This is a genomic window from Nocardioides sp. NPDC101246 (assembly GCF_044767415.1).
Lineage (GTDB): Bacteria > Actinomycetota > Actinomycetes > Propionibacteriales > Nocardioidaceae > Nocardioides.
In genome coordinates this window covers 56464-111588 of record NZ_JBIWNX010000013.1, presented here as the reverse complement: position 1 = coordinate 111588, position 55125 = coordinate 56464, and the positions used below count along the sequence as shown (strand labels likewise).

57 protein-coding genes (2 of these 57 cut by a window edge) are annotated in these 55125 nt (G+C 68.9%); 25 read left to right on the top strand and 32 right to left on the bottom strand.

The annotated features are described in order from the left end of the window. The 4 genes from ACIRON_RS22810 to ACIRON_RS22795 all read left to right on the top strand — a co-directional run. On the top strand, positions 1-275 hold the 3' portion of the coding sequence (locus ACIRON_RS22810) for a DUF4395 domain-containing protein (protein WP_402995755.1). 172 nt of this gene lie to the left of the window's left edge; the window shows 275 of its 447 coding nt (coding positions 173-447); its start codon lies beyond the left edge, outside the window; its stop codon occupies positions 273-275. Between the two features lie 37 nt (positions 276-312). Continuing rightward, entirely contained in the window at positions 313-1161 is an 849-nt protein-coding gene (locus ACIRON_RS22805) for a sulfurtransferase (RefSeq protein WP_402995753.1), read from the top strand. Between the two features lie 2 nt (positions 1162-1163). After that, a complete protein-coding gene (locus ACIRON_RS22800) occupies positions 1164-1463 on the top strand; it encodes a DUF1416 domain-containing protein (protein WP_045549621.1) in 300 nt (99 codons plus the stop codon). 116 nt (positions 1464-1579) lie between these two features. Next, the gene (locus ACIRON_RS22795) at positions 1580-2404 is read left to right on the top strand and encodes a 3-keto-5-aminohexanoate cleavage protein (protein ID WP_402995751.1); all 825 of its coding nucleotides are present in this window, start codon (positions 1580-1582) and stop codon (positions 2402-2404) included. A 95-nt stretch (positions 2405-2499) separates the two neighbouring features. Here the strand turns inward: ACIRON_RS22795 and ACIRON_RS22790 are convergent, their stop codons facing one another. Next, positions 2500-3099, bottom strand: a complete 600-nt coding sequence (locus ACIRON_RS22790) for a TetR family transcriptional regulator (RefSeq protein WP_402995749.1) — start codon at positions 3097-3099, stop codon at positions 2500-2502. Between the two features lie 112 nt (positions 3100-3211). Between ACIRON_RS22790 and ACIRON_RS22785 the strand changes: the two genes are divergently transcribed. Then, the gene (locus tag ACIRON_RS22785; protein WP_402995747.1) at positions 3212-4363 is read left to right on the top strand and encodes an FAD-dependent monooxygenase; all 1152 of its coding nucleotides are present in this window, start codon (positions 3212-3214) and stop codon (positions 4361-4363) included. Positions 4364-4491: 128 nt separating this feature from the next. Here the strand turns inward: ACIRON_RS22785 and cysC are convergent, their stop codons facing one another. The 5 genes from cysC to ACIRON_RS22760 all read right to left on the bottom strand — a co-directional run bounded on the left by cysC (position 4492) and on the right by ACIRON_RS22760 (position 9367). Further along, positions 4492-5682, bottom strand: coding sequence for an adenylyl-sulfate kinase (cysC, locus tag ACIRON_RS22780; RefSeq protein WP_402995745.1), 1191 nt, complete (start codon positions 5680-5682; stop codon positions 4492-4494). Positions 5683-5898: 216 nt separating this feature from the next. Further along, positions 5899-7149, bottom strand: a complete 1251-nt coding sequence (locus ACIRON_RS22775; protein ID WP_402995744.1) for a sulfate adenylyltransferase subunit 1 — start codon at positions 7147-7149, stop codon at positions 5899-5901. Then, a complete protein-coding gene (gene cysD, locus ACIRON_RS22770) occupies positions 7149-8063 on the bottom strand; it encodes a sulfate adenylyltransferase subunit CysD (protein ID WP_402995742.1) in 915 nt (304 codons plus the stop codon). Before cysD ends, ACIRON_RS22775 begins: the two co-directional genes overlap by 1 nt. 168 nt (positions 8064-8231) lie before the next feature. Continuing rightward, on the bottom strand, positions 8232-9080 hold the full coding sequence (locus ACIRON_RS22765; RefSeq protein WP_402995740.1) for a HipA N-terminal domain-containing protein: 849 nt from the start codon (positions 9078-9080) through the stop codon (positions 8232-8234). Continuing rightward, on the bottom strand, positions 9080-9367 hold the full coding sequence (locus ACIRON_RS22760; RefSeq protein WP_402995738.1) for a helix-turn-helix transcriptional regulator: 288 nt from the start codon (positions 9365-9367) through the stop codon (positions 9080-9082). Before ACIRON_RS22760 ends, ACIRON_RS22765 begins: the two co-directional genes overlap by 1 nt. A gap of 89 nt (positions 9368-9456) precedes the next feature. On the opposite strand from ACIRON_RS22760, the gene ACIRON_RS22755 reads away from it, so the two are divergent. Both ACIRON_RS22755 and ACIRON_RS22750 read left to right on the top strand, forming a co-directional pair. Continuing rightward, positions 9457-10623 carry a nucleotide sugar dehydrogenase gene (locus tag ACIRON_RS22755; protein ID WP_402995736.1) on the top strand — a complete coding sequence of 389 codons (1167 nt, stop codon included), beginning with the start codon at positions 9457-9459 and terminating at the stop codon, positions 10621-10623. A 140-nt stretch (positions 10624-10763) separates the two neighbouring features. Further along, positions 10764-11135, top strand: coding sequence for a phosphomannose isomerase type II C-terminal cupin domain (locus ACIRON_RS22750; RefSeq protein ID WP_091045897.1), 372 nt, complete (start codon positions 10764-10766; stop codon positions 11133-11135). A gap of 10 nt (positions 11136-11145) precedes the next feature. Here ACIRON_RS22750 and rfbA read toward each other — a convergent pair whose 3' ends face one another. Next, positions 11146-12018, bottom strand: a complete 873-nt coding sequence (gene rfbA, locus ACIRON_RS22745) for a glucose-1-phosphate thymidylyltransferase RfbA (protein ID WP_091045899.1) — start codon at positions 12016-12018, stop codon at positions 11146-11148. A 94-nt stretch (positions 12019-12112) separates the two neighbouring features. On the opposite strand from rfbA, the gene rfbB reads away from it, so the two are divergent. Then, entirely contained in the window at positions 12113-13111 is a 999-nt protein-coding gene (gene rfbB, locus ACIRON_RS22740) for a dTDP-glucose 4,6-dehydratase (protein ID WP_402995733.1), read from the top strand. Positions 13112-13116: 5 nt separating this feature from the next. After that, positions 13117-14499, top strand: a complete 1383-nt coding sequence (locus ACIRON_RS22735; RefSeq protein WP_402995731.1) for a sugar nucleotide-binding protein — start codon at positions 13117-13119, stop codon at positions 14497-14499. Positions 14500-14604: 105 nt separating this feature from the next. Here ACIRON_RS22735 and ACIRON_RS22730 read toward each other — a convergent pair whose 3' ends face one another. Then, positions 14605-15540, bottom strand: a complete 936-nt coding sequence (locus ACIRON_RS22730) for a sulfite exporter TauE/SafE family protein (protein ID WP_091045903.1) — start codon at positions 15538-15540, stop codon at positions 14605-14607. Positions 15541-15568: 28 nt separating this feature from the next. Between ACIRON_RS22730 and ACIRON_RS22725 the strand changes: the two genes are divergently transcribed. The 3 genes from ACIRON_RS22725 (at position 15569) to ACIRON_RS22715 (ending at position 17597) form a co-directional block, all read left to right on the top strand. Next, the gene (locus tag ACIRON_RS22725; protein WP_402995729.1) at positions 15569-16525 is read left to right on the top strand and encodes an asparaginase; all 957 of its coding nucleotides are present in this window, start codon (positions 15569-15571) and stop codon (positions 16523-16525) included. Between the two features lie 141 nt (positions 16526-16666). Next, positions 16667-17107, top strand: coding sequence for a helix-turn-helix domain-containing protein (locus ACIRON_RS22720; RefSeq protein ID WP_091045907.1), 441 nt, complete (start codon positions 16667-16669; stop codon positions 17105-17107). Beyond that, positions 17085-17597, top strand: a complete 513-nt coding sequence (locus ACIRON_RS22715) for a hypothetical protein (protein WP_402995727.1) — start codon at positions 17085-17087, stop codon at positions 17595-17597. The genes ACIRON_RS22720 and ACIRON_RS22715 overlap by 23 nt, the downstream gene beginning before the upstream one ends. A 145-nt stretch (positions 17598-17742) precedes the next feature. On the opposite strand, the gene galE is transcribed toward ACIRON_RS22715, so the two are convergent. Then, on the bottom strand, positions 17743-18720 hold the full coding sequence (gene galE / locus ACIRON_RS22710) for a UDP-glucose 4-epimerase GalE (RefSeq protein ID WP_402995725.1): 978 nt from the start codon (positions 18718-18720) through the stop codon (positions 17743-17745). Between the two features lie 43 nt (positions 18721-18763). On the opposite strand from galE, the gene ACIRON_RS22705 reads away from it, so the two are divergent. The 7 genes from ACIRON_RS22705 to ACIRON_RS22675 all read left to right on the top strand — a co-directional run bounded on the left by ACIRON_RS22705 (position 18764) and on the right by ACIRON_RS22675 (position 24740). After that, positions 18764-19438, top strand: coding sequence for a dihydrofolate reductase family protein (locus ACIRON_RS22705; protein ID WP_402995723.1), 675 nt, complete (start codon positions 18764-18766; stop codon positions 19436-19438). A 97-nt stretch (positions 19439-19535) separates the two neighbouring features. Beyond that, complete coding sequence (locus ACIRON_RS22700) at positions 19536-20450, top strand: carbohydrate ABC transporter permease (RefSeq protein WP_402995721.1); 915 nt, start codon at positions 19536-19538, stop codon at positions 20448-20450. After that, positions 20447-21301 (top strand): carbohydrate ABC transporter permease, encoded by an 855-nt coding sequence (locus ACIRON_RS22695; protein ID WP_402995719.1) that lies wholly within the window; start codon positions 20447-20449, stop codon positions 21299-21301. Before ACIRON_RS22700 ends, ACIRON_RS22695 begins: the two co-directional genes overlap by 4 nt. 42 nt (positions 21302-21343) lie before the next feature. Then, a complete protein-coding gene (locus ACIRON_RS22690) occupies positions 21344-22717 on the top strand; it encodes an ABC transporter substrate-binding protein (RefSeq protein ID WP_402995717.1) in 1374 nt (457 codons plus the stop codon). Positions 22718-22765: 48 nt separating this feature from the next. Continuing rightward, a complete protein-coding gene (locus tag ACIRON_RS22685; protein ID WP_402995716.1) occupies positions 22766-23524 on the top strand; it encodes an enoyl-CoA hydratase-related protein in 759 nt (252 codons plus the stop codon). Positions 23525-23571: 47 nt separating this feature from the next. Continuing rightward, complete coding sequence (locus ACIRON_RS22680; RefSeq protein WP_402995714.1) at positions 23572-24345, top strand: DinB family protein; 774 nt, start codon at positions 23572-23574, stop codon at positions 24343-24345. A 14-nt stretch (positions 24346-24359) separates the two neighbouring features. Then, entirely contained in the window at positions 24360-24740 is a 381-nt protein-coding gene (locus ACIRON_RS22675; RefSeq protein WP_402995712.1) for a YrdB family protein, read from the top strand. On the opposite strand, the gene ACIRON_RS22670 is transcribed toward ACIRON_RS22675, so the two are convergent. From ACIRON_RS22670 to ectB, 8 genes are all read right to left on the bottom strand, one after another. Beyond that, the gene (locus tag ACIRON_RS22670; RefSeq protein WP_402995710.1) at positions 24688-25452 is read right to left on the bottom strand and encodes a helical backbone metal receptor; all 765 of its coding nucleotides are present in this window, start codon (positions 25450-25452) and stop codon (positions 24688-24690) included. The genes ACIRON_RS22675 and ACIRON_RS22670 overlap by 53 nt on opposite strands. 76 nt (positions 25453-25528) lie before the next feature. Beyond that, complete coding sequence (gene icmF / locus ACIRON_RS22665; protein WP_402995708.1) at positions 25529-28645, bottom strand: fused isobutyryl-CoA mutase/GTPase IcmF; 3117 nt, start codon at positions 28643-28645, stop codon at positions 25529-25531. A gap of 89 nt (positions 28646-28734) precedes the next feature. After that, the gene (locus tag ACIRON_RS22660; protein ID WP_402995706.1) at positions 28735-29217 is read right to left on the bottom strand and encodes a MarR family winged helix-turn-helix transcriptional regulator; all 483 of its coding nucleotides are present in this window, start codon (positions 29215-29217) and stop codon (positions 28735-28737) included. A gap of 36 nt (positions 29218-29253) precedes the next feature. Further along, entirely contained in the window at positions 29254-29805 is a 552-nt protein-coding gene (locus tag ACIRON_RS22655; RefSeq protein WP_402995704.1) for a hypothetical protein, read from the bottom strand. A gap of 37 nt (positions 29806-29842) precedes the next feature. Then, positions 29843-30172 carry a DUF4333 domain-containing protein gene (locus ACIRON_RS22650; RefSeq protein WP_402995702.1) on the bottom strand — a complete coding sequence of 110 codons (330 nt, stop codon included), beginning with the start codon at positions 30170-30172 and terminating at the stop codon, positions 29843-29845. Positions 30173-30261: 89 nt separating this feature from the next. Then, on the bottom strand, positions 30262-31161 hold the full coding sequence (gene thpD / locus ACIRON_RS22645) for an ectoine hydroxylase (RefSeq protein WP_402995700.1): 900 nt from the start codon (positions 31159-31161) through the stop codon (positions 30262-30264). Then, positions 31158-31574 carry an ectoine synthase gene (locus ACIRON_RS22640; protein ID WP_402995698.1) on the bottom strand — a complete coding sequence of 139 codons (417 nt, stop codon included), beginning with the start codon at positions 31572-31574 and terminating at the stop codon, positions 31158-31160. The genes thpD and ACIRON_RS22640 overlap by 4 nt, the downstream gene beginning before the upstream one ends. A 28-nt stretch (positions 31575-31602) precedes the next feature. Continuing rightward, a complete protein-coding gene (gene ectB, locus ACIRON_RS22635; protein ID WP_402995696.1) occupies positions 31603-33417 on the bottom strand; it encodes a diaminobutyrate--2-oxoglutarate transaminase in 1815 nt (604 codons plus the stop codon). Between the two features lie 182 nt (positions 33418-33599). Here ectB and ACIRON_RS22630 point away from each other — a divergent pair, with 182 nt between their 5' ends. Beyond that, on the top strand, positions 33600-34304 hold the full coding sequence (locus ACIRON_RS22630) for an IclR family transcriptional regulator (RefSeq protein ID WP_402995694.1): 705 nt from the start codon (positions 33600-33602) through the stop codon (positions 34302-34304). 70 nt (positions 34305-34374) lie between these two features. On the opposite strand, the gene ACIRON_RS22625 is transcribed toward ACIRON_RS22630, so the two are convergent. The 6 genes from ACIRON_RS22625 to ACIRON_RS22600 are packed head-to-tail and all read right to left on the bottom strand — an operon-like array spanning position 34375 to position 39681. Beyond that, the gene (locus ACIRON_RS22625) at positions 34375-34860 is read right to left on the bottom strand and encodes a nuclear transport factor 2 family protein (protein ID WP_402995692.1); all 486 of its coding nucleotides are present in this window, start codon (positions 34858-34860) and stop codon (positions 34375-34377) included. Next, positions 34857-36314: an FAD-dependent oxidoreductase gene (locus ACIRON_RS22620; protein WP_402995690.1), complete on the bottom strand. Its 1458-nt coding sequence runs from the start codon at positions 36312-36314 to the stop codon at positions 34857-34859. Before ACIRON_RS22620 ends, ACIRON_RS22625 begins: the two co-directional genes overlap by 4 nt. Next, complete coding sequence (locus ACIRON_RS22615; protein ID WP_091045952.1) at positions 36307-37140, bottom strand: SDR family NAD(P)-dependent oxidoreductase; 834 nt, start codon at positions 37138-37140, stop codon at positions 36307-36309. Before ACIRON_RS22615 ends, ACIRON_RS22620 begins: the two co-directional genes overlap by 8 nt. After that, a complete protein-coding gene (locus ACIRON_RS22610) occupies positions 37137-37574 on the bottom strand; it encodes a nuclear transport factor 2 family protein (RefSeq protein WP_402995688.1) in 438 nt (145 codons plus the stop codon). The genes ACIRON_RS22615 and ACIRON_RS22610 overlap by 4 nt, the downstream gene beginning before the upstream one ends. Next, positions 37574-38365, bottom strand: a complete 792-nt coding sequence (locus ACIRON_RS22605; protein ID WP_402995686.1) for an SDR family NAD(P)-dependent oxidoreductase — start codon at positions 38363-38365, stop codon at positions 37574-37576. The genes ACIRON_RS22610 and ACIRON_RS22605 overlap by 1 nt, the downstream gene beginning before the upstream one ends. Continuing rightward, on the bottom strand, positions 38362-39681 hold the full coding sequence (locus ACIRON_RS22600; protein WP_402995684.1) for an MFS transporter: 1320 nt from the start codon (positions 39679-39681) through the stop codon (positions 38362-38364). Before ACIRON_RS22600 ends, ACIRON_RS22605 begins: the two co-directional genes overlap by 4 nt. A gap of 210 nt (positions 39682-39891) precedes the next feature. Between ACIRON_RS22600 and ACIRON_RS22595 the strand changes: the two genes are divergently transcribed. From ACIRON_RS22595 to fahA, 4 genes are all read left to right on the top strand, one after another. Next, entirely contained in the window at positions 39892-40566 is a 675-nt protein-coding gene (locus tag ACIRON_RS22595; RefSeq protein WP_402995682.1) for an IclR family transcriptional regulator, read from the top strand. 90 nt (positions 40567-40656) lie between these two features. Further along, positions 40657-41838 carry a homogentisate 1,2-dioxygenase gene (locus tag ACIRON_RS22590; RefSeq protein ID WP_402995679.1) on the top strand — a complete coding sequence of 394 codons (1182 nt, stop codon included), beginning with the start codon at positions 40657-40659 and terminating at the stop codon, positions 41836-41838. Further along, the gene (locus ACIRON_RS22585; protein ID WP_402995677.1) at positions 41835-42671 is read left to right on the top strand and encodes a hypothetical protein; all 837 of its coding nucleotides are present in this window, start codon (positions 41835-41837) and stop codon (positions 42669-42671) included. Before ACIRON_RS22590 ends, ACIRON_RS22585 begins: the two co-directional genes overlap by 4 nt. Next, positions 42668-43843: a fumarylacetoacetase gene (gene fahA / locus ACIRON_RS22580; protein ID WP_402995675.1), complete on the top strand. Its 1176-nt coding sequence runs from the start codon at positions 42668-42670 to the stop codon at positions 43841-43843. Before ACIRON_RS22585 ends, fahA begins: the two co-directional genes overlap by 4 nt. 10 nt (positions 43844-43853) lie before the next feature. On the opposite strand, the gene ACIRON_RS22575 is transcribed toward fahA, so the two are convergent. From ACIRON_RS22575 to typA, 7 genes are all read right to left on the bottom strand, one after another. Further along, positions 43854-44852: a LacI family DNA-binding transcriptional regulator gene (locus ACIRON_RS22575; RefSeq protein ID WP_402995673.1), complete on the bottom strand. Its 999-nt coding sequence runs from the start codon at positions 44850-44852 to the stop codon at positions 43854-43856. A gap of 14 nt (positions 44853-44866) precedes the next feature. Then, positions 44867-46336 (bottom strand): glycoside hydrolase family 1 protein, encoded by a 1470-nt coding sequence (locus tag ACIRON_RS22570; protein WP_091045972.1) that lies wholly within the window; start codon positions 46334-46336, stop codon positions 44867-44869. Further along, positions 46333-47181: a carbohydrate ABC transporter permease gene (locus tag ACIRON_RS22565; protein ID WP_402995671.1), complete on the bottom strand. Its 849-nt coding sequence runs from the start codon at positions 47179-47181 to the stop codon at positions 46333-46335. The genes ACIRON_RS22570 and ACIRON_RS22565 overlap by 4 nt, the downstream gene beginning before the upstream one ends. A gap of 79 nt (positions 47182-47260) precedes the next feature. Further along, positions 47261-48226 carry a carbohydrate ABC transporter permease gene (locus tag ACIRON_RS22560; RefSeq protein WP_402995669.1) on the bottom strand — a complete coding sequence of 322 codons (966 nt, stop codon included), beginning with the start codon at positions 48224-48226 and terminating at the stop codon, positions 47261-47263. Between the two features lie 7 nt (positions 48227-48233). Next, positions 48234-49529, bottom strand: a complete 1296-nt coding sequence (locus ACIRON_RS22555) for an ABC transporter substrate-binding protein (protein WP_402995667.1) — start codon at positions 49527-49529, stop codon at positions 48234-48236. A gap of 160 nt (positions 49530-49689) precedes the next feature. Next, positions 49690-50523: a ketose-bisphosphate aldolase gene (locus ACIRON_RS22550; RefSeq protein ID WP_402995665.1), complete on the bottom strand. Its 834-nt coding sequence runs from the start codon at positions 50521-50523 to the stop codon at positions 49690-49692. A 75-nt stretch (positions 50524-50598) separates the two neighbouring features. Further along, positions 50599-52491 (bottom strand): translational GTPase TypA, encoded by a 1893-nt coding sequence (typA, locus tag ACIRON_RS22545; RefSeq protein WP_091045984.1) that lies wholly within the window; start codon positions 52489-52491, stop codon positions 50599-50601. Between the two features lie 99 nt (positions 52492-52590). Between typA and ACIRON_RS22540 the strand changes: the two genes are divergently transcribed. After that, positions 52591-53886 (top strand): M4 family metallopeptidase, encoded by a 1296-nt coding sequence (locus ACIRON_RS22540; RefSeq protein ID WP_402995663.1) that lies wholly within the window; start codon positions 52591-52593, stop codon positions 53884-53886. A 3-nt stretch (positions 53887-53889) separates the two neighbouring features. Here ACIRON_RS22540 and ACIRON_RS22535 read toward each other — a convergent pair whose 3' ends face one another. Both ACIRON_RS22535 and ACIRON_RS22530 read right to left on the bottom strand, forming a co-directional pair. Further along, positions 53890-54579 (bottom strand): aspartate/glutamate racemase family protein, encoded by a 690-nt coding sequence (locus ACIRON_RS22535; RefSeq protein WP_402995661.1) that lies wholly within the window; start codon positions 54577-54579, stop codon positions 53890-53892. Positions 54580-54649: 70 nt separating this feature from the next. Further along, a protein-coding gene (locus tag ACIRON_RS22530; RefSeq protein WP_402995659.1) for an SDR family NAD(P)-dependent oxidoreductase crosses the window boundary here: on the bottom strand, positions 54650-55125 show its 3' portion. 268 nt of this gene lie beyond the right edge of the window; only the last 476 of its 744 coding nucleotides appear in the window; the start codon falls outside the window, past its right edge; it ends in the stop codon at positions 54650-54652.

The window sequence follows — 55125 nt, the reverse complement described above, 5'->3', positions numbered from 1 at the left end:
TCGGCGTTCAGCGGACCCCGCACGCCTGGCTCTTCAAGAAGTTCGTACGCCCCCGGCTCGGGGCCCCGGACGAGCTCGAGGACCCGGCCCCGCCCCGATTCGCCCAGGGGGTCGGCCTCGCCTTCCTCGTGGTCGCGCTCGTGGGCTACCTCGTCGGCGCCACCCTCGTGGCGCAGATCGCCCTCGGCCTCGCGCTGGTCGCGGCCGTGCTCAATGCCGTCTTCCGGTTCTGCCTCGGCTGCGAGATCTATCTGCTGATCAAGCGCCTCGCTTGATCCCCTGAACGCCAAGAAACAAACGAAAGGTACCTAGATGACCCGCGAGAACTCCCTCGTCTCCGCCCAGTGGGTGGAGGAGCACCTCGATGACCCGAAGGTGGTGCTGATCGAGGTCGACGAAGACACCACCGCCTACGACAAGGGCCACATCAAGGGTGCGATCAAGCTCGACTGGACCACCGACCTGCAGGACCAGGTGCGCCGCGACTTCGTCAGCAAGGACCAGTTCTCCGCGCTGCTCTCCGAGCGTGGCGTCTCCAACGACGACACTGTGGTGCTCTATGGCGGCAACAACAACTGGTTCGCCGCGTACGCCTTCTGGTACTTCAAGCTCTACGGCCACCAGGACGTCAAGCTCCTCGACGGCGGCCGCAAGAAGTGGGAGCTCGACTCCCGCGAGCTGACCGACGAGACCGTCACCCGTGAGGCGGCCAGCTACACCGCCCAGGACCAGGACCTCTCGATCCGCGCCTTCCGTGACGAGACCGTCGAGGCCATCGGCGTCAAGAACCTGGTCGACGTGCGGTCGCCCGACGAGTACGCCGGTCGTCTGCTGGCTCCGGCGCACCTCCCGCAGGAGCAGGCTCAGCGTGCGGGTCACGTGCCGACCTCGATCAACGTGCCGTGGAGCAAGGCGGCCAACGACGACGGCACCTTCCGGTCCGACGACGAGCTGCGTGAGATCTACGGCGAGGCCGGCCTCGACGACAGCAAGGACACCATCGCCCTGTGCCGGATCGGTGAGCGCTCCTCGCACACCTGGTTCGTGCTCAAGGAGCTGCTCGGCCACCAGAACGTGAAGAACTACGACGGCTCGTGGACCGAGTACGGCTCGCTCGTCGGCGTGCCCGTAGCGCTCGGCGACGAGCCCGGGGAGGCCTGAGCATGTGCGGAGCAACTGAGGGCGGGCTCTCGCTCGCCGGCGTCGATGTCGCCAAGGAAGCAGTCATCCAGGGTCAGGTGACCCGTGGCGGTGAGCCCGTCCACGGTGCCTACGTCCGACTGCTCGACCGCACTGGCGAGTTCACCGCCGAGGTGCCCACCTCGGCCACCGGCCACTTCCGGTTCTTCGCCGGCGACGGCGAGTGGACCCTGCGTACGCTCGCGCCGAAGGCGGAGCCCGTGGACAAGAAGGTCCACGCAGCGGTCGGCAACGTCGCCGAGGTGACGATCCCGATCGGCTGACGATCACTGACGTGGGAGCCCCGGTGTCATTGGTTGACACCGGGGCTCCCGTGTCGTTTGTCCTCTTTGAGTGGAGATATTGCGGTCAGTTGCTTGAATGGCGCTAGATTGTCCGGGTGACTGGACTGCTTGTGACCGTGGCGCCTACCGGGGCGGAGACCGCGAAGGAAGATTGCCCGCAGCTGCCGACGACGCTGGAGGAGCTGGTGGCGACGGCCGTCGAGTGCGAGGAGGCGGGGGCGCGGATGATCCACGTCCACATCCGCGACGACGACCATGCGCCGACGCTCGACCTGGGACGGCTCACCGATACGGTCGACGCGCTCCACGAGAAGACCGAGCTGATCGTCCAGCTCTCCACCGGCGGCTCGGTCCACGACCCGCTGGACAAGCGGCTGAAGGTGCTCGACGCCGGGCCGGACTCGTGCTCGCTGACGATGGGCACGACCAACTTCGGCGACGACGTCTTCTCCAACCCGTGGCCGTTCATCTCCGAGCTCTACCAGCTCACCCAGGAGCGCGGCGTGGTGCCGGAGTTCGAGCTCTTCGACCTGGGGCACGTCGCCGCGCTGCAGCGGCTGCTGGGGAAGTACGGGCTGCCGGCCGGCGGCAAGGTCCACGTCGATTTCGTCATGGGTGTGCCCGGTGGCATGCCCGGCACCTCTGCCGCGCTGGTCGCCGGCGTCGCCGCGCTGCCGGCCGAGGTGACCTCGTGGTCGGCGACCGGCATCGGCCGCTCGACCCTCCCGGTCATGCTCACCTCGCTGGCCATGGGCGGGCATCTTCGGGTCGGGATGGAGGACGTACTCACCCTCGCCAAGGGTGTCCCGGTCGACGCCAACCGTCAGCTCGTGGAGCGGGCATTCGAGGCTGCCGCGGTCGCGCAACGTACGCCGATGAGCACCGATGAAGCCTGGGCCCTCCTCGGCCTCAAACGATAGGCAATGGCCCGCAGGTCGCGCCGAGTCGGCTCGTTGTGACGGAAGTCCGCGTCGAGTCGGCTCGTCATAACCAGCCGACTCGACAAGATTTTCTGTCAGGACGAGCCGACTCGGCCTGATTCTTGGTCAGTTTGCGCCGACTCGGCGGTGAGGTAGCGGTCGATCGTGGGTGCTACCCAGGTGACGATCTCGTCCGCGTCCATCTCGACGATGGGCGGGAGATGGAGTACGTAGCGGCCCAGTGCGATGCCGAGGAGCTGGGTGGCGACGAGGGCCGCCCGGCGGGCGGCCTGGGCCGGGTCGGGGCACAGGGGAGCGACGGCGGCGGCTACCTGGGTGGCGAAGATGCTCCGCATCTGCTCGGCGGCCTGGGGGTCCGAGGCGGCCCGGCGGAGCAGGGCCATCAGGGTGCCCTCGGAGTCCCAGGTGCGTACGAAATGGGCGGTCATCACGCGGCCGACGTCGCCCGCCGGGGTTGCGGTCAGGTCAGGGAGGGCCAGGTCGATCGAGGCGGCTGAGGTGAAGAGATCTTCCTTGCTGCCGAAATAGCGCATCACCATCGACGGGTCGATCTGCGCCTCCGTGGCGATCGCTCGGATGGTGGTGCGGTCGTATCCCTGGCGCGCGAAGTGCTCGCGCGCGACGGCGAGGATGCGCTCGCGGGTCTCGGCTCCGGATCGGCGGGTGTCGGTCATGCCAACAAGTGTAGGCCAACACCCGTTGACGTCAATGACGACAGCGCGCTAGCTTGGTCAACATCAGTTGGCCAACGCTCGTTGACCAACGACCCGAAGCAAGGAGAGCATCATGTCCACCATCACCACTGATGTCCTCGTCACCGGCGCCGGCCCCACAGGGCTGGCGGTGGCGGCCAAGCTGGCCGCGGCCGGCATCGACGTCACCGTCATCGACAACCAGGCCTCCGGGGACAACACCTCCCGGGCCGCTGTCGTCCACGCCCGGACCCTGGAGGTCCTCGCCGACCTCGGTGTCTCCGCCCGCCTGGTCGAGGAGGGTATCGAGGCGCCACGCTTCACCATCCGGGACCGCGACAAGGTCCTGGTGCCGATCCGTTTCGACGACCTGCCCAGCGAGTTCCCCTACGCCCTGGTGCTCCCCCAGGCGGTCACCGAGCGGGTTCTCCTCGAGCGCCTCACCGAGCTCGGCGGTCACGTACGCCGCCCGCTCACCCTCGTCGACCTCCGCCAGGACGACGACGGCGTCACCGCCACCACCGAGGACGGCACCGAGATCCGGGCGCGCTACCTCGTCGGCGCCGACGGCATGCACTCCATCGTGCGCGACAAGGCCGGGATCGGCTTCCCGGGAGGCAAGTACGCCGAGTCGTTCAGCCTCGCCGACGTACGCATCGAGGGCGACCTGCCGCACGACGAGGTCATCCTCTACTTCTCGCCCGAGGGCACCCTGGTCTCCGCGCCCCTGCCCGACGGCTCGTTCCGGTTCGTCGCGCCGGTCGTCGAGGCGCCGGCCGAGCCCGACGTCGACTACGTGCAGGGTCTCCTCGACCGGCGCGGTGGTATGAAGAGCCCGGTCAAGGTCACCGAGGTCGTGTGGGGATCCCGGTTCCGGGTCCACCACCGCGTCGCCGACGCCTACCGCGTCGGGCGGGTGCTGATCGCGGGCGACGCGGCCCACGTGCACAGCCCCGCCGGCGGCCAGGGCATGAACACCGGACTCCAGGACGCGGTCGTGCTCGGGGACGCGCTCGTCGCCACGATCGCGAACGGCGACGAGGCCGCGCTCGACGGCTACGCCGCCCGCCGCCGGCCGGTCGCCGAGGAGGTCATCGCGCTCTCCGACCGGCTGACCCGGTTCGGCATTGCGCAGGGGGCCCGACGCAACGTACGGAACCTGGTGCTGTCCACCCTCGCGAGGCTCCCGCGCTTCCGCCGGATGCTCGCCTGGCGTCTGTCCGGGCTGGTCTACCGCGACCGCTGAGGGGCCCGCCGAGTCGGCGCATCCTGACCAAGATTCACCGAGTCGGCTCGTTCTGACGAGCCGACTCGGCGCGGATTTCCGTCAGGATGAGCCGACTCGGCGGGGTCGGGGGTCGCTCGGAGACGGGCTCAGAGGGACAGGTAGCCGGCGGAGCGGAGGCCCTCGATGACCTCGTCCAGAGCTTCTTCGATGGAGCGGCCGGTGGTGTCGACGCGTACGTCGGCGTCGGCCGGCTCCTCGTAGGGCGAGGAGATGCCGGTGAACTCCGGGATCTCGCCGCGCCGGGCCTTGGCGTAGAGGCCCTTGCGGTCGCGCCGCTCGCACTCCTCCAGCGGCGTGGCCACGTGGACCAGGAAGAAGGCGCCACCGGCGTCGTCGACGAAGCCGCGTACGTCCTGGCGGGTCGAGTCGAAGGGGGCGATGGGGGAGCAGACGGCGAGGCCGCCATGGCGGGAGATCTCGGCGGCCACCCAGCCGATCCGGCGGATGTTGGTCTCCCGGTCCTCCTTGGAGAAGGTCAGACCGGCCGACAGGTTGCGGCGCACGACATCGCCGTCGAGCGAGGTGACGGTGCGCGCGCCCTGCTCGAGGATCCTGTCCATCAGGGCACGAGCGAGGGTGGACTTGCCCGAGCCGGACAGACCGGTGAAGAAGATGACCAGGCCCTGCTCCTCAGGGGCGGGCTGGTCGGCGTCGATGACCGCCGCGACGGCGTCGGGATAGTCCTCGGACGCAACAGGGGCCAGGGCGTGGACCGGATCCCCGCCCGCGTACGCAGCCACGACCGCCACGCCGAGCGCATGGTCGGCCTCGGGGTCGTCGTGAGCAGCCAGCGGCACCGCGACGACGGCCGCGTCGGGCAGGGCGTCGGCGGCCAGCAACGACGCGCGCAACAGCGCGACGGGGGAGAGCGCGGGGGTGCCGTGCCCGACCAGAGCGAGCAGCAGTACCGGCCCGAGGGCCGCGATCTCCGCGATCTCGGCGGTGGTGAGCGCGTCGGCGACCGGGACGACCGTCCGCCCGGCGTACGCCTCCCGCGCCTGCGACGGCGTGAGATAGAGCCGTCGGAAGGGGCCGTAGGCGGGGGAGGAGAGGCCGGTGACCTCGCCCGCGGGCCAGGTGACCCGGGCGATCGGCAGTCCCTCGGGGTCGACGATCTCGACGGCGCCGGCGTCCTTGGCGGCGAGCTCGACGTCCCCTGGAAGATCCAGCCGCAGTGCCGACTCCAGCGCGTTCAGTGGGCCGGGCAGGGCGCGGGCGACGATCAGCTCGATGTCATCGAGCTCACGGGGTGACGGAGAGTACTGCGGCACGGGCACGCCCGAACTCTAACGTCGGGGCCTGGGGTTCCTGGAACCGCGCTCACGCACTGTCGCGGCGGCAGAATCCCGCCATGGCGGGATTCTGCGGACCTGTCACCGCGGACCAGGCAGCATTTCCCCGCCATGGCGGGAAAATGCCCCCGCCCGACACGGCACAGATACAGGAAGCGGCGGCTCCCAGCAGGGGAGCCGCCGCTTCACGCAGACGAGCGATCAGTCGTTGATCATGCCCGCGCCGACGGTGACGCCGGTCGCCTCGTCGATGAGGATGAAGGAGCCGGTGGTGCGGTTCTTCGAGTAGGGGTCGCACAGCAGCGGCTTGGTGGTGCGCAGCTGCACGCGGCCGATCTCGTTGAGGCCGAGCTCCTTGGTCTCCAGGTCGCGGTGGAGGCTGTTGACGTCCAGGCGGTACTGGATGTCCTTGACCAGCGCTCGCGCCGAGTTGGAGGTGTGCTTGATGGCCAGCTTCTGCCGCGGACGCAGCGGAGCGTTGGTCATCCAGCAGATCATCGCGTCGATGTCCTGGCTCGGCTCAGGGGCGTTCTTGACCCGCGAGATCATGTCGCCGCGGCTCACGTCGACGTCGTCCTCGAGCCGGACGGTCACCGACATCGGCGGGAACGCCTCGGGGATCTCCTTGTCGAACAGGTCGATCCCGGCGATCCGGCTGGTCATCCCCGACGGGAGCACCATGACCTCGTCGCCCGGCTTGAGTACGCCACCGGCGACCTGACCCGCGTAGCCGCGGTAGTCGTGGTGGTCGTCGGACTTCGGCCGGATGACGTACTGCACCGGAAGGCGCACGTCGACCAGGTCGCGGTCGGAGGCGACGTGGACGTGCTCGAGGTGGTGGATCAGCGTCGGGCCGGAGTACCAGTCCATGCTGGTCGAGCGGGTCACCACGTTGTCGCCCTGGAGCGCCGAGATCGGGATGACCTCGAGGTCCGGGATGTTGAGCTTGGTCGCGAACGCGGTGAACTCGGCGGAGATCTTCTTGTAGACCTCCTCGGAGTAGTCCACCAGGTCCATCTTGTTGATGCACAGGACCAGGTGGGGCACGCGCAGCAGCGAGAGCAGCACCGCGTGGCGGCGCGACTGCTCGGTCAGGCCGTGACGAGCGTCGACGAGCACCAGGCCGAGGTCGGCGGTGGAGGCGCCGGTGACCATGTTGCGCGTGTACTGCACGTGGCCCGGGGTGTCGGCGATGATGAACTTGCGGTTGGGCGTCGCGAAGTAGCGGTAGGCCACATCGATGGTGATGCCCTGCTCACGCTCGGACCGCAGTCCGTCGGTCAGCAGCGACAGGTCGACGTAGCCGTGGCCCTTGTCCTGCGAGGTCTTCTCGACCGACTCGAGCTGGTCGGTGAAGATCGACTTCGAGTCGAACAGCAGCCGCCCGATGAGGGTGGACTTGCCGTCGTCGACCGAGCCGGCGGTGGCGAACCGCAGAAGGTCCATGGCCATCAGAAGTAACCTTCCTTCTTGCGGTCCTCCATGGCAGCCTCGGAGAACCGGTCGTCACCGCGGGTCGCGCCACGCTCGGTGACCCGGGCGGCGGCGACCTCCTCGATGATCTGCTCGATGGTCGACGCCGTGCTTTCAACGCAACCGGTAAGTGTCATGTCGCCGCAGGTGCGGTAGCGGACCGTACGCTCGGTGACGACCTCGCCCTCGCGCAGCGGGTTGAGCGGGGTCTCGGTCAGCAGCATGCCGTCGCGCTCGAAGACGCGGCGCTGGTGGGCGAAGTAGACCTCGGGGATCTCGATGCCCTCGCGGCCGATGTAGTCCCAGATGTCCAGCTCGGTCCAGTTGGAGATCGGGAAGATCCGCATGTGCTCGCCCTCGTGCAGGCGGCCGTTGTAGAGCGACCAGAGCTCGGGGCGCTGCATCTTGGGGTCCCACTGGCCGAACTCGTCGCGGTGGGAGTAGACGCGCTCCTTGGCGCGGGCCTTCTCCTCGTCGCGGCGACCGCCACCGAAGGCGGCGGTGAAGCCGTTCTCCTCGATCGCGTTCAACAGGGTGGGCGTCTGGAGCCGGTTGCGCGAGGTCTTGCCGTCGTCGACGACGATGCCGCGCGCGATGGCGTCATCGATGCTCGCGATCACCAGGCGTACGCCCAGGCGGCTGACCCAGCGGTCACGGGTCTCGGCGACCTCGGGGAAGTCGAGGCCGTTGTCGATCTGGAGGACCGGGAACGGGATCTTGGCCGGGAAGAAGGCCTTCTCCGCAAGTCGCAGCATCACGATGCTGTCCTTGCCGCCCGAGAACATCAGGACAGGCTTCTCGAACTCTGCCGCGGCCTCGCGGAAGATGTGGATCGACTCGGCTTCCAGCTGGTCGAGCTGGCTGAGCCGGTAGTCGGCGTGTGTTGCAGTCATTACGGAACCAGAGGACCTCTCCGTCAGGTTGAGGCGCCCATGCTAGTGGCGGCTTCCACGGCACGGCGAAATGTCCCATCCCCGCGTGGGCAGGAATCCGAGTGTACGCAGGCGCGGGCCCTGGTCCGGAAGCGCCACTCGCACCGTGAGATGCGGCGTCGGGACGGGTCAGCGCCGTGGCGCCGCGACGACCCTGTCCCCGGCGAGCAGGAAGGCGATCCTGCCGACGTCACCGACCGCGGACCCCGCCAGATCGAGCCGTCGGAGCAGGTCGCGTACGCCGCCGGGGTCGATGTCCTCGCCCGCCCGGACACCGAGCGCCTGCCGGATCGTCTCGGCGTGGATGCGCCGGCCGCCGAGCCGGTCCCAGCGCTCCGCGACGAGCGCAGCCTGCGCACCGAAGGTGACCAGCTCGGTGCGGGTGGCGGGGATCCCGCCGGAGCGTGCCCGCCCCAGGTCCGCGACCCTCGCCGAGGCCTCCTCGGGCGTGGTCGGCCGCAGGATGTGCGTCGACGGATGCTCGTACGTCGGCCAGAACCACTTCCCCGAGGCCCGCCGCAGCGCGAACTTCCCCTGGTGACCACCGAGCGAGAACCGGGGCCGGGCCCGCTGGTCGAGCCACGAGGTGGGCTGGTTGCGCAGCGCCGCGAGCCGGGTCGCGATCTCGGGCAGCGGCGCCTCGACGGCGTGCGGCGCCCGGCGCCAGGGCAGGTCGGGGTCGGCCGAGAGCGAGACCGCGCCGGGGAGATCGTCGCCGTAGGAGGCGAGCAGCGTCATCGGCTCGGTGTCCGGCAGGCCTCGCTCGCGCGCCCATCTGCGGCGTACGTCGTCGCGGGTGGGAAGCAGGTTGTCCAGCCAGGCGCGGGCGGCCCCCGGGGCGGCCGCGCCGGTGCGCGGGAGGGAGAGCGAGATCGGGGTCGGGCCGGCGGACTCGGCATAGCTGAAGTCGACCCGGTCGCCGACCTGGCGGAAGGTGCCCATCCGGCGGCGGCCGGCGAAGGCGTACAGCTCTCGCATCAGACCTGGGTCAGGCAGTGGGCCAGGACGGCGTCGAGATCGACGTCCTCCAGGGGTGGGGCGATCGGGGAGAGTTGCGTGGGCGCCAGGTAGACGTCGAGGACCTCCAGCAGCGCGAGCGCCTTGCCGAGCTCGGCGCGCGGGTGGCCGGACTCGACGTCGACGACGAACCGTCGGCCCACCCCGGCCCGGTGGGCCAGGTCGCTCTGGGTGAGTCCGGCGCGGCGCCGGGCCGATCGGACGGCCGACCCGAAGGCGTCCGGCGAGGTCAGGTACGGCGACGGCACGATGAACACTGTACGCGATGTTCCCGTACGGGAACATGGTCGCCGGAGTTCCTGTGACCTGCCTCAAACCGCTGCTTACAGTGCCGAACATGAAGATCACCGTTGTCGGCGTGGGCTACGTCGGGATGTCGCTCGCCGTCCTGCTCGCCCAGAAGCACGACGTCGTCGTCCTGGACATCTCCCAGGAGCGGGTCGACCTGGTCAACACGGCCAGGACCCCGATCGAGGACGCCGAGATCACCAGCTTCCTGGCCACCAAGGAGCTCGGCCTGCGCGCGACCCTCGACAAGGAGGACGCCTACGCGGACGCCGCGTACGTCATCGTCGCCACCCCGACGAACTACGACGAGGCCTCGAACTACTTCGACACCTCGACCGTCGACAGCGTGATCGCGGACGCGGTGAGCTACGCGCCGGAGGCCGCGATCGTGGTGAAGTCGACCATCCCGGTCGGCTACATCGCGGCCAAGCGTGACCAGCACCCCGAGGCGACGCTCTTCTTCAGCCCCGAGTTCCTCCGCGAGGGCAAGGCGCTCCACGACAACCTGCACCCCTCCCGCATCGTCGTCGGCGACGACTCCCCGGCCGCGAAGGGCTTCGCCGAGCTGCTGCTCGAGGGCTCGCTCGAGCCCGACGTACCCGTGCTGATGACCGGCGCCACCGAGGCCGAGGCGATCAAGCTGTTCGCCAACACCTACCTCGCGCTGCGGGTCGCCTACTTCAACGAGCTGGACACCTACGCCGCGACCCACGGCCTCAACACGCCTCAGATCATCGAGGGCGTCGGCCTGGACCCCCGGATCGGCTCGCACTACAACAACCCGAGCTTCGGCTACGGCGGCTACTGCCTGCCCAAGGACACCAGGCAGCTGCAGGCCAACTACCAAGACGTCCCGCAGAACCTCATCTCGGCGATCGTCGAGGCCAACACCACGCGCAAGGACTTCGTCGCCACCGACATCCTGCGGCGCGAGCCGAAGGTGGTCGGCGTCTACCGGCTGATCATGAAGTCCGGCTCGGACAACTTCCGGGAGTCCTCGATCCAGGGCGTGATGAAGCGGATCAAGGCCAAGGGCGTCGAGGTGGTCATCTTCGAGCCCGAGCTCGACGAGCCGACGTTCTTCCACTCCGAGATCATCAAGGACCTCGACGAGTTCAAGCAGCGAGCCGACGTGATCATCGCCAACCGGCGCACCGACGTGCTCGCCGACGTCGCCGACAAGGTCTACACGCGCGACATCTACGGCCGCGACTGAGGCCCTCCTGCGGAGAGATCTGCTCCCGTGGGCGACCTGCGGGTAACGGACCGGTGAACATCGGTTCGCAATGAACCGTGCGCGGATGCGTACAGTTATTGTCGCGTCTTCTGCTCAGTGTCTAGGAATGAGGCAACATCATGGCTGGTGACTCCGAGACCCGCCCCTGGGGTTCGTGGCACGTCATCGACATCGGTCCGGGCTACAAGGTCAAGCGGATCGAGGTGCTGCCCAACAGCCGCCTCTCCTACCAGACCCACACCCACCGCTCCGAGCACTGGGTGGTCATCTACGGCAAGGCCACCTGCATCATCGACGGCGTGACCACGATCGCCGGCCCCGGTGAGTCCGTCGACGTCGCCGTCGGCCAGGCCCACCGGATCTGCAACGAGACCGACGAGCCGCTCTCGATCATCGAGGTCCAGCGCGGTGGCTACACCGGCGAGGACGACATCGTCCGGCTCGAGGACGACTTCGGTCGGGCCGAGCAGAAGATCACGGCAGAGGCCTGAGCCGCGAGCCTCAGGCCAGCAGGCCGAGCAGGTACTTCCCGTAGCCGCTCTTCAGCAGCGGCTGGGCGAGCTCGGAGAGCTCCTCGTCGGAGAGCCAGCCCTGGCGCCAGGCGACCTCTTCTGGGGCGCCGATCTTGGTGCCCTGGCGGTGTTCGATGGCGCGGATGAAGTTGGCGGCCTCGTTGAGGTCCTCGAGGGTGCCGGTGTCGAGCCAGGCGGTGCCACGGGGCAGCACCTCGACAGAGAGAGTGCCGGCCTCGAGGTAGATCCGGTTGAGGTCGGTGATCTCGAGCTCGCCGCGCGCGGACGGCTGGAGGTTGCGGGCGTGCTCGATGACCGAGCTGTCGTAGAAGTAGAGGCCGGGGACGGCGTACGGGCTCTTCGGCTTCTCCGGCTTCTCCTCGAGAGAGATCGCCTTGAAGGACTCGTCGAACTCGACGACGCCGTAGGCGCGCGGGTCGGCGACGCGGTAGCCGAAGACGGCGCCGCCAGTGATCGTCTTGAAGCGGGCCAGCTGGGTGCCGAGGCCGGGGCCGTAGAAGATGTTGTCGCCCAGGACCAGGCCGACACCGTCCTCGGAGGAGTTGAGGAAGCCGACGTCGGCGCCGATCGTGAACGCCTGGGCGAGGCCGTCGGGGGAGGGCTGCTCGGCGTAGCTGATGTTGACGCCGAGATGGCTGCCGTCACCGAGGAGCCGGTGGAAGCCGGAGGCCTCGTGAGGGGTCGTGATCACCAGGATGTCGCGGATGCCGGCCAGCATCAGCGTGGTCAGCGGGTAGTAGATCATCGGCTTGTCGTAGATCGGCATCAGCTGCTTGCTGATCGCGAGCGTGATCGGGTGCAGACGTGAGCCGGTGCCTCCGGCGAGGATGATCCCCTTCATGGTCAGTTGATCCTACGGATGTTCACCCGACGTTCTAGGGAACCCACCGGGGCGAGGCGACCACCGGGGGATTAATTCTGCCTACGATGAACCGGTGAGACGGATTCTTGTGACAGGCGGGGCCGGGTTCATCGGCTCCAACTTCGTGCACCACCTCGTGGCCAACACCGATGCGTACGTGACGGTGCTCGACAAGCTGACCTATGCCTCCTCGGAGGCATCGCTGGCGGGGATCCCGGAGGAGCGGGTGAAGCTCGTGGTCGGCGACATCGCCGACGCCGCGGTCGTCGAGCCGCTGGTGGCGGAGTCGGACGCCGTGGTGCACTACGCGGCCGAGTCGCACAACGACAACTCCCTCTCGGACCCGGCTCCGTTCGTCCAGACCAACATCGTGGGCACGTATCAGCTGCTCGAGGCGGTCCGTCGTCACGACGTACGTTTCCACCACGTCTCCACCGACGAGGTCTACGGCGACCTGGACCTCCATGACCCGAAGCGGTTCACCGAGGACACCCCCTACCAGCCGTCCTCGCCCTACTCGGCGACCAAGGCCGGCTCGGACCACCTCGTCCGCGCCTGGGTGCGCTCCTTCGGCGTGCGCGCGACGATCTCCAACTGCTCCAACAACTACGGCCCCTGGCAGCACGTGGAGAAGTTCATCCCGCGCCAGGTCACCGAGGTGATCGAGGGGCGCCGGCCGCGCGTCTACGGCGACGGGCTCAACGTACGCGACTGGATCCACACCGACGACCACTCCTCGGCGGTCTGGACGATCCTGGAGAAGGGCCGGATCGGGGAGACCTACCTGATCGGTGCCGACGGCGAGAAGTCCAACGTCGAGGTCGTCCGCGCGATCCTGCGTCACTTCGGGCGCCCCGAGGACGACATCGAGTGGGTCACCGACCGCGCCGGCCACGACCGGCGCTACGCCATCGAGTCCGGCAAGCTGCGCAGCGAGCTCGGCTGGGAGCCGAAGTACCAGGACTTCGACAAGGGTCTGGCCGCCACCATCGCCTGGTATCAGGAGAACGAGGCCTGGTGGTCGCCGCTCAAGCACGAGACCGAAGCCAAGTACGCCGCGAAGGGGCAGTGATCTCGGTGGCTGAGCTTCGCGTCGAGGAGACCCCGATCCCCGGTCTCCTGGTGGCCCACCTGCCCGTGCACGGTGACGCTCGCGGCTGGTTCAAGGAGAACTGGCAGCGCGAGAAGATGGTCGCCCTGGGGCTGCCGGACTTCGGGCCGGTGCAGAACAACATGTCCTTCAACGCCTCCCGTGGCGCGACCCGGGGCATCCACACCGAGCCGTGGGACAAGTTCGTCTCGGTGGCGTGCGGGCGGGTCTTCGCGGCGTGGGTCGACATGCGCGAGGGCGAGTCCTTCGGGACGACCTTCTCCGTCGAGATCGGGCCCGAGACCGCCGTCTTCGTGCCGCGTGGGGTGGGCAACTCCTACCAGGCGCTGGAGGACCTCACCGTCTACTCCTACCTGGTCAACGACCACTGGCGCCCCGGGTTCGCCTACCCGGCGCTTCATCTGGGTGACGAGACGGCGGCGATCCCGTGGCCGATCCCGCTGGAGTCGGCCGAGATCTCCGAGAAGGACCTCGCCAACCCGCGGCTGGCCGAGATCACCCCGATGAAGCCGAAGAAGACCCTGATCATCGGCGCCAACGGCCAGCTCGGCCGCGCGCTCGTGTCGGTCTTCCCGGACGCCGACGCGGTCGACCTCGACGAGCTCGACATCTCCGACGAGAAGGCGGTCGCGGCCTGGCCGTGGCCCGACTACCAGCTCATCCTCAACGCCGCCGCCTACACCGCGGTCGACGTCGCCGAGACCGCCGACGGCCGGCGCACCGCCTGGGCCGCCAACGCGACCGCCCCGGCACTGCTCGCCCGGGTCGCGACCGAGCACCGGCTGACCCTGGTGCACTACTCCACCGAGTACGTCTTCGACGGCACCGCCACCGAGCACACCGAGGACGAGCCGGTCTCGCCCCTCGGCGTCTACGCCCAGTCCAAGGCCGCCGGCGACATCGCCGTCGCGGGCACCGCTCGGCACTACGTCCTGCGCACCTCCTGGGTCGTCGGTGACGGCAAGAACTTCGTACGCACCATGGCGGCTCTCGCCGAGAAGGGCGTCTCGCCCACCGTGGTCGACGACCAGATCGGCCGGCTCACCTTCACCGACACGCTCGCTGCCGCCACCGCTCACCTGCTGCGGTCCGGGGCTGCGTACGGGGTATACAACTGCACCAACGCCGGGGAGCCGTGCTCATGGCGGGACGTCGCCGCCGAGGTGTTCTCGCTGTCGGGCCGTGACCGGGCCGACGTGGGCGCCACCTCGACCGAGGCGTACTTCGCGGGCAAGGAGGGCGTCGCGCCGCGACCGCTCAACTCGGTGATGTCCCTCGACAAGCTCGCCGCCACCGGCTTCGAGCCCGAGGACCATCTCGAGGCTCTCCGCCGCTATCTGAAGGCCTGAGCGCCGAGTCGGCTCGTCCTGACGCAGAAACATGCCGAGTCGGCTCGTTGGAACGAGCCGACTCGGCATCAGATTTGGTCAGAACGAACCGACTCGACGTAGGGGCTACTTCTCCGAGCGCTCCGGGAGCCGCCAGGCGGCGGCGTTGTTGTCGAAGGCGTCCAGGCCGCGCGACTGGCGGATGAAGCCCCACAGGAGCGGGCCGAGGAGCAGCATCGCGCCACCGAGGAGCAGCAGGAAGGTGGCATCGGCGCCGAGCATCTTGGCGCCCGAGAGCGTCAGCATGATGACGATGCCGCGCCGGATGACCGACTGGGAGACCCAGCGGGCCATCCGGGAGCCGAGGAAGGTGCCGGGGGTGCCACCGAGGATGAGCGGGATCAGCACCGCCCATTCGACGCCGTGGTTGATCACCTGGCCGATCGCGGCGGCCAGGACGAGCGGCACCGCCTGGAGCAGGTCGGTGCCGACCAGCTTGACCGCGGACAGCGTCGGGTAGACCAGCAGCAGCGCGATCATGATGACCGAGCCGGAGCCGACCGAGGTGATGCCGACCAGGAGACCGCCGAGCGCGCCGATGACGATGGTGAGCAGCGGCTTCAGGCGGGGATCTTCGTCGGGAGCCTCGTTGCCGGCAGCGACCTGACGCAGCTGCAGGTACATCCGGAACATGTAGGACGCCGCCGCGAAGAGCAGCGCCCCGCCGAGGACGAGCTTGAGGAAGTGGTCGGTGTCGCCGGGCGCCAGCTTGTGGACGAAGGTGCCCAGGAACGCGCACGGCACCGAGCCGATGATGAGGTAGGTCGCCAGCCGTACGTTGGGCGAGCCGTGGCGCCAGTGCACCGCGGCGCCGACCGACTTGTTGACCGAGGCGGCGACGAGGTCGTTGGCGACCGCGGTCGTCGGGGGCACCCCGAGGAAGATCAGCGCAGGCGTCATCAGGGCGCCTCCGCCCATGCCGGTCAGCCCGACGACGATGCCGATGCCGAAGCTGACCACGAGCACGCTGAGCGCGTCTTGGGTGAGGAGGTCGGCGAACACGGGGCAACTCTCACATAGTCTCGCCCCCATGCCAGCACCCGTGCCGTTCGCCGAGATCGTCCGCTCCGACTTCGTCGAGGGACACCACTACGGATCAGTCGTCTCCCTGGCCGCCGACGGCACTGTGAGCTGGTCGCTCGGTGACGTCGACTCGCCGATGCTGCCGCGCTCCTCGAACAAGCCGGTCCAGGCGCTCGCGATGGTGATCCTCGGCCTCGACCTGGCGCCCGACCTGCTCGCCCTCGCCTGCGCCTCGCACTCGGGCGAGGAGTTCCACCAGGAAGGCGTACGCCGCATCCTCGCCACCGTCGGTCTCGACGAGTCCGCGCTCGGCAACATCGAGGACTACCCGTTCGGGATCGAGGCGCGGGAGGAGGCGCTCCGTCGCGGCGAGCCGAAGACCCGGCTGGCGATGAACTGCTCCGGCAAGCATGCCGCGATGCTCGCCACCTGCGTCGCGGCCGGCTGGCCGCTGGAGGGCTATCTGGACCCCAAGCACCCGCTCCAGGAGGGGATCTGCGAGGTGCTCGAGGCGTGCACCGGCGAGGTCGCGTACGCCACCGTGGACGGCTGCGGGGCACCTGCCCTGTCCACGTCGCTGACCGGGCTGGCGCGAGCGTTCTCGACGATCGGCTCGGCGGTCGATGGTCCGGCCGCGCGGGTCGCCGAGGCGATCCGGTCCCACCCCGAGTACGTATCGGGCACGACGCGCGACGAGCTCGCGCTGCACCGTGCCGTACCCGGGCTGATCGGCAAGCTGGGCGCCGAGGCGGTCTACGCCGTCGCGCTTCCGGACGGCCGCGCGTGGACGCTGAAGGCCGACGACGGCGGTGACCGGGCGCGGGCGGCGGTGATGGCCGCCGCGCTGCTGCGGGACGGGGTCGGTGATCTGGACGGGGTCGACGCCGACGCCTTGCGCGCGACCGGTGACGCGCCGATCCTCGGTGGTGGGCGCAGGGTGGGGGAGATCCGCGCACTGTTGTGACCTGCTAGCGGCGCGCTAGCGAGTCGAGGATGCCGTGACTGCGCGCGTTTGCCCCGGTTGACGAAGCAACTAGTGGGTGATGTGTGTCACTTCGGTTGCCCAGGACTTGTGATTGCTAGCAATTGTTAGCACACTGGAGTCATGGTCAAGAGCAAGGTCACGAGTGCGGTCGGCACGCTCGGCGAGTATCTGAAGGAACAGAGGATCTCGGCTGAGATGTCTCTGCGTCAGCTCGCCGACCAAGCAGGTGTGTCCAACCCCTACCTCAGTCAGATCGAGCGCGGTCTGCGCAAGCCATCGGCTGAGGTCCTCCAGCAGATCGCCAAGGCGCTGCGGATCTCGGCGGAGCAGGTCTACGTCCGTGCCGGGATCCTCAGCCCCGACTCCAACGTCGGGGGGTCCGTGGAGCTCGCGGTGCTCGCCGACCCGAACCTGACCGAGCGGCAGAAGCACTCGCTGCTCGACGTCTATCACTCGTTCCTTGCTCTCAACAGTCGTGTCACCGACGATGCGCCGGCCGCCGATGAAACCGCTGAACCCCATCACGAGGAGAACCCAGATGCCCACGCTGCCCAAGATTGAGACCACCAAGCCCCTCAACGCCGTCGCCGGCGTCGCGGACCTCGCCTACGAGACCGTGAAGAGCTACGCCACCGACCTGCAGAAGAAGGTCGACGACTACCGCTCCGAGGCGACCACCAAGCTGACCGACGCCCGCTCCAAGGCGACCGAGAAGGCGACCGCTGCCAAGACCACCGTGACCGGCTTCGACCCGAAGTCCCTCCCGGCCCTGGCCAAGGAGCAGTACGCCGTCCTGCCCGAGAAGCTGAAGACCACCGTCAAGGCCAAGCTCGACGAGACCACCGGCTCCGCCACCGGCACCTACGACAAGCTCGCCACCCGCGGTGAGACCGTCGTCGCGAGGTTCAAGAAGGCCGAGACCCCCGTTGCCGAGGCTCCGAAGGCTGAGGCCCCGAAGGCCGAGACCCCCAAGGCCGAGGCTGCTCCGGCCGAGAAGCCGGCCCCGGCCAAGAAGGCTCCGGCCAAGAAGACGGCTGCCAAGAAGGCCTGATCCTGGCCCTGTACGCCCGACGGCTCACCGAGGTAACTCGGTGAGCCGTTGCTGGTTTCGTGGAGTTCCACGAGGTGAGTGACCGTTGACCGAGTTACCTCGGTGAACATCCCGCCCGAGGCGATGTCCTGAGCTTGTCGAAGGGTCAGCTCGGGTAGTCGGCACCCGCGGCCTGGCGGGCCTCCCAGGCGGTGGCGACCATGGAGCGCAGGTCGTGGCGCATCTCCCAGTCGAGGTCGCGCCGGGCGAGCTCGCCGGTCGCGACGATGCGGGCGGGGTCACCGGGACGACGCGGCTTGATGACCGGCTCGAAGTCGATGCCGGTGACCTCGCGGATGGCGTCCATGATCTGGCGTACCGAGGAGCCGTCGCCCGAGCCGAGGTTGTAGACCGGCTCGAGGTCCTTGCCCTCGGCGAGCCGCTTGGCGGCGACGACGTGGGAGTGGGCGAGGTCGGCGACGTGCACGTAGTCGCGTACGCAGGTGCCGTCGGGGGTCGCGTAGTCGTCGCCGTTGATCTGCGGCGTCCTGCCCTTGGCCAGCGCGTCGAAGACGAGCGGGAAGAGGTTGTGGGGGCTGGTGTCGCACAGGTCCTTCGAACCCGAGCCGACGACGTTGAAGTAGCGCAGGCTGGTGTGGGCGAGCCCCTCGGAGCGCGCCACGTCGGCGATCAGCCACTCGCCGATCAGCTTCGACTCGCCGTAGGGGCTCTCCGGGTTGGTCGGCGTGGTCTCGGTGACCAGGTCGACGTCAGGGGTGCCGAAGGTGGCGGCGGAGGACGAGAAGACCAGCTTGTCGACACCGGTGGCCGTCATCGCCTCGAGGAGGTTGGCGGTGCCGGTGACGTTCTGGGCGTACGTGTGCAGCGGCCGCTGCACCGAGACGCCCGCGTACTTGAAGCCGGCGAGGTGGATGACTCCCTCGACGCCGTGGTCGGAGATCGCCTGCTCGATGGCGGTCTTGTCCAGCAGCGTCGCCTCGACGAAGGCGACGTTGTCGGGCACGAACTTCGAGAATCCCGAGGACAGGTCGTCGATGACGATCGGCTCGATGCCTGCGTCGAGCAGTGCCTGCACGACGTGCGATCCGATGTAGCCCGCGCCTCCGGTAACCAACCAACTCATGCGATGAAGATAGCGGGCTGACCTGAGCGGTTAGGTTTGCGGGGTGAGGCTCCTGCACGGTGACGGCGACCCGACGACCCCCGAAGGCCTGCGCGCCATCTACGCACCGCCGCGCCTGCCGTGGCTGCGGGTCAACATGGTCAGCTCCCTGGACGGTGCGGCCACCGGCTCCGACGGTCGTTCCGGCACGGTCAACAACGCCGTCGACGTCGACGTCTTCCACGTCCTGCGCGACCTCGCCGACGCCGTCCTGGTCGGTGCGGGGACCGCCATCGCCGAGACGTACGCCGCCTCGGGGACGCCCATCGTCATCGTCTCCCGCCGTGGCCGGGTCCCCGACGACCTGCGCGGCTGCGAGCCCGGCACGGTCCGGCTCGCGACGGTGGCCGAAGCGCCCGGCCTGGACGCCGCGCGCGACGAGATCGGCGAGGAGAACGTCTACGTCACCGGCACCTCCGAGGTCGACCTGCAGGCGCTCCGCGACCGGCTGCACGAGGAGGGCATGCGTCACGTGCTCTGCGAGGGCGGGCCGAGCCTTCTCGGCTCGCTGCTCGAGGCCGGTGTGGTCGACGAGCTCTGCCACACGATCACGCCCAAGCTCCTCGCCGGCGACGGCAGACGGATCGTGACCGGGCCGCCGACCGACGTACCGGTGTCGCTCGGCTCGCTCATCGAGCACGAGGGCACCTTGCTCGGACGTTGGCTGGTGAACCGATGACGTTCACGGTCAGTTTCCGGTAACGAAATCTTGAGACCGAGAGTTTTACTCTTGACGGGGTTCGAGCCAGCCGCTTGACTCACCGATCGTGCCAGGTATGACGGCCGTCACGACCAAGCGACCACGTCAGGCACTCTCGGGAAGACGCATACGGGAGTGGCTGATCTTTCTGGCGTTCGTCGCGCCCAACGTCGCGCTGATCGTGGTCTTCACCTATCGGCCGCTCCTGCAGAACATCTACTACTCGACGCTCAACTGGACGCTGGGATCGAAGTTCGCGACCCCGGTCGGGCTGGGCAACTACCGCGACTTCTTCACCTCCGGTGAGGCGCGGGAGGTGCTGACCACGACGGCGATCTTCACCGTCGCGACCGTCGGCCTCACCCTCGCCCTGGGCCTCGGCGTCGCGCTGGCGCTCAACCGCAAGCTTCCCGGTGCCGGGTTCGCGCAGGCGACGGTCTTCGCGCCCTACATCCTCTCCGGCTACGGCGTCGGGCTCGCCTGGCTCTACATCTTCGACCCCAACATCGGCGCGCTCTCGGCGATCCTGCGCGACGTCGGCCTGAACAGCCCGGAGTGGATCAACTCGCCTCCGTGGACGCTGACGATGGTGATCATCGTCTACGTCTGGAAGAACCTCGGCTACGCCGCGGTCATCTACCTGGCCGGCCTGCAGGCGGTGCCGGGCGACGTGCTGGAGGCGGCCGATCTCGACGGTGCCGGTTCGGTGCGGCGGTTCTTCACGGTGACCCTGCCGCTGCTGTCGCCGACCACGTTCTTCCTGCTGGTCACCACGATCCTCAACAGCCTGCAGGCCTTCGACCTGCTGATCGCGATGGACAAGCTCGGCCGGGGCGCCCGCACCCTGATCTTCGACGCCTACCTGACCGGCTTCAAGGAGCAGAGCCAGGCGGGCTACTCCGCGATGCTGTCCACCGTGCTCTTCGCGATCCTCGTGGTGATCACGCTCATCCAGCTGATCGTCGTGGAGAGGCGGGTCCACTACCGATGAGCACGACTGCTCCCTCGCGAAGAGTGCGGCTGACGCCGCTGACCGTACGCGACTACCTCGTGCTCCTGCTCGCGGTGCTCGTCGTCGTGCTGCCGCTCGGCTACATGATCCTGGCCTCCTTCAAGGGCGCCGGCGACCTGGCGACCACCGACCTGGTCGTCTTCCCCGAGGTCTGGAAGCCGGAGAACTACTCCGAGGCCGCGGTGAAGGTCCCCTTCGGACGCCTCTTCCTCAACTCCACCATCGTCACGGTCGTCGGCGCGGGGCTGAAGGTGCTGCTGGCGATCCTGACGGCGTACGGCCTGGTCTTCTGCGAGTTCCCCGGCAAGAAGTACGTCTTCTGGGGCGTGCTCGCCACGATGATGGTGCCGCCGCAGGTCACCGCGCTGCCCAACTACGTCTTCATCAGCAGCCTGGGTGGTGAGAACACCTACTGGGGACTCATCCTGCCGGGCCTCGCCACCGGCTTCGGTACGTTCCTGCTGCGCCAGGCCTTCATGCAGCTGCCCTACGAGGTGATCGAGGCGGCTCACCTCGACGGCGCCGGCCACTGGCGGAGGCTGTGGCACTGCGTGGTGCCGATGTCGCTGCCGTCGATCGCGACCGTGGCCCTGGTCAACGTCGTCTACGAGTGGAACGACTACCTGTGGCCGCTGATCATCATCACCGACCCCGCGATGATGACGCTGCCGCGGGGTCTGACGCTGCTGCAGAACAGCGAGTCCGCGGCCAGCTCGTTCGGCGTCCTGATGGCCGGCACCGTGATGGTGCTGCTGCCGATCCTCGTCGTCTTCGCGTTCCTGCAGCGTCACATCGTCAACGGCTTCACCCAAGGCGGCGTCAAAGGCTGACGTTCTCAGCCCACAGTTGGCACAACAGGGAAAGGATGCTTCATGAATACCTCGTCCAACCTGCATCGCTCGGGTCTGATCCTGGACCGACGACGGTTCCTCGGCCTCAGCGCCCTGGGCCTCTCGGCGGCGGCGCTGTCCGCCTGCGGCGGCGGGCCCTCGACCAGCGGCGGTGGCGGTGCCAGTGCTGTCGAGCAGATCGACTTCAGCGGCGTGAAGCCGGCCAAGGAGGTCACCTTCTGGACCTCCAACCCCGGTGACTCGATCAAGGTCAGCACCGACATCGTCAACGCCTTCAACGCCTCCCAGTCCGACATCACGGTCAAGCTGGTCACGGCCGGGGCCGACTACGAGGAGATCGCGCAGAAGTTCCAGACCGCGCAGACCGGCGGCGACCTGCCCGACATCATCAACCTGTCGGACGTGTGGTGGTTCCGCTACAAGATGAACGACCAGATCATCCCGCTCGACTCCCTCTTCGAGGCGCTCGAGTTCGACACCGACGACTACGTCGACTCGCTACTGGGCGACTACCTCTACGACGACGCCCACTGGGCGGTTCCGTGGGCACGTTCGACGCCGCTCTTCTACTACAACAAGGACCACTGGAAGAAGGCCGGACTCTCCGACCAGGGCCCGCAGTCCTGGGAGGAGTTCGACGAGTGGAAGACCAAGCTCGCCGCGACCAGCGGCGCGAAGTTCGCCTTCCAGTTCCCGGCCCTGGCCGGCTACGCAGGCTGGACCCTGCAGAACAACCTGTGGGGCTGGGGCGGCGGCTGGTCGAAGGAGGAGTCCTTCGACATCACGTGCAACTCGGCCGAGGCGGTCGAGGCGCTCTCCTTCCTCAAGGACTGGGTCTACAAGGACAAGGTCGCCGGGGTCGCCGGCGTCGACCAGATCCAGGACTTCGCGGCGGGTGTCGCCAGCGCCACCGTCGGTTCGACCGGTGACCTGATCAACGCGATCACCTCGGCGAAGTTCGACGTCGGCGTCGCGCCGCTGCCCGCCGGGCCGGCGGAGACCGAGCGGATCTGCCCGACCGGCGGCTCGGGCGTCGGCATCCCGAAGGACATCAGCCCCGAGCGCCAGCTCGCGGCGGGCACCTTCATCAAGTTCCTCACCGAGCCCGAGCAGGCGATCAAGTTCTCCGAGGCGACCGGCTACGTGCCGATCCGCAAGTCCGCCGACCCTGCGGCGATCCTGGAGAAGACCCCGCAGGCCCAGGTCGCGATCGACCAGCTCCCCAACACCCGCTCGCAGGACTACGCCCGAGTCTTCCTGCCCGGTGGTGACCTGGAGATGGCCAACCACATGGCCGCGATCCTCACCGAGAACAAGGACGTCCAGACCGAGATGGACAGTCTCAAGACGGCGCTGGAGAAGATCTACACCGACCAGGTCAAGCCGCACATCTGATGAACACCGCGTAGGGCACCCCCGCGGGGTGCCCTACGCTCGGTTCTCGTGAGCGAGGACTTGGTAGTGGAGCGGCGCCCGGGCGTCGTACAGGTGACCTTCAACCGGCCGCAGAAGCACAACGCCTTCACGCACGCGATGTACGGCGCGCTGCACGACCTGTGCGACGAGCTGGCCAGCGACGAATCGGTGAAGGTGCTGGTACTGACCGGCACCGGCGGTCGGGCGTTCGCCGCCGGCAACGAGATCTCCGACTTCCTCTCCCGCGACGCGGTGGACTACGAGGACTGGATCCGCTCGCTGCTCGAGAAGCTGTTCGCGCTCCCGCAGGTCACCATCGCCGCGGTCGACGGCGTCTGCGTCGGCGGCGGGCTCGCGGTCGCGACCCACTGCGACCTGCGGGTCGCGACGCCGCACTCCCGCTTCGGCTATCCGATCGCGAAGACCCTCGGCAACGCGCTCGCGGCCTCCATCGTCTACCGCGCCGCCGCCGTCTTCGGCGAGCCGGTCGTGCGCGAGATGCTGCTCGCGGCCCGGTTGATCAACGCCGATCGTGCCTATGCCACCGGCGCGCTGACCGCCGTCACCGACTCGCTGGCCGACGAGGTCGACGCGCTGGTCGAGGGCATCCTGCCGCTCTCCGGCGTCACCGTTCGGGCCACCAAGAGCCAGCTCGCCGCCTTCGCCGCCCGGGCCGAGACCTCGCCCGAGGGCGACGAGGACCTGCTGCGCGAGGTCTACACGGGTGCCGACTTCAAGGAGGGCGTACGCGCGTTCCTGGCCAAGGAGAAGCCCGCCTTCCGGTAGTCCGTTTAGTCCGTTGACGGGTGCGCCGGGTGGGCCGACGATGGCGTATGCCTTCCGAGCAGTCTGAACAGACGAAGACGTACGTCGACAGCGACCGGTTCCGCGACGCACTGATCCAGCAGAGCGATGTCGGTGGTCTGGAGATCCGGGACTGCTGGTTCGAGGAGCGGGTGAAGATCGTCGACTGCTGGGGCCCCGAGGTCTATCTCGCCGGGGACATCGGGCGGATCGTGGTCAACGACGTCGACGTGACGGCGTACGTCCAGGCCGAGCTCGACCGGGTCGAGCCCAACCGGGTGCTGGCCCGCGAGGCGCGGTCCGCCGACGAGATCCGTGCGGCGTGGGCGGCGATCGAGGAGACCTGGGCGGCGACGGTGTCCCAGGTGCGGGAGATGCCCGAGGAGCTGCACCGCCGGCGGGTCGACGACGAGTGGTCGTTCATCGAGACCCTGCGGCACCTGCTCTACGCCAGCGACAAGTGGCTCGGCAACCCCGTCCTCGAGGAGGATGCCCCCCACCACCCGCTCGGCTTCGGTCCCGGCGGCGACCCTGACGGAGTCCAGGGAATCACCGTCGACGCCGACCCGTCCCTCGACGAGATCCTCGAGCCCCGGCTCGCCCGGATGGGCACCATGCGGGCCTACGTCGCGACGGTCACCGATGCGGACCTCGACCGGCTCTGCACCCGCAAGCCGATCGGCAACGACCCCGAGGCCGACTACTCCGTACGCCGCTGCCTCAAGGTCGTGCTCGCCGAGGAGGCCGAGCATCACCGCTATGCCGTGCGTGACCTGGCTGCGTTAACCGCTGGTCGAGGCTGAGCGATGCCCCTACGATGACCGCCGTGGTGGTCTTCGGCTGGTTCGTGATGACTCTGGTGTTCGTCGACGAGCTGTTGGCGATGGCCGCCTTCGGGGTGTGGGGCTGGCAGCACGACCCGCGGTGGCTGCTGGTCTGGCTGCTGCCGCTGGCGGCGATGTTCGTCTGGTGGTCGTTCGCCTCGCCGAAGGCGCCTCGCGGGGGTCCCGTGGTCCGGCCGGTCGCCAAGGTGATCGTCTTCGGACTCGCCTCGCTCGCGCTCCTCAACGCCGGTCACCCGGAATGGGCGCTCGCGCTGCTGGTCTTCTCGGTCGTCATCAACGGTCTGGCTCAGGTGCCGGCGATCAGCCGACTGCCCACCGATGTGCCTCGAGGAGACTCGGCCCGTACCAGGTGATCAGCCGGCCGCTGACCAGCTCGGTCGGCGTCCGGGTGAAGGCCTCCGGGCCGTCCTCGGCGGTGAAGACGTACGGCTCGTCGGGCAGCAGCACGACGTCGGCCCCGGCGCCGTCGACCTCGGCCAGGTCGACGTGCGGATAGCGGTCCGTGTGTCGGTCGAAGACGTTCTCCCAGCCCAGCCGCCGCAGCAGATCACCGGTGAAGGTCCGTGAGCCGACCACCATCCAGGGGTCGCGCCAGATCGGCACGACGACCCGGCGGGTGACCCGGGGGAGCGGCCCGCACCACTGCTGGCGGGCCTCCGTGAGCCAGGCCGGGCGGTCCCAGCCGAGGCCGTCGAGGAGCCGCTCCATCGAGCTGATGGCATCGGGGACGGTCTCGATGTCGGTGACCCAGACCCGGACGCCGCGCTCCCGCAGCCGGCGTACGTCCAGCTCCCGGTTCTCCTCCTTGTTGGCCACCACCACGTCCGGCGCCAGCGCCGCGATCGCGGCCAGATCGGGGTTCTTGGTGCCCCGCACGCGCGGCACGTCCAGGTCCGCCGGATGCGTGCACCAGTCCGTCGCCCCGACCAGCCGGTCCGCCGCGACCGAGGCGAGCGCCTCGGTCAGCGACGGGACCAGCGAGACCACCCGGGTCGCGGGGGTTGGGCCTTCGTACGCGGTTCCTAAGTCGTCGCGCGTGGCCGGATGCTCACCGAGGTAACTCACTCAACGCTCGCTTCCTTCGTGGAACTCCACGCGGGAGGTGGCTGTTCACCGAGGTACCTCGGTGAACAGCCACGCCTCACACGTTGCGCCGATACTGCCCGCCCACCTCGAAGAACGCCTCGGTGACCTGCCCGAGCGAGCAGACCCGGGCCGCGTCCATGAGCGCGGCGAAGACGTTCTCGTCGGAGGTGGCGGCCTGCTTGAGACGTACGATCGCCTCTTCCGCCTCCCGGGAGTGGGTGGCCTGGAAGGCGTGGACGCGGTCGAGCTGGGACTTCTTCTCGGTCTCGGTCGCGCGGGCGAGCTCGACGGGACCGGCGGGCCCGCCGTTGGTGTCACGTACGAACGTGTTGACGCCGACGATCGGCAGGGTGCCGTCGTGCTTGCGGTGCTCGTAGAGCATCGACTCGTCCTGGATCTTGCCGCGCTGGTAGCCGGTCTCCATCGCGCCGAGCACGCCGCCGCGCTCGGAGATCCGGTCGAACTCCTTCAGCACGGCCTCCTCGACGAGGTCGGTGAGCTCGTCGATGATGAACGAACCCTGGAGCGGGTTCTCGTTGAACGCCAGGCCCCACTCGCGGTTGATGATCAGCTGGATCGCCAGCGCGCGCCGCACCGACTCCTCGGACGGGGTCGTCACGGCCTCGTCGAAGGCGTTGGTGTGCAGCGACTGGGCGTTGTCGTAGATCGCGATCAGCGCCTGCAGCGTGGTGCGGATGTCGTTGAAGTCCATCTCCTGCGCGTGCAGGGACCGGCCGCTCGTCTGGATGTGGTACTTCAGCTTCTGCGAGCGCTCCGAGGCGCCGTAGCGGTCCCGCATCGCGACCGCCCAGATGCGGCGCGCGACCCGGCCGATGACCGAGTATTCCGGGTCCATGCCGTTGGAGAAGAAGAACGACAGGTTGGGTGCGAAGTCGTCGATAGACATCCCGCGGGCGAGGTAGGACTCGACGTAGGTGAACCCGTTGGCCAGCGTGAAGGCGAGCTGGGAGATGGGGTTCGCCCCGGCCTCGGCGATGTGATAGCCCGAGATCGAGACCGAGTAGAAGTTGCGCACCCCCTGCTCGATGAACCACTCCTGGATGTCGGCCATGCAGCGCAGCGAGAACTCCGTGGAGAACAGGCAGGTGTTCTGGCCCTGGTCCTCCTTGAGGATGTCGGCCTGCACCGTGCCGCGGACCGTCTGCAGCGCCTTCGCCGGGTCGACCCCGCGCTCGCGCGCCTGGTCCATCACCGTGTTGAGGAAGAAGGCCAGGATCGTCGGCGCGGGACCGTTGATCGTCATCGACACCGAGGTCGTCGGGGCGAGCAGGTCGAAGCCGTCGTAGAGCGCCTTCATGTCGTCCAGCGTGGCCACCGAGACGCCGGAGGTGCCGACCTTGCCGTAGATGTCGGGGCGTACGTCGGGGTCGCGGCCGTAGAGCGTCACCGAGTCGAACGCGGTCGAGAGCCGGGTCGCGGGCTGGCCCTCGGAGAGCAGCTTGAAGCGGCGGTTGGTGCGGAACGGGTCGCCCTCGCCGGCGAACATCCGCGCCGGGTCCTCGTTGGCCCGCTTGTAGGGGAAGACGCCCGCGGTGAACGGGAAGAACCCGGGCAGGTTCTCGTTGCGCAGGAACCGGGTCAGCTCGCCGCGGTCGGTGTAACGAGGGGTCGCCACCCGCGGGATGTAGTTGCCCGCCAGTGAGGTCCGGCCGCTCTCGTCGGCGGCGTACGTCTCCGTGGTCTCCTGCCACGACGAGAGCTGTGTGCGCAGGTCGTCGGGGAGGTCGCCGGCGGGTGCCTCGAGCTCGGGGTGGTCCTCGGCCACGATCTCGTAGGCCTGCTCCTTGCGCGCCGCGGCGACGAGTTCGTCGGTGCGCGCGTGGTAGTCGCGTACGTCGCCCGCGATCTCGGCCAGGTAGCGCACCCGCTTCTCGGGGATGATCGGGTGCAGGCCCGTCGAGTGGCGGGTCGAGACGCGGGGGAGGACGCCCTCGCCCATCGTGAGCCCGGCCTCGGTGAGGAGCCCGCGCAGGTGCTGGTAGAGCGCGGTGACGCCGTCGTCGTCGAAGGCGGCGGCCGAGGTGCCGAAGACCGGCATGTCGTCGGGCGAGGAGGTGAAGGCCTCGCGGTTGCGGACGAGCTGGCGCGACACGTCACGCAGCGCGTCCTCGGCCCCGCGCCGCTCGAACTTGTTGATCGCCACCACGTCGGCGAAGTCGAGCATGTCGATCTTCTCCAGCTGGGACGCGGCGCCGAACTCGGGCGTCATGACGTAGAGCGAGACGTCGACGAAGTCGCTGATCCCGGTGTCGCCCTGGCCGATGCCGGGCGTCTCGACGATCACGAGGTCGACGGCGGCCTTCATCACGGCGAGCACGTCGGCGAAGTGCTCGGGCACCGTGTGTCCACCGCGGGTGGCCAGGGAGCGGTAGAACGTCGTCGAGCCGCCGTCGGTGATGGCGGCCAGCGAGTTCATCCGGATCCGGTCGCCCAGCAGCGCCCCGCCGCCGCGACGACGCGTCGGGTCGATGGCGAGGACGCCGATGCGGAGCTTGTCCTCCTGGTCGGTGCGCAGCCGCCGGACCAGCTCGTCGGTGAGCGAGGACTTGCCGGAGCCGCCGGTGCCGGTGATGCCCAGGACGACCGCGCGGCCCGCCGCGCGCAGCGGGTCCGCGATCTCCGCGGGCAGTCGGCCCTGCTCGGCCGCGGTGATGGACCGCGACAGGGAGAGGGGGCAGCCGGCGAGCACGTCCTCGGCGGCGAAGTTGAAGGTGGGCCACAGGTCGCGGTCGACGTCGCGCACGACCGTGTTGATCATCCCCGGAAGCCCCAGCCGCTGGCCATCCTCGGGGGAGAAGATCTTGACGCCGGAGTTGGCCAGCCGCTCGATCTCGTAGGGCACGATGACGCCGCCGCCCCCGCCCACGACCTTGACGTGACCGGCGCCGCGCTCCTTGAGCGCGGTGACCAGGTACTCGAAGAACTCCACGTGACCGCCCTGGTAGGACGAGACCGCCACGCAGTGGGCGTCCTCCTGGACAGCGGCGTCGGCGATCTCGGTCACCGAGCGGTTGTGGCCGAGGTGGATCACCTCGCACCCCTGTGCCTGGAAGATCCGGCGCATGATGTTGATCGCCGCGTCGTGACCGTCGAACAGGCTGCTCGCGGTCACGATCCGTACGTGGTGCTCGGGGATGTGGAGGTCGGACATGGGCGGTGCTCCCAGGGAATAGTTGGACGTCCAAGTAATTCCAGCATAGGTCGTCCCTCGCGTACTTGCCAGTACGCGACGTCGATGTCTCAGCCGACGGCATCCCCCGAGGCCGCGCGGAGCTGGGTGAGCAGCGCGGTCAGGTCATTCACGTCTTCGATGCCGGGCTTCTCGAAGACCTCGCTGTTGAGCGAGATCGTGGCCGCCTCGACCGTCTCGCGGCCCGTGTCGGAGATGGCGGCGAGAACCACGCGGCCGTCGGCGGCGGAGCGGCTGCGGCGTACGAAGCCCTGCTTCTCCAGTCGGGCGACGGCGCTGGTCACCGAGGCCGGGTGGACCTGGAGGCGGGAACCGAGCTTGGCCATCGGGAGCTGGCCGTCCTGGGTGAAGGAGAGGAGGCGGAGCACCTCGTAGCGGGCGAAGGAGAGGTCGTGGGGTCGCAGCGCGGAGTCGACGCGCTCCATCACGAGCTGGTGCACGCGCACGAGCGAGGTCACCAGCGCCATCCCGTCGGCGGCGTCGGCCCAGCCGTGCGCGATCCACTGCCGTTCTGCCTCGCGGATCGGATCCATGCGGGCCAGCATCACACAGATGGCTTGACGATCGTCCTACGACGGCGCGCCGAACGTCCCGAGCAGGTTGAGAATCACGGCGAGGCCGATGACGGTCGCGAGCACCGAGAGCGTCACGACCAGGCCGACCGCGACGGAGAAGCCCGCCCCCTCGTGCCGGGCGCCGCGCTGCTGCAGCGCGTAGAGCCGGGCGACGCTGGTGATCAGCGTGCGGCCCTCCTCGGCGTCGAAGCGGAACTGGTCCAGGTCGGGGACGGCCTCGGGGTCGTGCACGGTCCACACACCCTGGTCGGTCTGCTCATCATCGGCCTCGATGCGGCGTACGCCGGTTCTCTGCGTGTGGGGCACGTCGCCGAACCAGACGAGGCTGCGGGTGTCCTCGATGATCGCGTACGAGCTCCGGGTCGGCATCGAGACGTGGTAGGTGAAGACCCAGTGCAGCTTGGCGGCCAGCAGCGTGGAGTGCCAGCGCTCGTCGGCCAGGTCGAGCTCCACGTCGAAACCGCGCGCCGTCTCGGTCGCCTTGTAGGGCGTTCCGTCGCACACGCGCGCGACATGGTCGAAGAAGGGCCTCGCATGAGGGGACACGAATCAACAGGTTATCTGTTCCGGGAGCTCTGTGGGCTCACTCCGTGGCGTTGGGCGGCACGTCGATCTGGAAGTGGACCCGACCGCCGTCGACGTCGTCGACGGTGATGATCGCGTCGTACTTCTCGCCCTCGGAGGTGAGGACGCAGGTCATCTCGGTGCCGACCTTGCCCTCGAGGTCGCCGGGGCAGTCGAGATTCTCGGGGATGACGCCGATGGCGTTGGTGAGCTGCTCGGTCGCGATCCGCTCGACGGTCTTCTCCTGCACGTAGTCCTCGCTCGAGCCGCCGCACGCCGTCAGGGCGGGCGACAGCACGAGCAGAGCCGCGCCGGTCAGGGCGCCCGAGAAGGCGTGGGTACGTGTCATGCGCTCAGCCTAGGGGTAGGCAAAGTTCAGGCAGACGTACGCCGCACCCGCTCGGGCGCGAAGACGCGAAGACGCGAACGGCCGAGGGGTCAGCCCACCGGAGCGAAGTCGCGCGCCCCGATGAACGTGGGCCGCGGCCTCGGCGCCGAGAACGGCTCGACCGCGGTGTTCTCCACGCTGTTGAACACCAGGAAGACGTTCGAGCGCGGGTACGGCGTGATGTTGCCGTTGGACCCGTGCATGCAGTTGCAGTCGAACATGACCGCGCTGCCGGCGGCCCCGGCCAGCACGTCGATCCCGTAGGTGTCCGCCATCTTCGTGACCGTCTCCTGGTCCGGGGTGCCGGCGCCCTGCATCACCAGCGAGGACCTGTAGTTGTCCTCAGGAGTGGCACCGCCGCACGAGACGTACGTCCTGTGCGTGCCGGGCATGATCATCAGCGGCCCGTTGAAGGAGTGGTTGTCGGTCAGCGAGATCGAGATGCTGGCGGTCCGCATCCGGGGCAGACCGTCCTCGGCGTGCCAGGTCTCGAAGTCGGAGTGCCAGGAGAAGTCACCGCCGCCGAAGCCGGGCTTGAGGTTGATCCGGCTCTGGTGGATGTAGACCTCCGAGCCCAGGACCTGCCGCGCCCGGCCGACCACGCGCGGGTCGGCCGCCAGCCGGGCGATGAGGTCGCTGATCCTGTGCACCTCGAAGATCGAGCGCACCTCCTGCGAGGCGGGTTCGATGATGGTGCGCTGGTCGGCCCGGATCTCGGGGTCGTTGCTGAGCCGGTGCAGCTCGGCGCGCAGCTCCGCGACCTCCTCGGGCGTGATGAGGTCGGGGACGGTCAGGTAGCCGCGCTCGGCGTAGGAGTCGAGCGTCTGCTGGTCGATGGGCCCGTCGGCAGCGGTGCCCCAGACGACCTTGTCCTGGCGGGGGAGCGTGCTGAAGCCCTCCTCGAGGCGGGTGGGGTACACGTCCTCGACGTGCTCGATTGCAGCGGTCATGCAGTGACCTCCTCGGTCTCGGTGAGAAGCGGGTAGACGCCGTCGGCGTCGTGCACCTCGCGGCCGGTGACCGGTGGGTTGAAGGTGCAGATCAGGCGCAGATCGGTCGTGGCGGTGACGGTGTGCTTGTCGTTCTTGTCGAGCAGGTAGCACATCCCGTCGCGGATCTCGTACGTCTCTCCCGTCTCGCGGTCGAGGAGCTCGCCCTCACCGCCGACGCAGTAGACGCACTCGATGTGGTTGGCGTACCAGAACTCGTTCGTCGTCCCGGCGGGGATGTTGGTCTCGTGGAAGGAGAAGCCGACGCCCTCGCGGGCCAGCACGATCCGGCGGCTGCGCCAGGTGCCGTGCTCGGACTCGACGCGTACGTCTCGGTCGGTGTCGTCGAGGTCTTCCAGATAGGTGACGCGCATGTTGTCTCGTTTCAGGTGTCGGGGGAGGTCAGGCAGCGCTGTCGCCGAGGACGGCCGCGGTGGCCTCCTCGAGGATGGCGATGCCGCGGGCGAGCTCCTCGGAGCTGATGGTCAGCGGCGGCATCGTCTTGAGCACCTCGTCCTCGGGTCCGGAGGTCTCGACCAGCAGGCCGCACTCGTAGGCCGCGGTCGCGATCTTCTCCGCCGAGCTGGCGTCCGGGAAGGCGATGCCGGTCAGGAGACCGCGACCGCGGACGGTCGCACCCTCGTACCGCTCGGCGATCTCCGTCAGCCCTGCGCGCAGCTCGGCGGCCTTCGCCTGGACCTCGTTCTGGAAGGAGTCATCGGCCCAGTACGTCTCCAGCGCCACCTTGGCGGTGACGAAGGCGAGGTTGTGGCCGCGGAAGGTGCCGTTGTGCTCGCCGGGCTCGAACTGGTCCAGGTCCGGCCGGATCAGGGTCAGCGCCATCGGCAGACCGAAGCCGGAGATCGACTTCGACAGGCAGACGATGTCGGGGGAGAACCCGGCCTCCTCGAAGCTGAAGAACGTGCCGGTACGCCCGCAGCCGGCCTGCACGTCGTCGACGATCAAGATGATGTCGTACTCGCGGCACAGGTCCGAGAGCGCCTTGAGCCACTCCAGCCGGGCGGCGTTGAGGCCGCCCTCGCCCTGGACGGACTCCACGATGATCGCGGCCGGCTTGTCGACGCCGGAGCCGCTGTCCTCGAGCACCCGCTCCAGCCACATGAAGTCGTCGACGGCCCCGTTGAAGTAGTCGTCGTACGGGATCTTCGAGCTGTTGGTCAGCGGGATGCCCGCGCCCTTGCGTTTCATCGAGTTGCCGGTCACGGCCAGCGAGCCGAGCGTCATCCCGTGGAACGCGTTGGTGAACGACAGCACGTGCTGGCGCCCGGTCACCTTACGGGCCAGCTTGAGAGCGGCCTCGACGGAGTTCGTGCCGGTCGGACCGGGGAACATCACCTTGTAGTCGAGGCCGCGCGGCTCGAGGATCAGGTCGGAGAAGGCCTGCAGGAAGTCCCGTTTCGCGCTGGTGTGCATGTCCAGCGAGTGAATGATCCGGCCCTCGCGCAGGTAGTCGAGCAGCGGATCCAGCAGCGCGGGGTTGTTGTGCCCATAGTTGAGCGCGCCGGCCCCGGCGAAGAAGTCCAGGAACTCGCGCCCGTCCTCGCTGGTGAGGGTGGAGCCCTGGGAGTGGGTCATCACGGCCGGCCAGCTGCGGCAGTAGCTGCGGACCTGCGACTCCAACGAGTCGAAGATCGCGGTGGCGGGTTCGGTGGTCGTCGTCATGGACATGACACCTCCGGGTGTGGTCGATCGTGCGGTCGAGAACGGGCCGATGCGGAACAACAGCTCCGCGTCGTGCCCGTCGGGGAACATCGCGGCCTCGAAGAGCGGCGTGCGCTCGATCGGGGCGCTGCGGGCGTTCGCGAACGAGGTGAACAGCGCGATGGAGGCGCTGTTGTCCGCGGTGATGGTCGTCTCCAGGCGACGTACGCGGTCGCCGGAGAGGCTGTCGACGAGCTCGTCGAGCATGCGGCGGGCCAGGCCCTGGCCGCGGTGCCGCTCGTCGACGGCGACCTGCCAGATCATCAGGGTCTCTGGCTCGTCCGGACGGCGGTAGCCGATGACGAATCCTCCTGGATCGTCATCGACGGTCGCGACGATCGATGTCGCCGCGAAGTCGCGCGCCCACAGCAGGTAGGCGTACGAGGTGTTGACGTCGAGTACCCGAGATTCCCGTGCCATCCGCCACAGATGCTGACCGTCCTCGAGGTTCGGTGAGCGGAAGTCGACTCGGGTGGCCGACTCCGGGCGGGGCACGCTGCCATTCGAATTGCGATGTGGCATCGCCGCACGACGCTAACAGGATGCAGGACGTAAGGCCCGGGAGGAGTCCGCACTGCGATATGTGGGGCGGATGAGTCGCATATCGGGTGCCGGGCTCCCGAAGGAACGGGTAGGGTGTTCATATAACGCACACATTTGAGAAGGGTCGTCTTCAGATGCTTGAGTCCGCGCCGCCGGCCGGTGCGCAAACGATCGATCGTGGCCTGCGGGTGCTGTGGTACCTGGCCGAGCATCCTCTGGGGGTCACCCTCGCGTCGTTGAGCCGGGACATGGGGATGAACCGCACGGCCCTGCATCGGCTGATGGAGACCTACCGGGCCCACGACATCGTCCGCCGCGACGAGAACAAGTGCTTCCACCTGTCCTACGGGCTCGTGCAGCTCGCCTCGCACGTCGACAGCGACCTGCACCGCATCGCCTACCCGGTGCTGGCCGAGCTGGCGGACGCGACCGGTGGGACCGCGCACATCATGGTCCCGGTCAGTGACAACGAGGTCCAGGCGATCGCCGTCGTGGAGCCACGCAACGCCGCGGTCCATCTCTCGTTCCGGACCGGGCACCGTCACCAGATAGATCGCGGCTCGGGTGGGATCGCGATCCTCGCCGGCCGGCCGCCGAGCGAGGACGACTCCGAGGAGGTGCGTGAGGCCCGACGCCTGGGGTACGCGCTGTCGTTCGAGCAGATCATCCCTGGGGTCGCGGGCGTCTCGGTGCCGGTGCCCACCCCGGCCAAGATGCCGGAGGCGTGTCTCGGGATCTCGCTCGTGGACCGGAACGCGGCGGATCGTGCGGCCCCGCTGGTGGTCAAGGCGGCCGAGGAGCTCAGGTCGCTGCTGCTCGTGCACGGCGGCCAACGCTGAGAACGGCAGGATCCCGGGCCTCGGGCGACGTGCCTCGAGACCCGGGATCCGATCCGGGGTCGTGCCTCGGTCAGGAGTAGACGGGATCGCTCATGTCGCGCTGGGAGGCGACCCAGGCGGGATCGAGCTGGTCCACCATCGACACCGTGCGCGACTCGTCGAAGACCACGACACGGTCGGCGATGGCCCACCGGCCGTCGCGACGTTCGAACCGGTCCACGTAGCGGCAGCGGATGACCGCGAGATCCTGTTCGGCCGCCCCCGGCGCCGGCTTCTGGCGCAGGAAGCACAGACAGTACGACTCGACGCCTGCCGTGTCGTCGTCGACGAAGTCGATCAGCACGTTGCTGATGAAGTGCTGGGACGAGTCGATCGTCCGATGGCGTTGCCTGATGTCCTCGACCAGCCCGGCCGCGTCCCCGGTGTAGCCACCGTGGACGTCGATCGCGTCGTCGAAGTAGCACGCCGCGATCGCATCGTAGTCCAGCCGGTCGACGGCGCGTGCGTACCGGAACAGGACGTCCTGGATCTCGAACCGGTCCTCGATGCGGCTCATGCGTCCGCGACCTCCTTCTGCCTCTCGGTGACCTCTGCCGCGCGTCGGGCGCTCTCGCGTCCGGCGACCCGGCCGAGCACCAGTGCGTGCGCGACCGAGTTGCCGCCGCCGACGTAGCGCTCGCCGAGGATGCCGCCGGCGGCCTCGCCGGCCGCGAAGAGCCCCGGAACCGCGCGGCCATCGGTCCTCACGACGCGCGTGCGAGCATCGATCTGGAGTCCGGTGTGGGTGCAGACCAGCTCGGCCGGCAGCATCCGGACGGCGTAGAACGGGCCGGACCCGATCGGGTCCAGATGCGGTCCGGCGCCCTTCGCCGCCAGGGTCTCGTGCCGAAGGAAGTCCTCGTCGCGCCCGGCCCGGAAGAGCTCGTTGAACCGCTCGACGCTGGCCGTCAGGTTCTCGGCCGGAACCTCCATCAGGCCCGCGAGCTCCTCGAGGGTCTCGGCCCGACGGACGACGCCCTTGCCGACCTCCTCGGCGACGCGGTCGGGGGTCCAGTCGGCGTACCCGTCCGGCAGCGCGGTCCGGGCTCGTTCGTCGAAGACCGACCAGACCCACCCGCCGTTGTCCTTCAGGATCCCCGGGCTGACCGCGTACGGCGCGTCCTCGTCCATGCAGCGACGGCCGTCGGTGTTGACGTGGATGCGGGACGGTGGCGGGAACCCGCTCTGCCAGTGGTGGAAGCGCTGGAACTCGGCGGTGACCAGGAGCAGGCCCCAGCCGTCGCCGAACAGGGACAGGCCGTGCCGCTCGGCGATGCCGATGTGGTCGCCGCGTGAGCCCGGAGCGGCGACCACGAAGAGCGCGTCGCCGGCGACCGAGGTCTCGGGGAAGTACTTCGCCACGAGCCCGGGGTCGGCCGCGAGACCGCCGGAGGCGACCACGACACACGGTGCGGTGATCTCGGTGTCCTCGATGACCACGCCGGCGACCTCGCCGTCACGGACGAGCACGTCCTCCACCCGGCTGCCGAGAGCCAGGTCAACGCCCAGTCGTTGGCGCGCCTTGTCCAGCGCCTGCACCAGGCCGTACCCCTGATCCTTGGGTACGTGCCCGCGCCAGACGTCCTCGACGCCGGCTCGGGTCAGGCCCGGCATGTGCGCGTTGTGGGAGATCTGCGCAGGGATCTCGACTCCCAGGTCGACGACCCAGTCGACGATGGTGCTCGACTCCTCGCAGAACATCCGGACCGGGCCCGGAAGGACGCGCCACTGGTTGAGATCCATGTAGTGCTGGAACATCCGAGCGGGGGAGTCCTCGATGCCGAGGGCGTCCTGGACGCCCGTCCCGGCCGCGGTGAGCAGGCCCGCGGAGAGCTGCGTCGACCCACCTACCTCGGCCTCCGACTCGAGCAACAGGACCCTGGCCCCGTCCTGAGCGGCCGCGATGGCTGCGGCCAGCCCGGCACCGCCGGCGCCGACGACGATCAGGTCGTAGTCGTACGGCTCAGACATGCTGCGAGCCACCGTCCACCGGGATGTTGGTTCCGGTGATGTAGCGGGCGCTGTCGGAGAGCAGGAAGTAGAGGGCGCTGAAGACCTCGATCGGGGCGCCCAGGCGGCGCAGCGGGACGGTGCTGAGCGCGCGGTCGAGCGCCACCGGGTCCTCCTGGACCCAGCGGGTCATCTCGGTGTCGATGAAGCCGGGAGCGATCGAGTTGACCCGGATGTTGTCCGGGCCGAGCTCGACCGACATGCAGGTTGTCAGGTGCTTCACCGCGGCCTTGGAGGAGTTGTACGTCGCCCGGGTGACCCGAGCACGCACGGCTGCGACCGAGCCCATGTTGACGATCACGCCGCCGCCGACGGTGCGGAAGTGACGGGCGGCGGTCTGGCCGCCGTAGACGACTCCGTTGAGGTTGACCCCGTAGGTCAGGGCGAGCTGATCGGGGGAGATGTCGGTGAACTCGGCCTGCGGGAAGACCCCGGCGTTGTTGACCCACATGTCCAGCCGGCCGAACTCGTCGAGCGCCGTGGCCGCCATCGCGTCGTGAGCGGCGGGGTCGGTCACGTCGGCGCCGATCCCGACGACGCGGCCCGCGTCGGGGACACCCGACAGGTTGGCGTTGATCTTGTCCGCGACCGCCGCCATCGCGTCGCCGTCGAGATCGCCGCCGACGGCGTTCACACCGCGGCGGGCGAGCTCCTCGACGAAGAGAGCGCCCATCCCTCGGCCCGCCCCGGTGACGACGACGGTACGTCCGCTGAGCTCGGGGTTGAGGGCCGGCAGCGGGGAGAAGTCGACGCGGCCGGGATTCGAGGTGGCACGTTCGTCAGTCATGGGTGGAGCTCCTTCTTGAGTGGGTCCGGCTGTCCGTCGCGGACGACCAGACGGTGGTGAAGCCGCAGCTCCGGCAGCCGCCGGAACTGATCGGTGATGGTGGTGACGCGCTCGATGCGCGCTCCGCCGGTGGTGAGGTCGTGGGTGGTGACGATGAGGAGGTTCGCCCGTACGACGACCGTGTCGTCGGTGACCCCGTCGAGCGCCACGTTCGTCACGATGTGATGCAGATGCGGGCTGCCCTGATGCACCGTCCGAGCGAACTCCTCCAGGGCCGAGGTACCGACGACCGGATCGGGGTAGGTGGGGGAGTCGAAGACGCCGTCAGCGGTGAACATCGCGGCCCAGTCGGCGGCCTCGCCCCGGTCGATGGCCAGGGACTGTCGTCCGTAGAAGTGCTGGACCTCGACGAAGGCCTCGAGCTCGGGAGTCATCACTCGGCCCCCAGGTCGGCGAGGATCCGGTGGTAGAGCCCACCTGAGGTCAGCCCGCCGTCGGCGACCAGCTCGGCTCCGTTGACGTAGGACGACGCGTCGGAGAGCAGGAAGCACACCACGGCGGCGATCTCGTCCGGCGAGGCGAGCCGGCCCTCCGGCACGGCCCGCAGGCTCGCGTCCACGAAGCTGCTGTCGGGTGCCTGATGCAGCAGCGGAGTGCCGGTCAGCCCGGGGTGGACCGAGTTGACCCGCACCTTCCGGTCCGCGTACTCCAGGGCGCCGACCTTCGACAGTCCCCGCACACCCCACTTGCTGGTGCCGTACGTCGCGGAGAAGTAGCCGACCAGCCCGGCGATGGAGGAGACGTTGACGACCGAGGCGCCGTTCGCGCTGGTCAGGGCCGGAGCGAGGAACTTCATCCCGTAGAAGACGCTGGACAGGTTGATGGCCATCACCTGGTTCCACTGCTCGACGCTGGTCTCCTCGATGCCCAGACGCAGGCTCACGCCGGCGTTGTTCACCAGGCCGTGCAGGGGGCCTTCCCGCTCGACCTCCCGCGAGACCCGGGCCCACGACTCCGGGTCGGCGACGTCGAGGGAGACCACCCGCGCCGAGCCGCCGGCTGCCGAGACCTCCTGGGCCAGGCCTCGAGCGCCGTCCTCGTCCAGGTCGGCGACCCACACGCGTGCGCCGCGTGCCGCCAGCGCGAGGCTGTAGGCGCGGCCCAGGCCGCCGGCGGCACCGGTGATGAAGACGGACCTGCCGTCGAAGTCACGGGTCTCGGTCACAGCTCGAGCTCCTTGCCGCGGGTCTCGGGGAGGAAGAACGTGGCGATGAACGACAGCACGGCGGTGAACAGCAGGAAGCCGGCCGGCGCGAGGTTGTTGCCGGTCAGGCTGATCAGGAGCGTCGCGATGAAGGGGGCCGTCCCGCCCAGGGTCATGTTGGTGAAGTTGTTGGCCAGCGCGATGCCGCTGTAGCGGTAGCGAGCGCGGAAGATCTCGGCGTACGTCGAGAACGAGACGCCGTTGTTGCAGCCGATCACGAAGGCGAGGGTCGCCTGGGCCGCGATCGCGGCACCCACCGAACCGTCACGCATCAGCAGGAAGGCCGGGATCGTCAGGACGACCACCAGGCCGGAGCTGGTGAAGAAGACCGGTCGTCGTCCGAACCTGTCGCCGAGGTAGCCGGCGATCGGCAGGCTGATGACGGCGGCGACCATCGCGATGCACGTGGAGGTGAAGGCGACGTCCGCGGAGTGGCCGCCTTCGGTCTGCAGGTAGCTGGCCGCGTAGACGGAGCAGATGTAGTAGCCGCCGACGATGAGCGCGCCGAGCCCGACCACGAGGAGGACCTGGCGCCAGGCGTGCCGGAGCACGTCGGTGATGGGGTACGCCGACTGCTCGATGTCCTCGGACTCCTGGACGGCTTCGAACTGGTCGGTCTCGTGGAGCTGGCTGCGGATGTAGAGGCCGACCAGGCCGATCACCAGGCTGATCAGGAACGGCACGCGCCAGGCCCACTGGCTGATCGTGTCCTCGCTGAAGGCCGTGTTGACGCCGAGGGCGACGAGCGCGGCCAGCAGGGATCCCAGATAGGTGCCGGTGTTCACGAACGAGGTCTGGAAGGCGCGGTGCTTGGCCGGGGCGTTCTCCGCGACGAACGCGTTGGCGCCGCTGAGCTCACCGCCCGCCGCGAAGCCCTGCAGGCAGCGGCACAGGACCAGGACCGCCGTCGCCCAGACGCCCAGCGTGGCGTACGTCGGCAGGATCCCGATCCCGGCGGTGGCGATCGCCATCAGCAGGATCGTGTAGGTCAGGGAGCGCTTGCGGCCGTACTTGTCGCCGATGTGCCCGAAGAAGATCCCTCCGGGGACGCGCAGGAAGAACGCGACCGCGAAGGCGGCGAACGTGTTCAGCAGCGCGGTGGTGGGGTCGCTCTCGATGAAGAAGTGGCTGGCGATCATCGTCGCCATGTAGCCGTAGATCGCGAAGTCGTAGTACTCGACCACGGTGCCGAGCACGGCCGCCCGGATCACCTTGGCGGTGGACTGGGTGGGACGGCCGGTCTCGGTCGGACTGCCTGCGGTGACGGAAGGACTCATTACTGCCTCTCGGACGTTCAAATAACGAACGAAGCGTTCAATTATGCGTCACCATAACCACCAATGTGTGATGGGCGCAACACCTGCCGGCGGATCGGTGGCCGCGCTCGGCGCCGTGGCCGGTGGCGATGGTTGTGCGTGGAGACGTGCTCTAGTCTGCGGCTGGGGGCTGCTGTGTCCCCGTCGACGACCCGGATCGGGAGGATGAGGATGGCCACGCTTCAAGGCTTGGATCGTGGGCTGGCGGCGCTGGCCTTCGTCTCCCAGAACCCGGCCGGCGTCACGGTGGCCGACGTCGCCGCTCACCTCGGCGTCGACCGCGCGATCGCCTATCGCGTCGTCGCCACACTGGAGGCGCGTGCCCTCGTCACGCAGGGGCGCAACAAGCGCCTACGCCTCGGTGCCGGCGTGGTCGCGCTGGCGGGTCGCTTCTCGGCTCAGCTGATCCAGGCGGCCGAGCCTTCGCTGCAAGATCTTGCCGACGCGGTCGGCGCTCCGGCGTTCCTGACCCTCGCGCACGGCGAGGACGAGTGTGTCCCGGTGCTCGAGGCCGACCCGAAGGTCGGCCAGGGGCCCGTGCGGGTCGGCTATCGGATCGGGCTGCGCTACCCGCTCGACAAGGGTGCGAGCGGGATCGCGATCCTCGCGCTCGCCGGCCCGCGGCCGGGCGATTCCGCCGCGGTTCGGGAGGCGCGCGAGCTCGGCTACAGCCACACCGCGGGCGAGCTGCAGCGTGGCGCGGTCGGGATCGCCGTCGGCTTCGAGGCTCCCGGGTCGCTGCGGGCGTCCGTTGGCGTCGTCACGATGGACGACATCGACCCGACCGAGGTCGGCCCGCTGGTGGGTGCCGCCGCTCGGCGCCTGGCCGAGCTCGGCCTGGGCTGAGTCGGCGCTCTCTTGACGACGCGCGGGCCGTCGTCCTACTTTTGCGCTTAGAGCGCACATAAATGTGCGTTCAACGCACAAGGAGCACTCATGCCGTACTACCACTCCGCCGGCGCCGTTCCCCCGAAGCGGCACACCCAGCACCGCGACGAGGCCGGGAACCTCTACTTCGAGGAGCTCATGGGGGAGGAGGGCTTCTCCTCGGACTCCTCGTTGCTGTACCACCGGCACATCCCCTCGGCCGTGAGTGAGTACCGCGCGTGGGAGCTGAACGACCAGTCCCTCGTGCCCAACCACCCACTCATCCCGCGGCACCTGTCGACGCACAAGATCTTCGCCGAGGGCGCGACCGGCATCGACGCCGTGACGGGACGTCGGCTGCTGCTCGGCAACGATGACGTACGGCTGTCCTACGTCGTGGCCGACGCGGTGAGCCCCTACTACCGCAACGCGCTCGGCGACGAGTGCCTCTACGTCGAGGACGGCGCCGGACGGGTGGAGACCGTGTTCGGCGACCTCGAGGTGGGGGACGGCGACTACGTGATCATCCCGCGCGCGACGACGTACCGGGTCGTCCCCGACGGTGTGCTGCGCATCTACGCGATCGAGGCCAACTCCCACATCGGGCCGGCCCGGAACTACCTCTCGAAGCACGGTCAGCTGCTCGAGCACGCCCCCTTCTGCGAGCGCGACCTCCGGCTGCCCGAGGGACCGAAGGTGGTCGAGGGCGAGAACGTCGAGGTCCACATCAAGCACCGCGGGCCGGACGGGATCGCCGGCAGCATCCACGTGCTGCCCCACCACCCGTTCGACGTCGTCGGCTGGGACGGGTGCCTCTACCCCTACGTGTTCAACATCAGGGACTTCGAGCCGATCACCGGCCGGATCCACCAGCCGCCGCCGGTGCACCAGGTCTTCGAGGGCAACAACTTCGTGATCTGCAACTTCGTGCCGCGCAAGGTCGACTACCACCCGCTCGCGATCCCCGTGCCCTACTACCACTCCAACGTCGACTCCGACGAGGTGATGTTCTACTGCGGCGGCGACTACGAGGCGCGCAAGGGATCCGGCATCGGCCAGGGGTCGATCTCGCTGCACCCGGGTGGTCACCCGCACGGCCCGCAGCCGGGCGCGTACGAACGCAGCATCGGTGCGGAGTTCTTCGACGAGCTCGCCGTCATGGTCGACACCTTCCGGCCGCTGCTGCTCGGCGAGGCCGGCCGCGCGACCGACGACGGACAGTACGCCTACTCCTGGGTGCGCAACCGATGAGGACGTTGGCGGGGCTGCTCGACGACGCGGCCGTGTTCCCGCCGGGGAACGCGCCGCTCGATCAGGCCGTCGACGCTCACGTACGTCATCTGCGGTCGGCCCATGCCGGCCTGGTCGGGCCGCTCGTCCTGGCCGCCAAGGACCTGGGTGCGCTCGAGGTCGTCCTGGGAGATCGGCCTGGGCACTCCGTCGACCTCACCCTGACGGTTCCGCTGCCGGGGCTCGTCCCGGCGATCGCCGCCGCACGAGCGGTCCGGTCCGTCCGCCTCGTCGGACTCGAGGTGGCGCTTCCCGACGGGGCCACCGCCGCTGAGGCCCTGGCGGCGCTCGACGCCGCCGACCTCGACGCCGACCTGACCAGCTATGTCGAGGTGCCCCGGGACGGTCGCCGCGCCGACCTGTTCGCGGCCCTGGCAGGCACGCGCTATCGCGCGAAGCTCCGCACCGGCGGCGTCCGGGCGGACCTCTACCCCGACGAGACGGAGCTGGCCGCAGCGGTCAGGTCCGCGGTCTCCCTCGGGGTGCCGTTCAAGGCCACCGCCGGTCTGCACCACGCCGTGCGCAACACGGATCCCGCGACGGGGTTCGAGCAGCACGGCTTCCTCAACGTCCTGGTGGCGACCGGGTGCGCGCAGGACGGTGGCGACGACACCGAGGTCGCGAAGCTGCTCGCCGAGCGGGACGGCGGCCGTCTCGCCGAGCAGGTCCGAGCGCTCGAGCCCTCGGTGCGGGATGCGTTCTGCTCCTTCGGCACCTGCTCCATCGACGAACCCATCACCGAGCTGGTCGACCTCGGCCTGCTCGACCCCCGATACAAGAAGGATCTCGCGTGACCACCATCAGCATTCCCGACGGCTCGCTCTTCGGCCTCGCCAACCTTCCCTACGGGGTCTACTCGATCCCCGGCCAGGACCCGCGGGTCGGCGTACGTCTGGGCGAGCACGTGGTCGACCTGGCCCTTCTCCTCGGTGACGACGTGTTCGCCGCCGGCAGCCTCAACCCGTTCATGGCACAGGGCTACGAGCGCTGGGTCGAGGTCCGCGCGTCGATCACCGAGCGGATCCAGGGTGACGTGCCCGACGAGGCCGTGCACGACCTGCGGGACGTCACGCTCCACCTTCCCTTCGAGGTCGCCGACTACGTCGACTTCTATGCCTCCGAGCACCACGCCGGCAACCTCGGCCGACTGTTCCGTCCGCAGGCCGCGGAGCCGCTGATGCCGAACTGGAAGCACCTGCCCGTCGGCTATCACGGCAGGTCCTCGTCGATCGTCGTCTCCGGCACCGAGATCGTCCGCCCGTCCGGCCAGCGCAAGGACGCCGCCGACGAGCTGCCGGTCTTCGGCCCGTCCACCCGGCTCGACATCGAGGCCGAGCTGGGCTTCGTCGTCGGCACCGGGAGCGCGATGGGGACCAGCATCCCCGCCGGCGATGCCGAGCGACACATCTTCGGTGTGGTGCTGTTCAACGACTGGTCCGCGCGCGACATCCAGGCCTGGGAGTACGTTCCGCTCGGCCCGAACCTCGGCAAGTCGTTCGCCTCGACCGTCTCGGCCTGGGTCGTCCCGCTCCTCGCGCTGGAGTCCGCACAGGTCCCGACGCCCGCACAGGAGCCCGCGGTCCTGCCCTACCTGCAGATGCCGCGTCCCTGGGGGCTGGACATCGAGCTCGAGGTGGTCTGGAACGGGCAGGTCGTGTCCCGCCCGCCGTACGCCGCCATGTACTGGTCACCGGCGCAGATGCTCGCCCACCAGACCGTCAACGGTGCGCCCAGCAGTACCGGGGACCTGTTCGCCTCCGGGACGATCTCCGGCCCGGGCAAGGATCAGCGCGGTGCGTTCATCGAGCTGACCTGGGGCGGCGCCGAGCCGGTCGAGGTCAACGGCTCCCCGCGTACGTTCCTGGAGGACGGCGACGAGATCGCGCTCCTCGCCACCGCGCCCGGTGCCGACGGCACCCGGATCGGGTTCGGGGAGGCACGCGGCCGCATCGTGGGCAGGGCCTGAGCGAACCCGATCAGGCAGACGTACGCCGCACCAGCTCGGGCGCGAAGACGACCCGACGCGGGATGGTGGTGGTGCCGTCGAGCTGGGCGAGGAGGAGCCGGGCGGCCTCCTCGGCCATGTCTCCTATCGGGTTCTTGACCGTGGTGAGCGGGGGAGTGGTGCGCTCGGCGATGCCTAGGTCGTCGTAGCCGACGACCGCGACGTCGTCCGGGACGCGGCGGCCGGCTCGCTCGAGGGTGCGGAGCGCACCCGCGGCCATCAGGTCGGAGGCGACCATGAGGCCGTCGATGTCGGGATGCCTGCCCAGCAGGATCTCGCAGGCGGCCTCGCCGCCGTCCTCGGTGAAGTCGCCCTCGACGACCGCATCGGCGGCGAGACCGGCGGCGTCCAGGGCGGCCCGCCAGCCGGCCACCCGGTCGGCTCCCGCACTCATGTCGGCGGGGCCGGTGATGGTGCCGATCCGGCGGCAGCCGCGGTCGATGAGCACCTGGGTGACCTCGCGCGCGCCGGCGAAGTTGTCGGTGTCGGCGTAGGAGACCCGCTGGGCGCCGGTCCACGGGCGGCCGACGAAGGCCGCCGGCAGGCCGAGGTCGGCGACATGGTCGGCGAGCAGGTCGCTGCGGTGCGAGGAGACGACGATGGCACCGTCGATGTGGCCACCGCGCAGGTAGCGCAGCAGCCGTTCCTCCTCATCACCCGGGCGGGCGATCAGCAGCACCACCTGCAGGTCGCGCGCCGAGAGGGCCCGCGTGACGATCCGCAGCGTACGGGCGAAGAACGGGTCGGCGAAGACCCGCTCGTCGGCCTCGGGGATGACCATGGCGACCGAGTCGGTACGCCGGGTCACCAGCGATCGCGCCGCGGGGTTGGGGGTGTAGCCGAGCGTGCGGACGGCCTCGGCGACGGCCTCGGCGGCCTTCGCGGAGACGCGAGAGCCGCCGTTGATCGCGCGCGACGCGGTCGCCCGGCTGACACCAGCCATCCGGGCGACCTCGTCGAGCGTGGGCATGTTCACGACAGTGCCTATTCCTTCCGGGCCGGCACCCGGTTGTTGGCGGCGACATCGGCGAACCAGAGGCCGCTGTCCTTCGGCGTACGCACCTGGGTCTCGAAGTCCACGTGCACGATCCCGAACCGGTGGGCGTAGCCGTAGCTCCACTCGAAGTTGTCGAGCAGGGACCAGGCGAAGTAGCCCTGGATGTCCGCGCCCTGCTCGATCGCGTCGAGCGTCGCGCGCAGGTGCTGGTCGATGTAGTCGAGTCGGGCGGTGTCGTGCACTGCGCCATCCTCGACCACGTCGTCATAGTAGGCGCCGTTCTCGGTGATGTAGATCGGCGGGGCACCGTATTCGTCGCTGAGCCGGGTCAGCAGCCGGGTCAGCCAGACCGGGTCGATCTCCCAGTCGCGGGCGGTCGTGGGGCGACCGGTACGCGGGGTCACGAACTCCGCACCGGGGTAGGGGTTGCCACGCGGCAGGTCGGAGTGCACCAGCCGGCTGCCCAGCACCTGGTCTGGGTCGATCTCGAACGGCTCCGCCGCGATGGCGTTGCCGAAGTAGAAGTTGATCCCGAGCACGTCGAGCGGAGCCGAGATGACCTCGAGGTCGCCCTCGAGCACCCAGTCCTGCCACGGCCGGCCCTGGAAGGTCAGGCCCTCGGTGTCGGCGGCCAGGTCGTCGGCGTACTTGCCTCGGAACAGCGGCTCGAAGAACACCCGGTTGTGCAGACCGTCGATCCGCCGGGTCATGTCGACGTCCTCGGGACGGTCGGCGTCGTAGGGGTCGACGACCGTCGGGTTGAGGGTGATGCCGAGCGACTTCCCGTTCTCCGGCGTCGCGCCGCGGCTGCGCAGCTCGTTGACCACCAGGCCGTGACCGAGCATCAGGTGGTGAGCCGCGACGATGCCGGCCACACCCTCCTGGCGACCTGGCGCGTGCTGGCCACCGGAGTAGCCGAGGAACGCCGAGCACCACGGCTCGTTCAGCGTCGTCCAGTTGTCGACGCGGTCGGAGAGCGCGTCGTAGACGGTCGTGGAGTACTCCACGAACCGGTAGGCGGTGTCCCGGCTGGTCCAGCCACCCTGCTCCTCCAGCGCCTGCGGCAGGTCCCAGTGGTAGAGCGTGATCCACGGCGCGATCTCGGCCTCGAGCAGCTCGTCCACGAGCCGGCTGTAGAAGTCGAGCCCGGCCTGGTTGACCTTCCCGCCGTCGGGACGGATCCGCGGCCACGCCGTCGAGAACCGGTACGAGGCCAGGTTGAGGCGCTTCATCAGCGCGACGTCCTCAGGCACCCGGTGGTAGTGGTCGCAGGCCACCTCGCCGGAGTCGCCGTTGAGGATCGCTCCCGGCACCTTGGCGAAGGTGTCCCAGTTGCTGGGCGTACGTCCGTCCTCGTCGATGGCTCCCTCGATCTGGTAGGAAGCGGTCGCCGCGCCCCAGAGGAAGTCCTTCGGGAACGTACGTTCGGCGTGGGTGGGGTTTGTCGAGAGGGTCATCCCTTGACGGCTCCTTGCATGATGCCGGACACCAGGTGGCGTCCGGTGGCGATGAACAACAGCAGCAACGGGATCGTCGCCATGATGGTCCCGGCCTGGAGCAGAGCGAGGTCGCTCAGCCCCTGCCCGGGTGCGATCTTGAGCTTGTCGAGCGCGGTCTGGAGGGTCTGGACGTCGGAGTTCTGCAGCACCAGCAGTGGCCACATGAAGTCCGTCCAGACGCTCATGAACGTGAACAGCGCCAAGATCGCCATCGCCGGACGTGCTGCCGGGACGGCAACTGTCCAGGCGATGCGGATCTGGGAGCAGCCGTCGACGCGGGCCGCGTCGATCAGCTCGTCGGGGATCGCGTCGACGAGGTACTGACGCATGAAGAACACCCCGAACGCGGTCACCAGCCACGGCAGGGTGACCGCGGTCAGGGTGCCGTCGAGGCCGAGGTTGCTGAACTGCTTCAGCATCGGCACCAGCGCCAGCTGGGTCGGGACCGCCAGCGTCATGACGATGAACGCCATCAGCACGTTGGACCCCTTGAAGCGGAGCTTCGCGAACGCGTAGCCCGCCAGCGTCGAGAACGCCACCACCGAGAATGCGCCGATGCTCGAGACGATGACCGAGTTGAGCAGCGCCGACCAGAAGTCGATCTGGTCGAAGACCCGCTTGGCGTTGTCGATGAAGTGGCCGCCGGGCACCAGCGGGGGCGGTGACTGGAGGGTCCTCTCCTTGGTGACCGTGCCCATGACGTAGGACCAGTAGAGGGGGAAGACGGAGCCGAGGACGAACGCGGCGAGCAGCGCGTAGACCAGGAAGCCGGGCTTGTTGATGCTGTGCATCTTGGAGCTCATCGGGCCACCTCCGTAGCGCGAGCGCCAGAATACGGACGCGGTCCGATGAAAGTTTCGATGTTCGCTCGCTGACGCTCGCTCATCGGGCACCTCTGTTCTGGATCGCGCGGGTGATCACGAAGTTGAGCAGGGCGACCCCGACGATGAGCAGGAACAGCAGCCAGGCCGCGGCGGCCGCCCGGGGATAGGGGTCGGTCGCGCTGTTGGCGGTGTTGAAGACGTACATCGTCAGGGTCTGGAACTGGTAGTTCGCTCCGCCCTGGTGCTGCAGGTTGGTGTCGAAGAGCCGCGGCTCGGTGAAGATCTGCAGACCGCCCATCGTCGAGGTGACGATCACGAAGATCATCGTCGGGCGGATCGAAGGCAGGGTGATGTTCCAGAACTGGCGTCCGCTGCCGGCCCCGTCGAGGGAGGCGGACTCGTAGAGGTCACGGGGGACCGCCTGCATCGCCGCCAGGATGATCAGCGTGTTGTAGCCGGTCCAGCGCCAGTTGACCATCGTCGCGATCGCCGTCCAGCTGGCGAAGCGGTCGGTGTGCCAGCCGATCGGGTCGATCCCGATCACGCCGAGCATCTGGTTGGCGAGCCCGGACTTGTCGGCGAAGATCGCGCTCCAGATGAGCGCGGCCGCGGCGGGGGCGACGACGTACGGCAGCAGGACCGACATCCGCCACCAGGAGCGTCCGCGCAGGTTGGTGTCGAGGAGCGCCGCGATGACCGTCGCGATGATCACCTGCGGCACCGAGGAGAGCAGGAAGATCCCGACCGTGTTGACCAGGGCCTTGTGGAAGACCGGGTCGGTGATGACGTGGACATAGTTCGCCCAGCCGACCGGGTCACCCACGGCGCCGCCGAAGCGCGGCCAGGAGAAGAAGGACAGGTAGCCCGTGTAGAGCAGCGGGTAGAGGCCGATCGCCGCGAAGACGATGAAGAACGGCGCGATGAAGAGGTACGGCGCGTACTTCACGTCCCAGCGGCTGAGCCGCTGCCGCAGGGCCGAGGGGCCCTGCGGCGAGCGGCTCGCCTGAGGGGATGTCTTGAGCATCTTCAGATCAGAGGTTGCCCACGGCGCCGACGAAGGTCGTCCAGGACGTCTCGGGGTCCTCGCCCTCGTCGACACGCTGGATCGCGGTCTGGAAGAGGCCGAGTACGTCGGAGTACTTGTCGCCCTTGAACGGGACACCCGGCGTGACCGCAGCGGCGCGGTTGGTCAGGATCTCGGTGGTCTTGGCGTTGCCGAAGTAGGGGTCCTCGGCGTTCTCGGACTGGAGGGTCGTCTGCGCCTCGAGGTTGCCCGGGAAGTTGCCGGCAGCCTTGGACGCGGAGACCTGCGACTCGGCGTTGGTCAGGTAGTTGGCGACCTCCTGGGCCTCCTCGGTGTGCGCGCCGCTGGCCGGGACGGCGAGGAACGAGCCGCCCCAGTTGCCGCCGCCACCCGGGAAGGCGTCAGCGATCCGCCAGCCCGTCACGTCCGGCGCCGAGGACTTGATGTTGGCGAACATCCAGCCCGGGCAGGGCATCGTGGCGAAGCCGTCGTTGGTGAAGTTCGCCTGCCAGTCCTCGCCCCACTGGACGACCTTGGTGGACAGGGTCGGGGAGTACTTCGTGACGGTGTCGTAGACGGCCTTCAGCTCGTCGTTCTCGACGTTGACCTTCTGGTCCTCGGTCTGGAACGGGAACTCGACCTGGTTGAGCATGGCCTGCGCGACCGAGCCGGAGGCGTCGTACCACTTCGTCTTGGGGACCTTCTTGGTGAACTCCTCGCCGGTCTTGTAGTAGGTGTCCCAGTCCTTGAAGAGGGCTGCGGCGTCGGCGGGCTCGCTCGGGAGGCCGGCCTTCTCGAAGAGGTCGGCGCGGTAGCACATCGCCTCGGGGCCGATGTCGGTCGGGTAGCCGATCTGCTTGCCGTCGGTGGTCTGGCCGGCCTTGTAGGCGTATTCGACCCAGCGGCCGTCGAGCTCGGGGTCGGAGATGTCGGCGAACTGCTCGTTCGCGCCCTCGGCGACCAGCGCCGCCATGGCGTCACCCTCGACCGCGATCACGTCGGGGAGCTCGGTGCCTGCCTGGAGGGCCTTGGTCATCGACTCCTTCCAGGTGTCCCACTCGGCGATCTTGGTCTGCTTGATCTTGAAGGGGCGCTCGGGGTCGGCGTTCCACTTCTCGATCTGCTCGTCGTAGCCGAACTCGCTGAACGTGGTGATGGTGAGCGTGTCGTCCTTACCGAGAGAGGACTGCTCATCGCCGTCGCCGCCACCGCAGGCCGTCAGGCCGAGGACGAGAGAGGCGACGGCGCATGCGGCCAGGGCGGTTCTGGGCCGGCGGTGCCAGGGCTTGGAGTTGTTGGACACGGGAGTGCTCCTGCACGTCTGTGTGGGGAGTGAGAGCGCTTCCACTCTCGGGATTACGGAGAGTGTGATTGCGCTCACAGGGTTCTGTCAAGTAGCCCGGTGGTAACGATTTCGTGATTGTGGGAGCGCTTCCACCAAAATGGGGAATCCGGGGCGCGAGTCAGCCCGAGATGACGCTGAGCAGCCGAGCGGTCTCGGCAGCCATCGCGTCGCGGCCGGCGCCGAGATAGCGGCGCTGGTCGACCAGGTTCGGGTCGGCTCCGAGGGTTTCGCGGACCGCGCCGGTGAAGGCCTTGTTGAGCTGGGTGGCGACGTTGATCTTCGTCATCCCGGCGGCGATGGCGGCTCGGAGCCCGTCGTCGCTCACGCCGGAGGAGCCGTGCAGGACCAGTGGGACGTCGACGGCGCGGTGGATCTCCGCGATCAGGGCCTCGTCCAGGGCCGCGTCGCGGGTGGTCATCTTGTGGCTCGAGCCGACCGCGACGGCGAGGGCGTCGACGCCGGTGCTGGCGACGAACGCGGCCGCCTCGGCCGGGTCGGTGCGTACGCCGGGAGCGTGGACGCCGTTTTTGCCGCCGACCTCGCCCAGTTCGGCCTCGACGTGGGCGCCGCGGTCGTGGCAGCGGCGAGCGACGGCAGCGGTGCGGGCGAGGTTGTCCTCGTAGGGGAGCTGGGAGGCGTCGTACATCACCGAGGAGAAGCCGAGATCGACCGCGATCCCGACCAGACGCTCGTCGGTCGCGTGGTCCAGGTGGAGCGAGATCGGCATGGTGGACGCCGATGCCACCGCGATCGCGGCATGGGCCAGCGGTGCCAGGCCGCCGTGGTAGCGCACCGCGTTCTCGCTGATCTGGACGATGACCGGCCGGTTCGCGGTCTCGGCTCCGGTGGCGATCGCCTCGACGGTCTCCAGGTTGATCGCGTTGAAGGCGGCGACGCCGCGGCCCTCCTCATAGGCCGAGCGGATCAGCGAGGCGGTGGTCGTGAGGGTCATGATCGAAGTGTCGCAGGCAGATCGCAACGAAACGGCCGCCGACCCATGGGGTCGGCGGCCGTCAGGAGAAGTCGGTCAGGACTTGTTGGCCTTGCGCGCTCGGCTCGCGATCTTGGCGCGGTCGTTCTGGTCGAGGATGACCTTGCGGATCCGGACCTGCTCGGGGGTGACCTCGACGCACTCGTCCTCGCGGCAGAACTCCAGGCACTGCTCGAGGGAGAGCTTCTTCGGCGGGATGAGCTTCTCGAAGTTGTCGGAGGTGGCGGAGCGGACGTTGGTCTGCTGCTTCTCCTTGGTGATGTTGACGTCCATGTCGTCGGCGCGGGAGTTCTCGCCGACGATCATGCCCTCGTAGACCTCGGTGGTCGGCTCGACGAACATGACCCCGCGCTCCTGCAGCGACGTCATCGCGTAGGCCGTGGCGGCACCGGAGCGGTCGGCGACGAGCGAACCGTTGTTGCGCGAGCGGATCTCGCCGGCCCAGCGGTCATAGCCCTCGGAGATGTGGTGGGCGATGCCGGTGCCGCGGGTCTCGGTGAGGAACTCGGTGCGGAAGCCGATCAGGCCACGCGCCGGCACGATGAACTCCATCCGGACCCAGCCGGTGCCGTGGTTGGTCATGCCCTCCATCCGGCCCTTGCGGTTGGCGAGCAGCTCGGTGATGCTCCCGAGGTATTCCTCCGGGGCGTCGATCGTCAGGCGCTCGAACGGCTCGTGGAGCTTGCCGTCGACCTCCTTGGTGACCACCTGCGGCTTGCCGACGGTCAGCTCGTAGCCCTCGCGGCGCATCTGCTCCACCAGGATCGCCAGTGCCAGCTCGCCGCGGCCCTGGACCTCCCAGGCGTCGGGACGCTCGGTGTTGAGGATCCGCAGGGAGACGTTGCCGATGAGCTCGGAGTCGAGGCGGTCCTTGACCAGGCGCGCGGTCACCTTGCCGCCCTTGACCTTGCCGACCAGCGGCGAGGTGTTGGTGCCGATCGTCATCGAGATGGCGGGCTCGTCCACGTGGATCAGCGGCAGCGCGACCGGGTTCTCCGGGTCGGCGAGGGTCTCGCCGATGGTGATCTCGGGGATGCCCGCGACGGCGACGATGTCGCCCGGGCCGGCCTGCTCGCCGGGCTTGCGCTCGAGTCCCTCGGTGATGAGGAGCTCGGTGATGCGTACGTTCTTGACCTCGCCGTTGCGCTGCATCCAGGCGACGTTCTGGCCCTTCTTCAGGGTGCCCTGGTGGATGCGGACCAGCGCGAGGCGGCCCAGGAACGGGGAGGCGTCGAGGTTGGTGACGTGAGCCTGCAGCGGCGCGCCGGCCTCGTAGGTCGGGGCCGGGATGGTCTCCATGATCGTGGAGAAGAGCGGCTCGAGGTCCTTGGAGTCGGGCAGCTCGCCGTTGCCGGGCTGCACGAGGGAGGCGACGCCGGCCTTGCCGGAGGCGTAGATCACCGGGAAGTCGAGGGCGTCTTGGCTGTGGGAGTCGTCGAGCAGGTCCATGAAGAGCTCGTACGTCTCGTCGACGACCTCCTCGATGCGGGCGTCGGGGCGGTCGACCTTGTTGACCACCAGCACGACCGGCATGTCGGCGTTGAGCGCCTTGCGCAGCACGAAGCGGGTCTGGGGAAGGGGCCCTTCGCTCGCGTCCACCAGGAGCACGATCCCGTCGACCATCGACAGGCCGCGCTCGACCTCACCACCGAAGTCGGCGTGGCCGGGGGTGTCGATGATGTTGATCGTCATCCCCTCGGGTGCGCTCGGCCCGTTGTAGTGGATGGCGGTGTTCTTCGCGAGGATGGTGATGCCCTTCTCGCGCTCCAGGTCACCGGAGTCCATGACGCGGTCCTCGACCGACTCCATGGCGTGCTCGGAGAAAGCACCGGCCTGCTTGAGCATGGCGTCGACCAGCGTGGTCTTGCCGTGGTCGACGTGCGCAACGATGGCGACGTTGCGGAGATTGGCCTTGAGGATCTCGGACATGTGCGAAGCGGCTCGATTTCTGGCGCGGGACGGGACATCTGATCTTATCCGCCGTGACCTCCTTGACCCGCATCCGGAGATGACGGTTGGCTGAGGCGCATGACTTCTCGGAAACACCTCTGCCAGATCGTGCCCCCGTATCTCGTGCAGCGGCTCAACGCCGGCCGCCTCGACCAGGACAACGCATTCCGAGCCGCTCGGACCGAGCACCTGACCAGGGTTCTCGCCCAGCTCCCCGCCCCGGAAGCCGGCGAGACCGCCGCCGAGGCCGGGGACTGGACGGTCTACACCGCGAACAACGGCACCGACCTGCCCGGGGAGAAGGTCCGCGCCGCCGGCGACCCGGAGTCGGGCGACGAGAGCGCCGACGAGGCCGCGACCGGCATCACCGGCTCGCTGGCGCTCTTCGAGGAGGTCTACGGCCGCGACTCCTACGACGGGCGGGGCATCGAGGTCGTGATGACCGTCCACTACGACCGCGACTACGCCAACGCCTTCTGGGACGGCACCCAGCTGGTCTTCGGTGACGGCGACGGCGAGATCTTCCAGCGGTTCACCAAGGCAGTCGACGTGATCGGTCACGAGCTCTCCCACGCGGTCACCGAGCACACCGCCGGTCTCGTCTACCAGGGCCAGCCCGGCGCGCTCAACGAGTCGATGTCGGACGTGTTCGGCTCCTGCCTCAAGCAGCGCCTGCTCGGCCAGAGCGCCGACGAGGCCGACTGGATCATCGGCGCGGGCCTCTTCACCGAGTCGGTCCAGGGGGTCGGGCTGCGGAACATGCTCGAGCCCGGGACCGCCTACGACGACCCCACCCTGGGCAAGGACCCGCAGCCGGCCCACATGGACGACATCTACGACGGCACCGACGACAACGGCGGCGTCCACATCAACTCCGGCATCCCCAACCGCGCCTTCGCCCTCGCCGCCAAGGCGATCGGCGGCAACTCGGGGGACGGCGCCGGCAAGATCTGGTACGCGGCGCTGACCAACGGCGCCGTCACCACCGACACCGACTTCGCCGGGTTCGCCGCGGCCACCGTCGCCGAGGCCGGCGATCAGGCCGAGGCGGTCACCACCGCCTGGTCCGAGGTCGGGGTCACCTTGTCCTCAGGGAGCCCGGCGCCCGACGGTGAGGGTCCGACCCTGGTGCGGGTGCGCCGAAGCGGCGGTTTCCTGGGCCGTACCAAGGAGGGGGCCGCGGAGCTCGCGCCCTCGGCCGCGCAGGTGGCCACCGTGCGCAACCTGGTCGCCGGCGGAGCCACTGCGTCGAAGCCGAAGGGCGCTGACCGTTACATCTACGAGTTCGAGGTCGACGGCCGCACCGTCGTCGTGCACGAGGGCGACATGAGCCCTGAGCTGCGCGCCGTCGCCAACGAGCTGCTCGAGAGCTGATCGTTAGGGAATGGCGCGGTCGAGCGCGGCCTCGACGTGCACGGTGATCGCGTCGAGGATGGGTACGTCGACATCGCTGGGCCGCACCAGGAGGCTGAGCTCGGAGGCGCCGAGGATCACGCCGTCGGAGCCCGCGTCCCACAGCTCGTGGACGACCTCGAGGACCCGCTTGCGGGAGCCCGCGACGACGTTTCGGTGGATGAGCTCCTCGTAGATGATCGAGTCGAGCATCTCCACGTGGAGGGTGTCGGGCAGGTTCACGTCGACGCCGTGGTCGGAGATGCGCTGGGCGAAGAAGTCGTTCTCCACGGTGTAGCGGGAGGCGAGGAACCCGGCCTTGGTGATGCCGAGCTCCTTGGCCTTCGCGGCGAGCTCGTCGGCCAGGTGCAGCACGGGTACGTCGACAGCGGCCGCCACCTCGTCGTAGACCTTGTGGAAGGTGGTGGTGCACAGCAGGATGAAGTCGGCGCCGCCGGCCACCACGCTGCGGGCCGCGGCGGTCAGGATCTCGGCGACCTGGTCCCAGGACTCCTTCTCCTGAAGGGCCGTCAGCTCGGCCAGGTCGACGGAGGCCAGCACGATCTTGGCGGAGTGGAGACCGCCGAGCCGCTCCTGGACACCCTTGTTGAGTCCCTCGTAGTAAGCGGCGGTGCTTTCCCAGCTCATGCCGCCGATGAGTCCGATCGTCTGCACGTCATCGAGTGTGACACCGTCGGAGGCTGCGTACGGAATCCTCGGCGCCCCTGACCAGCGCAGACGTCGGTCAGCCCTCGCGGTGCACCTTGTGCGGGGCGGCCTGGGCGCGCGGCTTGATCACCAGCTCGTCGATGTTGACGTGAGCCGGGCGGGTGGCCATCCACACGATCGCGTCCGCGATGTCCTCGGCGACCAGCGGGTCCGCGACACCCTGGTAGACCTTGTCGGCCGCCGCCTGGTCGCCACCGAGACGTACGAGCGAGAACTCCTCGGTCTGGACCATGCCCGGGGCGATCTCCATGATCCGCACCGGCTTGTCGACGATCTCCAGACGCAGCGCCTCGGTGACCGCACGGGTGCCGAACTTGGCCGCGTTGTAGCCCGCGCCGCCCTCGTAGGCGCGCCGGCCGGCGATCGAGCCGACGTTGATCACCGCGCCCGCCCCCGACGCGACCAGCGCAGGGAGCAGCGCCTTGGTCACCCGGGTCAGACCGATCACGTTGACCTCGAACATCGCCTGCCACTTGGCCAGGTCGGCCTCGG

Excerpts from the sequence above, each read along its gene's own strand:
- ACIRON_RS22650 (WP_402995702.1), bottom strand. The coding sequence starts at position 30,172 with ATGACACGTACCCACGCCTTCTCGGGCGCCCTGACCGGCGCGGCTCTG.
- ACIRON_RS22615 (WP_091045952.1), bottom strand. The coding sequence starts at position 37,140 with ATGACTGACGAACGTGCCACCTCGAATCCCGGCCGCGTCGACTTCTCC.
- ACIRON_RS22540 (WP_402995663.1), top strand. The coding sequence starts at position 52,591 with ATGACTTCTCGGAAACACCTCTGCCAGATCGTGCCCCCGTATCTCGTG.
- ACIRON_RS22800 (WP_045549621.1), top strand. The coding sequence starts at position 1,164 with ATGTGCGGAGCAACTGAGGGCGGGCTCTCGCTCGCCGGCGTCGATGTC.
- ACIRON_RS22575 (WP_402995673.1), bottom strand. The coding sequence starts at position 44,852 with ATGCCCACGCTCGACGAGGTCGCCCGGATGGCTGGTGTCAGCCGGGCG.
- ACIRON_RS22750 (WP_091045897.1), top strand. The coding sequence starts at position 10,764 with ATGGCTGGTGACTCCGAGACCCGCCCCTGGGGTTCGTGGCACGTCATC.
- ACIRON_RS22765 (WP_402995740.1), bottom strand. The coding sequence starts at position 9,080 with ATGCGAGAGCTGTACGCCTTCGCCGGCCGCCGCCGGATGGGCACCTTC.
- ACIRON_RS22680 (WP_402995714.1), top strand. The coding sequence starts at position 23,572 with ATGCCTTCCGAGCAGTCTGAACAGACGAAGACGTACGTCGACAGCGAC.
- ACIRON_RS22610 (WP_402995688.1), bottom strand. The coding sequence starts at position 37,574 with ATGACTCCCGAGCTCGAGGCCTTCGTCGAGGTCCAGCACTTCTACGGA.
- ACIRON_RS22720 (WP_091045907.1), top strand. The coding sequence starts at position 16,667 with ATGGTCAAGAGCAAGGTCACGAGTGCGGTCGGCACGCTCGGCGAGTAT.
- ACIRON_RS22775 (WP_402995744.1), bottom strand. The coding sequence starts at position 7,149 with ATGGCCATGGACCTTCTGCGGTTCGCCACCGCCGGCTCGGTCGACGAC.
- thpD (WP_402995700.1), bottom strand. The coding sequence starts at position 31,161 with ATGACCGCTGCAATCGAGCACGTCGAGGACGTGTACCCCACCCGCCTC.
- ACIRON_RS22700 (WP_402995721.1), top strand. The coding sequence starts at position 19,536 with ATGACGGCCGTCACGACCAAGCGACCACGTCAGGCACTCTCGGGAAGA.
- ACIRON_RS22560 (WP_402995669.1), bottom strand. The coding sequence starts at position 48,226 with ATGCTCAAGACATCCCCTCAGGCGAGCCGCTCGCCGCAGGGCCCCTCG.
- ACIRON_RS22630 (WP_402995694.1), top strand. The coding sequence starts at position 33,600 with ATGCTTGAGTCCGCGCCGCCGGCCGGTGCGCAAACGATCGATCGTGGC.
- ACIRON_RS22620 (WP_402995690.1), bottom strand. The coding sequence starts at position 36,314 with ATGTCTGAGCCGTACGACTACGACCTGATCGTCGTCGGCGCCGGCGGT.
- ACIRON_RS22790 (WP_402995749.1), bottom strand. The coding sequence starts at position 3,099 with ATGACCGACACCCGCCGATCCGGAGCCGAGACCCGCGAGCGCATCCTC.
- ACIRON_RS22785 (WP_402995747.1), top strand. The coding sequence starts at position 3,212 with ATGTCCACCATCACCACTGATGTCCTCGTCACCGGCGCCGGCCCCACA.
- ACIRON_RS22715 (WP_402995727.1), top strand. The coding sequence starts at position 17,085 with ATGCCCACGCTGCCCAAGATTGAGACCACCAAGCCCCTCAACGCCGTC.
- ACIRON_RS22590 (WP_402995679.1), top strand. The coding sequence starts at position 40,657 with ATGCCGTACTACCACTCCGCCGGCGCCGTTCCCCCGAAGCGGCACACC.
- ACIRON_RS22660 (WP_402995706.1), bottom strand. The coding sequence starts at position 29,217 with ATGGATCCGATCCGCGAGGCAGAACGGCAGTGGATCGCGCACGGCTGG.
- ACIRON_RS22570 (WP_091045972.1), bottom strand. The coding sequence starts at position 46,336 with ATGACCCTCTCGACAAACCCCACCCACGCCGAACGTACGTTCCCGAAG.
- ACIRON_RS22695 (WP_402995719.1), top strand. The coding sequence starts at position 20,447 with ATGAGCACGACTGCTCCCTCGCGAAGAGTGCGGCTGACGCCGCTGACC.
- typA (WP_091045984.1), bottom strand. The coding sequence starts at position 52,491 with ATGTCCGAGATCCTCAAGGCCAATCTCCGCAACGTCGCCATCGTTGCG.
- ACIRON_RS22600 (WP_402995684.1), bottom strand. The coding sequence starts at position 39,681 with ATGAGTCCTTCCGTCACCGCAGGCAGTCCGACCGAGACCGGCCGTCCC.
- ACIRON_RS22625 (WP_402995692.1), bottom strand. The coding sequence starts at position 34,860 with ATGAGCCGCATCGAGGACCGGTTCGAGATCCAGGACGTCCTGTTCCGG.
- ACIRON_RS22595 (WP_402995682.1), top strand. The coding sequence starts at position 39,892 with ATGGCCACGCTTCAAGGCTTGGATCGTGGGCTGGCGGCGCTGGCCTTC.
- galE (WP_402995725.1), bottom strand. The coding sequence starts at position 18,720 with ATGAGTTGGTTGGTTACCGGAGGCGCGGGCTACATCGGATCGCACGTC.
- cysD (WP_402995742.1), bottom strand. The coding sequence starts at position 8,063 with ATGACTGCAACACACGCCGACTACCGGCTCAGCCAGCTCGACCAGCTG.
- ACIRON_RS22640 (WP_402995698.1), bottom strand. The coding sequence starts at position 31,574 with ATGCGCGTCACCTATCTGGAAGACCTCGACGACACCGACCGAGACGTA.
- ACIRON_RS22565 (WP_402995671.1), bottom strand. The coding sequence starts at position 47,181 with ATGAGCTCCAAGATGCACAGCATCAACAAGCCCGGCTTCCTGGTCTAC.
- ACIRON_RS22690 (WP_402995717.1), top strand. The coding sequence starts at position 21,344 with ATGAATACCTCGTCCAACCTGCATCGCTCGGGTCTGATCCTGGACCGA.
- ACIRON_RS22675 (WP_402995712.1), top strand. The coding sequence starts at position 24,360 with ATGACCGCCGTGGTGGTCTTCGGCTGGTTCGTGATGACTCTGGTGTTC.
- ACIRON_RS22550 (WP_402995665.1), bottom strand. The coding sequence starts at position 50,523 with ATGACCCTCACGACCACCGCCTCGCTGATCCGCTCGGCCTATGAGGAG.
- icmF (WP_402995708.1), bottom strand. The coding sequence starts at position 28,645 with ATGTCCGACCTCCACATCCCCGAGCACCACGTACGGATCGTGACCGCG.
- rfbA (WP_091045899.1), bottom strand. The coding sequence starts at position 12,018 with ATGAAGGGGATCATCCTCGCCGGAGGCACCGGCTCACGTCTGCACCCG.
- ACIRON_RS22805 (WP_402995753.1), top strand. The coding sequence starts at position 313 with ATGACCCGCGAGAACTCCCTCGTCTCCGCCCAGTGGGTGGAGGAGCAC.
- ACIRON_RS22755 (WP_402995736.1), top strand. The coding sequence starts at position 9,457 with ATGAAGATCACCGTTGTCGGCGTGGGCTACGTCGGGATGTCGCTCGCC.
- ACIRON_RS22585 (WP_402995677.1), top strand. The coding sequence starts at position 41,835 with ATGAGGACGTTGGCGGGGCTGCTCGACGACGCGGCCGTGTTCCCGCCG.
- ACIRON_RS22725 (WP_402995729.1), top strand. The coding sequence starts at position 15,569 with ATGCCAGCACCCGTGCCGTTCGCCGAGATCGTCCGCTCCGACTTCGTC.